The organism is Sphingobium sp. SG1, from assembly GCF_057063145.1.
The window spans coordinates 1-56,391 of record NZ_JBVVOJ010000017.1 but is presented as its reverse complement, the minus strand read 5'-3'; the positions used below and the strand labels follow the sequence as shown (position 1 = coordinate 56,391).

Sequence of the window (56,391 nt, the reverse complement as noted above, 5' to 3'; positions counted from 1 at the left end):
AGCAGCCCGATCTATGTCGCCATCGACACGCCCGACCTTGCCAAGGCCCAGCATCTGGCCGGGCAGGTCCGCAACCATGTCGGCGGGCTGAAGCTGGGGCTGGAGTTCTTCTGCGCCAATGGTCATCATGGCGTGCATGAGATGATGAAGTTCGGCCTGCCGATCTTCCTCGACCTCAAGCTGCACGACATTCCCAATACCGTGGCCAAGGCGGTGCAGGCGCTGCACGGGCTGGAGCCGGCGGTGCTGACGGTCCATGCGGCCGGCGGCCGGGCGATGCTGGAGGATGCGAAAGCGGCGGCCGGCACCAAGACCAAGGTGGTGGCGGTGACGGTGCTCACCAGCCTCGACAATGGCGACCTTAATGACATCGGCATCAATGGCGCGGCCGAGGAGCAGGTGACGCGGCTCGCCGAACTGGCGCGCGACGCGGGCCTGGACGGCATCGTCTGTTCCGGCGAGGAAGTCGCGCTGGTCAAGAAGATCTGGCCCGACGGCTATTTCGTCGTGCCCGGCGTGCGCCCGGCGGGCGGCGCGATGGGCGACCAGAAGCGCGCCGTGACCCCGCGCGAGGCGCTGGACCGGGGCGCGTCGATGCTGGTGATCGGTCGCCCGATCAGCCAGGCCGAAGATCCCGATCAGGCGGCGCGCGCGATCGAAGCGACGCTGTAGGGATGGTGGATCGCATCGGTGGCGTTCAGCCGATCCGGTACGATCCTCCCCTGCCCCTTATTTCTGGAAGAACGTCTTCAGCCGCTCCGCTTCCGCCGGGGTGATCGGGATGACGGCGCCGTGCTTGGGCTGGGTGAAGTTGGTCGCCTTCATCGGCGATCCCGGTGCGTTGAAATGGCCGATGTCGCGAAAATGGACGAAATCCTCCGTCTCGGAAAAACCCATATTGTTGACCGGCTTGGCGCCGAACACATCATACATCAGCACATAGGTGTCGGTGCCGTGGCGCCGCCACAGGTTGGGCGCTTCGGTGCCGACCGTTTCCGGATCGATCTTGGCCGGATCGAAGACATAGCCGCCATCCATGCGCGATGAGGTCGCCTGACGCAGATGGCCGGGCTTGTCATGCGCGACATAGAAGAGGCGGTAGCGGTCGCCAACCTTGGTGATGTCGCCGTCGATCGTGCCGATGCCGGGCTTGGGATAGGTGAACAGGTCGCGCGGTTCGCTGGTCAGCGTGGTGAAGGCGTCGTCCGCATAGGCATAGACCATATGGTCGGTCTCCTTGCCGTTGCGGGTGCTGAAATAGACCATGATCTTGCGCTTGTCGGGATCATAGATCATTTCCGGCGCCCAGGCGGTGCCGGCATTGGCGGTCGACTTGAACAGCTGATCTATGGTCACGGACGCGAGCGTCCAATGGGTGAGATCATAGGATTTCATGAAGAGCATCGAGCGGTTATTGCCCCAGCCATAGCTGTCGGTCGGCCGCTGCCAGTCGGTATCGCGCAGCCCTTCGCGCTTGGCAAAAATATGCAGGTCGGTCATGGCGAGGTAGAAGGCATTGTCCGGACCGCGCATGATATAGGGATCGCGGATGCCCTTCTGTTCGGCGACGTTGCGGCCATTGAGGACCGGCGCACCATCATTGACGTCGGTGAAGCTGTAGCCGTCCGCCGAGGTCGCAAAATGCAGCGAGTGGGTCTCGTCCTTGAAATAGACGAGGAGGTAGGACGTCCGGGCGCTGGCCTCGTCCTTCGCTTCCGGCTTGGCCTTGGCGATGCGCTTGACGATATCGAGCTGGCGCGGCGGCGTGGCGGGGGCCGCGATCGCCATGGTCGCGCTGCCCAGCAGCAGGCCAAACCCCAGATATGTCATTCCCGACTGCCACCGCATCAACGCCCTCTCCCTCATTCATCGGGCGAGCGCATGATGATCGACAGACGCGCTTCGCCGACAGGACCGCAGCGGACGGCGCGCTTCGCCGCCCGTCACCGGCCCTTTATTTGTCGGACTAATGCAAACATCCGGGCATGGGTCAAGCGCGTTCCCACGCTGCAACCCTGCCATTCACATAATGGGATCAGTCGGCACTGGCGCCGCTGTCGTCGGGCGCGAAGAAATGCTGCATCACTTCGCGGGCGATGCGGGCCGGACGCAGAGTGGAGGCATCGACGCAGCACCAGCTCGACTTGACCTCGGCCAGCACTTCCTCGCCACGGCGGATGACGGTTTCGTAGAAGGCACGGGCGCCCTGCACCTTTTCGAGGAGGACGGTGGCGATCACCTCATCATCCAGGAAGGTGGGCTTGCGATAGGTGATCTCATGCTTGAGCGCGACCCAGAGATGCTGGGCCACCGCCTCGGCCGGGGCGAGCGCGCGCCAATGGTCGAGCACGGCATCCTGCACCCACTTCAGATAGCTGGCATTGTTGACATGACCCATGAAGTCGATGTCGTCGGGCTGGATGCCAACCGGGTACAGGTGGGGAATCGCGTTACTCACAACCATGTAAGTAACATCCCCGCAGGGCGGCTGATAGAGGCTATGGGCGGATGCTGCAAAAAAGGGGCCGATCGGTGACCGGCCCCCTGTTTTCTGTATCGAACGCCCCCTGCCCCGTTCGTTTCGAGCTTGTCGAGAAACGCCTGTGCATCGCACTTCTCGACTTCGCTCGAAGCGAACGGATGGGGAGGATGTTCTGACGTCTTAGAAGCGCCAGCCGACCGAGGCGACGACCTGATGGCGGTCGGTGTCGACGTCGAATTCGCTGCTGGTCGAGCCATCCATGAAGTCGATATGGGCGCTGTCATATTTGGAGTAGCGATATTCGATCTTGGCGAAGGTGTTGGCGTTGAGCGCCCGCTCCACGCCGCCGCCGACGCGCCAGCCGTCGAGCTTGAACGAGGTGTCGGTGACCTGATTGGTGTCGCCGGCCAGCACGCCCAGCTTGGTGTTGGTGTAGCCGCCCTTCACATAGATGAGGGTCGAGGGATCGGCGAGGATACCGGCACGGGCACCGATATAGAGATCGCGGCCCTGCTTGACGCGGCCATAGCCGAACTGGTCGGTGAAGTCGTTGCGGCTGCTCTTGGCGGTGGAGTCGGTGAACTCGCCCTCGACGCCGACGACGGCGCCGCCGACATTCACGTCATAACCCGCGCCGACACCATAGAGCAGGCCGTCGATCTTCTGATCGTCGCTGCCATTGTCATTGTCGATCGAGCTGCCGGCCCCGGTATGGTCATAGCCCAGGATTGCTTCGACACGCGGGCCGGTGAAGGTCGGGGTGGCATCCTGTGCGAGCGCCGGCGCGGCGACTGCACCACCGGCCAGCAAAGTGGCGACCATCAACTTACGCATAAACATCACTCCGTTGTCTTTCTCTTCCCCTTGGGGGTGAGACGCTCAAGCCGGAGCGGTCATATTTGTTTCATGAACCTCAGATAAACAGCTGATAATGTGGCATTAATGCCACGAAAGCCGCTCAGTTCGGCGCGTTCCCGTGGGCCGGGAGCGACGAAATGAGGCGGCCTTCCTTCAGCATTCCACGACATTGACGGCCAGGCCGCCAAGCGATGTCTCCTTGTAGCGGCTGGCCATATCCTCACCGGTCTGGCGCATCGTCTCAATCACTGCGTCGAGGCTGACGATATGGCGGCCATCACCCTGGAGGGCGAGATAGGCGGCGTTGATCGCCTTCACCGCGCCCATGGTGTTGCGTTCGATGCAGGGGATCTGGACGAGGCCGCCGATCGGATCGCAGGTGAGGCCCAGATTATGTTCCATGCCGATCTCGGCTGCATTTTCGACCTGGCTGTTGGTGCCGCCCAGCACGGCGGCGAGGCCCGCCGCCGCCATCGAGCAGGCGACGCCGACTTCGCCCTGGCAGCCCATTTCGGCGGCCGAGATAGAGGCGCGCTTCTTGTAGAGGAAGCCCATGGCGGCGGTGGTAAGGAGGAAGCGGCGCTCCCCTTCCCGATCGGCGCCGGGGACGAAGCGGCGATAATAATGAAGCACCGCCGGGATCACGCCGGCCGCGCCGTTGGTGGGTGCGGTGACGACCCGGCCGCCGGCGGCATTTTCCTCATTCACCGCCAGCGCGAACAGGCTGACCCATTCGAAGATCTGGGCGGGGCCGACGCTGGCGCCCTGCAACCGCAGCTTGTTATGGATCGCCTTGGCCCGGCGGCGCACCTTGAGCCCGCCGGGCAGCAGGCCCTCTTCTTTCAGGCCGCGATCGATCGAGGCGGACATGGCGTCGATCACGCTGTCGAGGAAGGCCTCGGTCTCTCCCTGGGCGCGCCAGGCGCCCTCGTTGCGGAGAACCAGCGTGGCGATGCTGAGGCCGGTCGCCTCCCCCTGAGCCAGCAGTTCGGCGCCGGACGAGAAAGGAAAGGGCTGGACGACATTATGGCCGAGCGGAATATCCGGATCGGCGGGAATGGCGCCAGGCAGCACCGCGCCGCCGCCGATCGAATAATAATCGCGCACCAGCGGATCGTCCCGGCCCGGCAACCAGGCGGTGAAGCGCATGCCGTTGCTGTGCGCCTCCAGAAATTCGCCCATGCGGAAGACCAGGTCGCGCGCTTCCTCGAACGGCACCCAGTCGAGATGGGTGCTGCCGGCGCGAATGCGGCCATCGTCGCGGATCGCCTGAAGAATGGCGGGGATGGCATCGGGATCGACATTTTCGGGGCTGTGACCCGACAGGCCGAGCAGGATCGCGCTGTCGGTGGCATGGCCCCGGCCGGTCAGCGCCAGCGAGCCATAAAGTTCGCACTGCACCCGCACCGGACAGGTCGGCAGCGTATCCATGAACATCAGCGCGGCGCGCATCGGCCCGACCGTGTGCGAGCTGGACGGGCCGATGCCGATGGTGAACAGATCCATCACGCTGATCGCGGCGGCGCTGTCGATGCGCGATTTGGTCACGTCAATAATCCTTGGAAATACGCAGGTTGGCGCTCTGGCGGCCGAGGGTGGAAATGGCGCCTAGCAGGGACAGCCAGCGTGTCACCTGATATTCCATCCGGGTGGCGCTATAGCCCTGCCCGTCGCTGATCAGTTCGACATAGGTCTTGCGGGTCAGATATTTGCCGGCGGCGAGCGAGGTGCCCTGCCCCTGGGTCGGATCGGCCGCGATGATGCGCAGACGATCCAGGCCCGCCGCCTTGCGCACCGCATTGATCGGATCAAGCCCGCCCTCGCCCTGGAGCGAGCCGACCGCCGAGGCGAGCTGGAGCGCTTCGGGCGCGGACAGGTTGGTGATCGAGGTGCCGAACAGGATGCGCGAGAGCAGTTCGTCCTGCGGCAGCGAGGGCACGGAGTTGAAGCTGATGTCGGGCTTGAGGCCGGTGCCGCCGACATGGATGGTGGCGGTGAGGTCGCTGACGTCCGCCTCCGCATCGATGTCGAGGGTCGGGTTAACCGGGGTCTTGCCGTCGAACTGGATGCGCCCCTCGCGCAGTTCGAAGCGGCGGCCGGCAAATTCATAATTGCCGCGCACCAGTTCGGCCCGGCCAGCGATCGCCGGATTGGTGACGGTGCCGCCAATGTTGAGATCGGCGCGCCATTCGCTGTCGAGGCCAAGGCCGGTCACGGTCAGGCGATTGCGCGCCCGCGCCTTGACCGCCATGGTCCAGGGCTCGGCCGCGCGGGGGCGTTCGATCTCCTCGCCGCGCCGATTGATCTCGATCACCTTGAGTTCGGGGATTTGGGCGACGGCGGCGGCGCGGCCCATGGTGAAGCGGCTCCTGTTGAGGGTGACGTCGCCGCCAATCTCGCCGCCCTTGCCGTCGGAGCGGATGGTGAGCGGGCCGGTGACGGTGGCGGCGATATCGTCACGCTCCAGCAGCGCGGCATTGTCCGCCTGGAAGGCGAGGTCCATGCCGACGCCGCCAATGCCGTTGAAGGTGAAATTGCCGGTGCCGGTCACGCTGCCGCCATTCTGGGCATTGGCGGTGAAGCTGGAGAAGACCAGTTGCGCCCCGGCGAAACGGGCGCGCGCCTTGACGTTGCGCAGGCGCATGCCGGTGACCGGGCTGTTGAGCGCGGCATTGTCGGTCGCGAGCGAACCGGTGATGACCGGATCGGCAAGCGTGCCATGCGCGTCGGCGGTGACGCTGACCGGGCCGGCAATGTCGACAATCTCAACGCCAGTGAGGCGCCAGAGCGTGTCGGCGGTGCCGTTGAAGCGGAGTTGCGCGATCAGCGGCGCACCGTTGAGCCGTTCGACCAGGCTGCCGGTCGAAATGAGCGGGGTGAGCAGCGCCTGGCCACGGCCAATGGTCTGGCCATCGGCGACGAAGACCATGCGGGTGGCGAGCCGGTCGAGGGTCAGCACGGCGTTGACGCCGACATCGACCGGGCGGGAACTGAGGGACAGGCCCGAGCGGGACAGGCCACGGATGCGCAGTTCCGCCTTGCCGGTCGGCAGGCCGCCGCGCGGACGGCTGTAACTCAAGGTGCCGGTGGCCATGCCGCCCAGCCCCAGATTGTCATAGGCGATGTCGAGCAGGGCGAGCGGCATCTTCTGCGCGCGCGCCTCGATCCGGGTGGTTTCGCCGCCCAGTTCGCCCGCCAGTTGCAGCGTGCCGCCGGCATAGCTGATGGTCGCGGGCGAAAGGCGCCAGCCATCCTCGGCTCGGGTGAAGAGCGCCGCGCGGGTCAGGCGGATCGGCCGCTTGTCGATCGTGCCGCTGGCCGACAGGCGGACGCGGTCGAGATCGACCTGCGCCTCGCCCTTGAGGTCGAACAGGCGGCCGCGCTGGCCCGAGAGATTGCCCGAGACCTTGCCGCGCCCGTCGACCAGCGCGGCGGTGGCGTCGAGCCGGCCGAGCAGCATGCCGCCGACGCGCAGCCCGCGTGCCTGGGCGGTGGCGTTGATCGAGGTGCCGTCGGGATCGAGCAGGATGGTGGCGTCGAGCGAGCCGCGCCGCACGGCGATGGTCGAAGGGCCGTCGAAGCTGGCATCATTGGCGTCGAGATCGAGCTTCAACTGCTGGATGCCGCCGACCGGCTGGAAGCCTATCGTGCCGCTGACCGGGCCGGCGACCAGCAACTGGCCGTCCAGCCCGCCGGTGACCGGGCGGATGTCGCCGCTGGCGGTGACGCCCGAGACCGCGATGCGCGCGACGCGGACCACCGCCTGACCGCCGGGCGGCAGCAAGATGCGGCCTTCCCCGGTGAACGGGCCGAGCGTCGATCCGCCATTGGCAGTGAAGCTGTAATTGCCGTCGGCACCGGGCAGAAATTCGCCGCGCACATCGCGCAGGCCGAGCGCATCCATCGGCCGCGCCAGCTGGACATGGACGATCGGCCGGTCGATCTTGCCATCGAGCACGACATTGACCGGGCCATATTGCTTGTGGCTGCCATTGCCTTCGAGATGGACGGTGCCGTCGCGGTGGCGCACGCCCTTGGCATTGAGGCTGATGAGCGGCGCGTCGAGCTTCATGTTGGAGAAGCCGATCTCGCCGCCGGGCAGCAGGGCGAGCGCGCTGCGGACCGTGGGCAGGCCGCCGCCCAGCCCCTTGAGAAAGGCATTGTCGAGCCGGCGGACCTTGGCCACGGCATTGCCCGACAGGCCGAAGGCGCCATTGGCGCCGGGGGCCGCACGCAGTTTCGACTCCAGATCGACGATGCCGAGACCGCGGATGAAGAGACCGCTGATCCGGCCGTCGATGCCGACATCATAGCGGCCGCTCTTGAGGTCGGCCATGACCAGCAGCTTGCCGTTCAGGCGGTCCGACCGGAAGGGCATGGGGTTGCTGACGATCTGCTGCCCCTTGAGTTGCAGCACGCCGTCGAGCGCGAAATTGCGGACGATGCCGGCGACCAGATCGCCCTGCCCGTCAAGACTGCGGGCGCGCAGCCGGACCGGCAGCAGGATCGGCCCGCTTTTCGCCTGGCGCCCCTTGCCGTCGATGCGGACATCGTTGATCTGGGTTTTGCCGAAGGCGAGCTGGCGCGCGGTGAGCAGATATTCATAGCCGAAGCCGGCGAACGGACCATCGAGCCGGACCTTCGCCACCACGTCGCGGCCGCGCATATCCTTGAGCAGCGCTTCGGGCCGGGCGAGGTTCATGTCGACGCGCAGATTGTCGAAGGCGTTGTTGCGCAGGTCGATGGCGCCGTCGGCGACCATGTCGATCGCGGCCGAGCGCAGCGTGAGCCTGCCATCGACCACCCGGTCGGCGAGCGTGCCCTGGGCGCCGATGGTCAGGCGCGGTGAGGCGAGGCGCGGCAGCAGGCCCTTGCCGGGAATGGCGCTGCCCTCGATCGTGCCCTGGATCGTGTAGGCGCCGCTGCGCGCACCGAGTTTCAGGTCGGCGACGGGATTGCCGGCCAGGGTGGCGGCGAGGCGCCCATCCCATCGGGTCCAGCGGCCCTTGCCGCTGATGCGCAGATTGCCGTCCTGATTGAGGCCGGCCATCGCCGCCAGCACGCCGCCCCTGGGCGCATTGACGGTGACCGCCAGGTTGAACCGGTCATCGTCGGGTCGGCTGTCGAGCGTGAGGTTCAGCGCATCCTCCGCGCCGATGACGCGGGCCGACAGGTCGATGATCGCACGGCCGCCGCGAATGTCCGCATCACCCGACAGGGTCGCCAGTTCGACCTTGCCAGTGACGGCGGGCGCGACCGTCAGCCGATCGACCGAGAATTGCATCAGACGGATGTCGAAGCCCGGCAGGATCGGCCCCTGCCGCTCGCTGGGATTGAGCTTTGGCAGTTTGTGCAGGGTCGCCTGCGGGATCACCAGCCGATCGATGTCGAGCCGGTTGGAGAGCCAGGCGAAGGGCCACCAGTCCAGTTCCACCCGCGGCGCGTCGAAGAAGCGGCCCTTGGGATCGGACAGGACGAGGCCGCGCAGCACCGCCTTGCGATAGATGCTGCCCTCGATCCGGTCGACATGGATGCGCAGGCCCGAGGGCGGGCTGACGGCGGCGATGCGCGAGACGAGGAAGCGGTGGCCGGGCGCGCTGTCGAGCCAGGCCAGCGTCGCCACCACGACCAGCAGCGCGAGCGCCAGTGCGCCCGCCAGCCAGCGCTGCCAGCGCCCGTCCCAGGCACGGCGGCGCGGCGGCGCTGCGGGTGGCGGCGGCACGGGCGGCTGGCTATCGGGCGGCGGCATGGCCATCAGAAGGCCTGCCCCAGCGAGACATAGACGGCGACCTTGGCATCGCCCGGCTGCGGATTGATCGGCGTGCCGACATCGACGCGGATCGGGCCGAAGCTGCTATAATAGCGCACGCCCAGCCCGGTGCCGACGCGCAGGTCGCGGAAGCGCGGCAGGAAGGTGGTGGAGATATTGCCCGCGTCGAGGAAGGGGACGACGCCGAAATTGCCGAAGCGGATGCGCGCCTCGGCCGAAAATTCGATGAGGCTCTTGCCGCCGACCGGATCATCGTCCGGGCCGTAGCGCGGGCCGATCGCCTGATAGCCATAGCCGCGCACCGACGCGCCGCCGCCGGCATAGAAACGCCGCGACGGCGCGATGCGATCGACGGTGGAGCCGAGGATGGTGCCAAGCCGGGTGCGCCCGGCGAGCACGACACGATCATTGATCGGCTGATAGGCGCTGGCGTCGACCTGCGCCTTGGCATAGCCGAACGTCGAACCCTGAAAGGAGAGTTCGGGGCTGAGGCGGCCGCCGAGGCGGAAACCCTTGCTGGGGTTGAGCAGGTCGTCGCTGCCATCATAGGTCAGGCTGAGCGGCACCGCGCCGATGAAGAAGGTACGGCGGCTGCCGCCGGAAAAGGCGTCCGCTTCGTCCGAGGCGATGAGTTCGGCGCCGACGCGCCAGACCCAATGCTTCTGGAACAGGATGTTGGTCTGCCGCTCCAGCCCGCCCGACAAGGTGATGGTGCGCGCGTCATAGGCGTCGCGGCGGATATTGCTGTAGGAGACGAGGCCCGTCAGCACATGGTCGCGCTCGCGGAAATTGTTGCGGCGATAGGTCGCCTGCGCCGTCTGTTCCTGGGTGCCGAGCACGCCGCGCAGGGTGAGCGACCCTTCGGGCGGGAAGAGATTGCGATGCTGCCAGCTGACTTCCGCGCGATAGCCTTCGCCCGTGCCATAGCCCAGTTCGCCCGCAATGGTGCGCATCGGCGCCGGGCGCAGATCTACATCCAGGTCGACATGTTCGCCATCGCCCGCATCCTTCGGCGTCAGCGTGACGGACGAGACGAGGCCGGTGGTGACGATGGCGCGGCGCAGATCCTCCACATCGGTGGCGCGGTAGGTTTCGCCGGGTTCGAACCGGGCCATGCGCTGGAGATGGCGGGCGCTGAACACATCATCATTGTCGAGCAATATCTGGCCGAAGCTGCGATAGCCGCCGGGCGTGACGATGATGTCGAGATCGCCATTGCGCGCTTCATGGTCGATCCGCACTTCGGGTTCGTCCACCCTGGCAAAGGGATAGCCATTTTCGCCCAGCGCCGTCGCCAGCGCGGTCTGGCCCGCAAGGATGCGGTCGGCGTTGATCGGATCGCCCGACTTCATCGTGAAGGCGCCGCGCAGCGTCTCCTCCCGCGGGCCGGTTTCGGCGAGGCCGGCAATCTCCACCGTGTCGAGGACATAAAGCGGCCCCGGCGTGACATCGAAGATGACGGACAGCTTGTCGCTGCCGGCCGGCGGCGGCGCGACGCTGCCGCGCACCCGCGCGGCATAATAGCCATCGGCGCGCAGCAGCCGGTCGAGCAGGTCGCTGTCTTCCTTCACCCGGCGGTTGATCTGGGCAAGGTTGGCGGCCTTCCCCTCCGACTGGTGCAGCACCGAGAGACTGTCGAAGCGGGTCGTGATCTGATTGTCGCCGATCGCCTCGATACCGCGCAGGGTGACGCCATATTTGCGCTCCTCCCCGGCGTCGGTGAAGGTGACGACCTCCTCGGCCGGGCCGGTATCGGCGGCGGCGTCGGCCTGCTGCGCCAGCTCGTCGGGGGTGTCGGGTTCGCTGGCCGCAACCGGATCCTCCGGCAGTGGGGCGACCGTATCGGGCTGGCCCATGTCGGGCCAGTCGATGCCGATGTCGGGCATGGCATCGAGCGATGCGGAGGGATCGACCGGCGGGCTGGCGGGATCGGCAGCGGGATCAGGCGCAGGCTGGGCCGCCTGCGCGAACGCAGTGCCGGCAGTGCAAAGCGCCAGGGACAAGAGACATAGCCCTGCGGCGCGCGGATCAACGGGAAAGCGGCGCCCTGTCCGCAAGCCATGGGTCATGCGACCGGTCTAGACCAAGTCGGGGCGATTATGCCAGCCAAGAGATGGCGATGGCCCATTGGTCAGAAGGCAGTGTTGAGCCGATCCATGAGTGCGCGGGCCGGACTGTCGGCCAGCGGCGCGTCCGGCGACAGCATCCGTTCCTCCAGCCGCGCGACCCGACCATAAAGCTCCTGGCTCGCCTCGATCAGCGAACGGGCGGCGAAGGGGAAGTCGCCGGCAATGCCCGGATCGGTGGCGGTGGCGCGGCCGAGCCGATATTTCTCATCGGCCACGTCCGCATCGCCAATCTCGCCACGCTGCCAGGCACGCTGGCTGAGCAGCCAGGCGATGATGTGCATCAGCCGGGTCGTGACCTTGAGCGATTCACAGGCGAAGGACACGCGGCGCAGGGGATCGTCGGCGGCAAACTGCCCGGCCTCGTCCGCGTCGAAATAGGAGCGCGCCTCATCCGCCATCACCATCGCCTCCATATAGAGGCCATCGACAAGGCGGCGATGAAGGCCGGGATCAAGGGCGGCTGCGTTGCGCATAGGCCTAGCTGACATATCGCGATGCGATTGTCAGGGCCGTGGATGGCGCCGGAAGCCCGCCTGTCCCATTTGGGATCGCTTTATGCCGCAGTCCCGCAATTTTGCGACGCGGCGGACGCATCAGGCGATGATGTCCGGGACCAGCGCATCTTCGAGCGCGACGATCTCGTCCCGCAGCCGCAGCTTGCGCTTCTTGAGGCGCGCGACCTGCATCTGGTCGCCCACCCCGCCGTCGACCAGCGCCGCGATCGCGGCGTCGAGATCGCGATGCTCGACCCGCAGCAGCTCCAACCGGCGCATAATGTCTTCGCGGCTCACCAAGCCCCCGCCTTCCGAACCCAACATAGCCTCTCCTGATAGCCCGGCGCGGGCGCGCGGGCCATCGCAATTTTACCGACAGCCCATCGCAAAGCGCGAATCATCGCGAGACAGGTCCGCCGAATCATGATCTACTTCGTCATCCATCACCCTCGTAAGGAGAATGTCATGGAAAATTCCCACGTTTCAGCTCTTTCCGCAAAGCATGCCGGGCTCGAAGCCCGGATCAAGGCCGAGTCGAGTCGGCCGATGCCCGACGACATCCTCGTCGCCTCGCTGAAGAAGCAGAAATTGCGGGTCAAGGAAGAGATGCAGGGCCGACATTAAGCCCGTTCCGCACGGAAAAGGCCGGGGCCGGATCACCGGACCGGCCATTTTCCTGCCAGCGGGACACAGAGCATCGATCCAGCCGGAACCCCGGCCAGATTTTCGACATAGTGCGACGGATGACGCCTAGCCAGGGAAGATGACCTGGCGATGACAGGCGTTCAGCGTGGCGGTCTTCGACTAACGCTCGCCCCAAGTGGAGGCGTCGCGGCGACATGGAACAGGCCGCATATGAAAAAGCCCCGCGCGGCGAACCGGCGGGGCCTTTTGCCAACCCATTTACATCATCGATATCAACGGCGCGTGATCGTCGCCGAACGCAGATAGTCCGGCAACGCCTGCCGCGACACACCGTTGGCGACCGGCTTGCGCGCCAGTTGCGGATCGATCGGCGCGTCGAAGGCGAAGCCGATCTTGTCATCGCGCGACCAGGCGACAGCCCCCTCGACCAGGCCAACACCGCGCAGTTCGAGACGAAGACGCGTGCCCGCCGGAATGGCGCGTTCGCAATCTGCCATCAGGCCGGTGGCCGACAGATTGCGCACGCGCGCCTTACCCAGATCGACGCCATCGATCGTACTGAGACTGGTGAGCAGGAACAGGCTGTCGCGCGGCGCGGAACGAGCCGGTCCCCGATCAGAATTTCCCGTTTCCTTGTCCATGACTATTCCCGCAAAATGACACTTGGCCAACAGGATAGTCATGCGACGTGGAGAAAGGGTTAATCGTCGCGGGAGACTTTTTCCTGACGCTCGTGCCGCTCCTGCGCCTCGACCGTCATGGTCGCGATCGGACGGGCTTCCAGCCGGCCCAGCGAGATCGGCTCGCCGGTGACTTCGCAATAGCCATATTCGCCTTCATCGATACGGCGGAGCGCCGCGTCGATCTTGGAGATCAGCTTGCGCTGGCGGTCGCGGGTGCGCAGCTCGATCGACCAGTCGGTCTCGCTCGACGCGCGGTCGTTGAGGTCAGGTTCGCGCAGCGGTTCATTCTGCAGCACGGCGAGCGTGCCTTCCGCTTCGGACAGGATCTGTTTCTTCCAGTCCCAGAGACGCTGCCGGAAATATTCCTGCTGCAGGGGGTTCATGAATTCTTCGTCAGCCGACGGACGATAATCGTCCGGGAGTGTTACGGTCGATTTTGGCGGCTTCACACCGTCTTTATCGGAATTCAGTACCGATGCCATCTGGCTCTCCGACTCGAGAGGCCCCGGCGCTGTAAGTTCCGGGCGCCCATGACTTTTGTTTGAGCGGGCCTCATAGCCACCGCGACGAGGCGATACAAGCGGACAATGCGCACTCCGGCGCATCCCCTAGGCCAGCTGACGCACCCGGAACGGACAGCGCGACTCCATCAGGGTTTTCCCCGATCTCGCCATCCGGATGTTCATGCAGCCCATCCTTAACGTTCCACAATGACACGTTAACCATTGCAGTTGACTCAAACGCCCGGTTTTTCGGACCTTTTACGGCGCAAAGATGGTTAATGCCCTTGCAGTTAACGCTTTATTTTGCGTTGGTATGCAGTAGGGAATGGCAGGGTTCACGCTACGGAAGGGTCCGATGGCGCGAATGGGTAAACAGGACTAGAGAAGATCCTATGTCGGTTCGGATGGCTTTGGCAAAATTGTGCGCCTGCACTTGTGGCGGCGCCATCATTGGCGGGGGCGCCGTCCATGTGGCGGAAAATGCGCGTCCGGCAACGGTCTACAGCACCAAGAGTGTGAAGGCCAAGCCGCGCCAGCGCGTCCTGGCCACGGCCAAGCGCCCGCCGGCCAAGAAGCCCGACCCGATCCGCGTGACCGTGACCACGCCGTCGCCACCCATCCCCCTGCCCCCGCCGCCGGTGCAGGCCGCCTTGCCGCTGATGGCTGGCGGACCAACGCCGACTCCCGCCCCTGTTGGTGGCAGCAGCGGCTTTGGCGGCAGCAGCGGCTTCATCGGCGGTTTCTTTGGCGGCGGCAGCAGTGGTGGCGGCACGGTGGTGATCTCCACCACCGGTTCGACAGGCTCAACGGGCTCGAGCGGCTCCAACTCGCCCACGCCGCCGACATCTACGACCAGCGGTTCAGATTCGCCCACCCCGCCGACGTCCACCTCCAGCGGCACGACGTCGACAACGACGACCTCGACGTCGACCTCCACATCGACTTCGACGTCCACATCGACTTCGACCTCTTCCTCGTCGGGTGCGACATCGACCTCGACGTCCAGTTCGACCTCAACCGGATCGTCGAGCTTCGGCAGCACGTCGTCGAGCAGCTCGACCAGCAGTTCGACGTCGACCTCGACATCATCGGGCACCTCTTCGGGCACGCCGCCGCCTCCCGCGCCGCCGCCGCCGACCGATGTGCCGGCGCCGCCGATGGTGTTGCTGTTCGGTGCCGGTGCCGCCGCGCTGCTGATGCGCAAGCGCCTGGCCGATCGCAATACGGAGCTGTCCATCGAGGGCCATGGCCCGGCCAAGCCGATCCCGATCATCCGTACCGGCAATATCTGAGCCGGCACTGTCCGAGAACCAAAAAGGGCGGCCTTGGGGCCGCCCTTTTCTTTTACCGACAGGATTTCCCGCTCAACTGCGGGCGATGATCTTCTCGATCTCACCGACCGGATGATTGGCCAGATCCTTGGCGATCTCGCCGACCAGCCGGTCCTGCACTTCCTTGTGATAATGTTTGCGCATCTCGCCCAATGCCGTGGGCGGGGCGACGATGATCAGCTTCTCATAATCCTGAGCAAAGGCGCGGCGCTTGAGCAGGTCGGCCGCCTCCGCCGCGAAGCGCGCCTCCTCCAGTTCGTGGAAGTCGGTCTGTTCCATGCTGCTGCGATGGCTGCCAACCGAACTGAAGGCGCGGCCGGGCGCGTCCGATGCCTGGTCCCGGTCGGCCGGATTATCCTGAACCTTCATCTCTTCCGCCTCCAGCTGGGGAAAGGCGCGGTCGCCCTTGTTGCGGAAGAAGAGCAATTTGCGCCCGTCCGCCACCAGCACCATCGCATCATGATCGATCTGCATCGCCTTCTCCTTCATTTTGTGGATGCATCACCAACGGGCGAAGGCGCACAGGGTTGCGTGGCCTCGTTCGCGGCGGCATAGGGCAGCGATGCACGACATCCGCTTCATCCGCGAAAATCCCGCCGCTTTCGACGCCGCCCTGGCGCGCCGTGGCCTGGCCCCGCTGTCCGCCGACATATTGGCGCTGGACGAGAAGAGCCGCGCGCTCAAGACGGAACTGCAGCAGGGGCAGGCCCGCCGCAACGAGGCGAGCAAGGCGATCGGCCAGGCGATGGCGGCCAAGGACATGGCCAAGGCCGAGGCGCTGAAGGCCGAGGTCGCGGCGCTGAAGGAAGGCACGCCGGCGCTGGAAGCCGAAGAGGCCGAGGTCGGTGCAGCGCTCAATGCGATGCTCGCAGCGATCCCCAACCTGCCCGCCGACGATGTGCCGCAGGGTGCGGATGAAGCCGGCAATGTCGAACTGAGCCGCTGGGGCAATATCCGCGAGTTCGATTTCGAGCCGCAGGACCATGCCGATTTCGGCCCGGCACTGGGGCTGGATTTCGAGGGTGGCGCGGCGCTGTCGGGCGCGCGCTTCACCGCATTGCGTGGCCAGATGGCGCGGCTGCACCGCGCGCTGGCGCAATATATGCTCGACACCCAGACGGGCACCAACGGCTATGAGGAAACCAATCCGCCGCTGCTGGTGCGCGACGAGGCGCTGTTCGGCACCGGCCAGTTGCCCAAATTCGCCGAGGATCTGTTCCGCACCACCGATGGCCGCTGGCTGATCCCGACCGCCGAAGTGTCGCTGACCAATCTGGTCGCCGAGCAGATCGTGCCGACCGACGCGCTACCGGTGCGGCTGACCGCACTGACCCCCTGTTTCCGGTCCGAGGCCGGATCGGCCGGGCGCGACACGCGCGGCTTCATCCGCCAGCATCAGTTCGAGAAGGTCGAGCTGGTCGCGATCTGCGCGCCCGAGGAATCGGACGCCGAGCATGAGCGGATGGTGCAGGCGGCCGAGGGCATTTTGCAGGCGTTGAACCTGCCCTATCGCAAGATGCTGCTGTGCAGCGGCGACATGGGCTTTGGCGCGCGCAAGACCTATGACCTGGAAGTCTGGCTGCCGAGCCAGGCGACCTATCGCGAGATCAGCTCCGTCTCCAACTGCGGCGATTTCCAGGCGCGGCGGATGAACGCCCGCTACAAGCCGGAGGGAGAGAAGGCGACGCGCTTCCTCCATACCCTCAACGGATCGGGCCTGGCGGTCGGTCGCACGCTGGTCGCGGTGCTGGAAAATTACCAGCAGGCCGATGGCAGCGTGATCGTGCCCGAGGTGCTGACGCCCTATATGGGCGGCATCACCAAGCTGGAGCCGCGATAAGAAACGGCCTCAAGCAAGGGAACGGGCGATGCGCATCCTCCTCACCAATGACGATGGCGTCCATGCGCCGGGGCTGAAGGTGCTGGAGGCGATCGCCCGCACCCTGTCCGACGATATCTGGATCGTCGCGCCCAGCGAGGGACAGTCGGGCGCGGGCCACAGCCTGACGCTGACCCGCCCGCTGCGCATCCGCAAGCATGGCGAGAAGCATTTTAGCGTCACCGGTACGCCGACCGACGCGGTGATGATGGCGGTCGGCCATCTGATGAAGGACGCGAAACCGGACCTGGTCCTGTCGGGCGTCAATCGCGGCGCCAACCTGGCCGAGGACGTGACCTATTCAGGCACCGTCGCCGCCGCGATGGAGGGCGCGATATCGGGCATAAAGTCGATCGCGCTGAGCCAGGTCTATGCCCGCGAGGCGATGGCCGACGCGGTGCCCTTTGCCGCCGCCGAAGCCTGGGGCGAGCGGGTGCTGCGCCCGCTGATCGCGATGCCGGCCAGCCCGCGCCTGCTGTTCAACGTCAATTTCCCCGCGATCGACCCGGACAGGGTCAAGGGCGTGCGCGTGGTGCGGCAGGGGTTCCATGACATCGACCGGACCAAGATCATCGAGGGCACCGATCCGCGCGGCTATCGCTATTACTGGTTTGGCCTGGGACGGAGCGATTCCGCGCCCGAGGGGACCGATCTGGCGGCCATCGCAGAAGACTATATCGCGGTGACGCCGCTTCATTATGACCTGACGCAGGATGGCGCGCTGGCGGCGACGGCGCAGGCATTTTCGGACTGACTTACGCTCCGGGGGGAGACCATATGGCTGGACATTCAAGGGGGCGGCGCTGGCTGCCCATGGCGCCGCTGCCGCTGCTGCTGGCGGGTTGTATCCCTGCCCCGGTGCAGGACAGCGCGCCCTATGCCGCACCCTTGCCCCCGGCCCAGCCGGCGCCCGCCATTCCGCCATCGCCCAGCATGCCGCCGCAGCCGGCCCAGCGCCCCTCGTCCGAACCGCAGATGATCGAGCGCAAGCCGGTCTGGACCGCGCAGCGGGTGACGGCGAACGCCCGGACGGTGTCCGCCAGCACCTATAGCGTGCAGCCGGGCGACACGCTGCGCGGCATCGGCAACCGCACCGGCGCGGGGTCGGACGCAATCGCGCGGGCCAATGGGCTGGCGCCGCCCTATGCGCTGCAACCGGGGCAGAACCTGTCGATCCCCGGCGGGCGCTATCATGCGGTGGCGGAGGGGGAGACCGGCATCGCCATCGCCGTGGCCTATGGCGTGCGCTGGAGCGACATTGTCGACATCAATGGCCTGACCGAACCCTATGTGCTGCGGCGCGGCCAGCGACTGTTGCTGCCCGGCGGCGAGATACCGGCTGCCCCCGTTGCGGTACAACCCTCACGCCAGTCCGCCACCAGCATGGAGCAGCGCGCCGCCGCCTTCCGCATCGACATTGACGATGTGCTGACCGGCGGTCAGCCGGCCATCGCGGAGGAGAAGCCGCGCACGGTGGCCAAGGCCCAGCCCCGCCCCCTGCCCTCCAATGTGCCGATCGCCCAGCCCGGCGGCTTTTCCGGCCAATTCGCCTGGCCGCTCAAGGGCAATATAATCTCGCGCTTCGGCCCCGGCGAAAGCGGCGCGAAGAATAACGGCATCGACATTGCCGCGCCGATCGGCACGCCGATCCGCACGGCAGCGGACGGCGTCGTCGCCTATGCGGGCGACAGCATCGCGGTATTCGGCGGCCTCATCCTCATCACCCATGGCAGCGGCTGGGTCAGCGCCTATGGCCATGCCAACCGGATCGACGTGGTGCGCGGGCAGAAGGTGACGAAGGGCCAGGTGATTGGCCTCAGCGGTGACACAGGCTATGCCAGCAAGCCGAAGCTGCATTTCGAGCTGCGCAAGGACCGGGTGCCGATCAATCCGATGACCCAGATGCCCACCCCATGAAGATCGCGCCGCCGCCTTCGGCATCGCCCATGGCCGGCTTTCTGCGGCGGCGATCGGCGCTGCCGGTCTGGGCGGACCTCGCCTGGCGGGTGGTGTTGGTCTTTGGCCTGATCGCGATCGTGCTGGCGCTCCACTGGGTCGGGCGCGATGGTCTCAAGGACAATTATGATGACCAGATAAGCTTCATCGACGTGCTCTATTTCACCACGGTCACCGTCACCACGGTCGGCTATGGCGATATCGTGCCGGTCTCGCCCGAAGCGCGCCTATTCGAATCCATCTTCGTCACGCCGATCCGGCTGTTCGTCTGGATCATTTTCCTGGGCACCGCCTATAATCTCTTCTTCCGCAACATCCTCTACAGGTGGCGCATGGCACGCATTCAGGCCGATCTGCACAATCATATCGTCGTCACCGGTTTCGGCACCAGCGGCCAGGAGGCGGTGAACGAACTGCTGGCGCGTGGCACCGACCCGCGCGAGATCGTGGTGATCGACGGCAGCGAAAAGGCGCTGGACCATGCCGAAGCCTTGGGCTGCAACGTGCTGTGCGGCGACAGCACGCGCGACAAGACGCTGAAGGACGTGGCCATCCACCGTGCCCGCACGATGATCGTGTCGGCCGGGAGCGACGACACGTCGATCCTGATTACGCTCACTGCGCGCCATCTGGCGCCGCGCCTGCCGATCAGCATTGTCGTGCGCAACGAGGATAATGAAGTGCCCGCCCGCCAGGCCGGCGCCACCACGGTTATCAACCCGGTCAGCTTTGCCGGGCTGCTGCTGGCCGGCAGCACCAGCGGCAAGCATATCGCCGACTATATGGCCGATCTCGCCGCCTCGGGCGGCCGGGTGAAGCTGCACGAACGACCGGTCCTGCCGCAGGAAATCGGCCAGCCCCTGTCCGCGATCGGCACCGGGCTTGGCGTGCGCATCTATCGCGGCGACCATCCGATCGGCTTCTGGGAGGAAGGCGCGCGAGCGCTCCAGACCGGCGACTGCATCATCGAGATCGTGGAAGAAACCGGCGCCACGCCCCGCCCCGACGATCAATAGGTTCAAATCAGCGACAGACCGAACATGTTTGTTGCGTCACAGCAACATAAGGCAAAATTCGTGCTACCAACGGTGCAGCGCAGCATGCGACCAATTGCCTTGCTGTCATAGAATGGCAACACTCCCCCTCAGGTCTGATTTTTGAGGGGTAGAATATGCGCTTGAAAAATGTCCTGAAAACCGGCGTCCTGCTGTCCGCCTTCCTTTATAATGCACCGTCTTTCGCACAATCTGCCGCGCCGCAGGCCGAGGATGCCGGGGCTATCATCGTCACCGGATCGCGCATCCGCCAGAGCCCGCTGGACCAGGACAAGCCGATCGTCACGGTCGATCAGGAAGCGATCGCGCGGACCGGCCTTTCCTCCATCGCCGACGTGCTGCAGCGCATCCCGAGCGCCGGCGGCGGCCTCAACACCAAGGTCAACAATGCCGGCAATATCGGCGGTCCGCCCGACGGTACCGGCGTCAGCTCCGGCTCGGCCGAAATCGACCTGCGTTACCTGGGCGCCAAGCGCACGCTGATCCTGGTCGACGGCATGCGCTATGTGAACGGGTCGGCGGCCGGCGGCATTCCCGCATCGGTCGACTTGAACTCCATCCCCGCCAGCATGATCGAACGGGTCGAGGTGCTGCAGTCGGGCGCCTCCCCGCTCTATGGCTCCGACGCGGTTGCCGGCGTCGTCAACATCATCACCAAACAGTCGCAGAAGGGGCTCGACCTGTCCGCCCAGTTCGGCACCTATGAACAGGGCGATGGCGAAACCTATGACCTCAACGCCAGCTATGGCCTGCAGTCCGATCGGGTGTCGATCGTATTTGGCGGCAATTATGTGAAGCAGCAGAGCGTCCGCACCGCCGATCGTTCCATCTCCCGCTTCCCCAATCCGGGCCAGACGAACTGCGCCGACCCGATCGGCGGCTGTTCCGGTGCGACGCCCAACGGCCGCTTCATGATCGGCGACGAGGATCTGACTCTGATCGCGCCGGTCAGCGGTCGCCCGACCTATCCGGGGGACTTCAAGAATTTCACCTCCGCCGACCGCTATAATTTTGCGCCGGAAAATTATCTGCTGACGCCATCGGAACGCTATGGCGGCTTCCTCAACGCCAAGTTCGAATTTTCCGACAATGTCAGCCTGCGCACGCGGCTGGTCTATCAGCATCGCAGTTCGACCACCCAGGCCGCGCCGCTGCCGCTGTTCGTCGGTCCGGATGCGGGCAACGGCAATCTGCTCGACACGATCAGCATCGATGCGACCAACCCCTATAATCCGTTCGGCTTCACCTTGTCGTCGGGCGCCAATGGCGAGCCGGCGACCTATTCGCTGATCGCCCGTCGCTTCGTCGAGGGCGGCCCGCGCATCTTCAGCCAGGATGTCGATACCTTCACCATGCAATCGACGCTCGAAGGCTCCTTCGGGGTCGGCGACAAGACATGGTATTGGGACGTCAACGGCATGTATGGCAGCAATGACGCGCATCAGGTGTTCACCGGCAACCTGAACGCCGCCAAGCTGGCCCAGGCGCTGGGGCCGGTCGCGGGCTGCACCGGCGATTGCGTGCCGTTCAACATCTTCGGCGGCGCGGGTTCCATCACCCAGGCCATGCTCGACTATGTGACCTTCGACCAGAAGGATCGCAGCACGCAGGAATTGTGGGACGCCACCGCCAACCTGTCGGGCGAATTGTTCGACCTGCCGGGCGGCGCGGTCGGCTTCGCCGTCGGCTACGAGCATCGCAACCAGCGCGCCAGCTACACCCCCGACCCGATCATCACGGCGGGCCTGGGCGCCGACGTACCGACCAGTCCGGCGGCGGGCAGCTTCAATGTCGATGAGGTCTATGGCGAAATCCGCATTCCGTTGCTTGCGGACAAGCCTTTCTTCCAGAAGCTGGAACTGGACGGCGCGGTGCGCCATTCCAACTATAGCAGCTTTGGCAGCAACACGACCTTCACCGTGTCGGGCCTGTGGAAGCCGGTCAGCGACCTGCTGTTGCGCGGCGGCTATGCCGAAAGCCTGCGTGCGCCGAGCATCGGCGAAATGTATGCCGGCCGGTCGCGCACCGACCAGACGATCAACGACCCCTGCACCAGCGCGAACGGCGGCTCCTTCCAGACCAACGCCACCGTGCGCGCCAATTGCATCGCCAATGGCGTGCCGGCCGATGGCAGCTATGACGAGCCGACCGGTGGCCAGTTGGGCGTCTTTTCCAGCGGCTCGACCAACCTGAAACCGGAAACCGCCAAGACCTGGACCGCCGGCATGGTCTACAGCCCGGCCTGGGCACGCAACGGCTTTGCCAGCGCGCTCAGCCTTGAGGTCAATTATTATAATATCCGCCTCAAGAACGCGATCGACTCGGTGCCTGCGACGCTGACCCTGCGCCGCTGCGCCTTCGATGCCGATCCGGTCAGTTGCGCCTCGATCAGCCGCACGCCCAGCGGTCTGGTCGCCGGCATCGACGCCACGCTGCAGAATCTCAACGCCATCAACACCGACGGCATCGACGGATCTTTGATCTATCGCTCCAAGCCGGTGGGCGAAGGCACGGTCGGCCTGACGGTCAACGCCGCCTATCTGCTGAGCTATGACATCAAGGCCCCGGCCGAGCTCAATGCACCGACCATCAAATGCGCCGGCACCGAACGCTGCGGTTCGGTCGACCAGGCCTATCCTCGCTTCAAGGCGACCACCACGCTCGACTATTCGGCCGACGCCTGGGGCGTTTCCTTCACCGGCCGCTATATCAGCAAGGTGACGGAGAGCGACGGCCATGTCATGGGATCGACCTTCTATGGCGACATGCAGGCCTATTTTTCGCCGGCCTGGCTCGACCATCGCACCCGGTTGACGATCGGCGTCAACAATATCTTCGACAAGGATCCGCCGGCCTGCTTCACCTGCGACAGCGCCAATTTCGATCCGACCACCTATGATGTGCCGGGCCAGTTCGGTTACATCCGCCTGTCCTACAAGATGTAACGGATCAAGGGCTTAGCTAGAACGAAGGGCGCGTCCATTTGGGCGCGCCCTTTGTCTTTTCGGCACCCCCGTGACATTTGGCGCAAAAATCCCTATGTGCGCGCCGATCATGGCAACCAAAATCCCAGACGCGCCGAAGATCGGCATGGTTTCGCTCGGCTGTCCGAAGAACCTGGTCGACTCCGAACGTATCCTGACCAAGCTGCGTTCCGACGGCTATCAGATGTCCGCCGACTATGCCGGCGCCGACGTCGTGCTGGTCAACACCTGCGGCTTCCTCGATTCCGCCAAGGAAGAATCGCTCGAGGCGATCGGCGAGGCCATGGCCGAAAATGGCCGCGTCATCGTGACCGGTTGCATGGGTGACGAGGCGGACGTGATCCGCGCGAAATTCCCGCAGGTGCTGGCCGTCACCGGCGCGCATCAATATGAGCAGGTGGTCAATGCGGTGCATGACGCATCGCCGCCCATCCCCAACGCCTTTGTCGACCTGGTGCCCGAAGGCGGCCTCAAGCTCACCCCGCGTCACTACAGCTATCTCAAGATTTCAGAAGGCTGCAACCATCGCTGCTCCTTCTGCATCATCCCCTCGATCCGCGGCGACCTGGTGTCGCGGCGCATCGACGCGGTGCTGCGCGAGGCGGAAAAGCTGGTCGCGGCCGGCACCAAGGAGTTGCTGGTCATCAGCCAGGACACCTCGGCCTATGGCGTCGACACCCGCCACGAACCGCGCATGTGGAAGGGCCGCGAGGTCCGCGCCCATATGACCGATATGGCACGCGAACTGGGCCAGTTGCGCACGGCGGACGGCGTCGCCCCCTGGGTCCGCCTCCACTATGTCTATCCCTATCCCCATGTCGACCATGTCATCCCGCTGATGGCCGAGGGGCTGCTGACGCCCTATCTCGACATTCCCTTCCAGCATGCTTCGCCGAGCGTGCTGAAGGCGATGAAGCGCCCGGCCAACGAAGCCAAGGTGCTGGATCGCATCCGCAAGTGGCGCGACATCTGCCCCGACATCGCGATCCGCTCCAGCTTCGTCGTCGGCTTCCCCGGCGAGACCGAGGCAGACTTCCAGTATCTGCTCGACTGGCTGGAAGAAGCGCAGCTCGACCGCGTCGGCGCCTTCCGCTTCGAGCCGGTCGAAGGCGCAGCCGCCAATGACCTGCCGGGCGCCGTGCCCGACGAGGTCAAGGAAGAACGCTATCAGCGGATCATGGAAAAGACCGCCGCGATCAGCGCCGCCAAGCTGCAGGCGAAGGTCGGCCGGGTCATGCCGGTGATTATCGACGAGGTCGGCGAGCCGGACGAGGAGGATGGCAGCATCGGCGCGACCGCGCGCAGCCAGGCCGACGCACCGGAAATCGACGGCAATGTCTTCCTGCGCGACGTCGGCGAAGGCCGCAAGGCGGGCGACATGTTCGACGTGCTGATCGAGGATGCCGACGATCACGACCTGTACGGCGTGCCGGCCTGAACAGGATCGTCATTGCGAGCGCAGCGACGCAATCCATGGATTGCCGCGGCGCTTCGCGCCTCGCAATGACGGCTATTCTCGGGGCCTGACGAACGCGTCCTGATATTCGGTCTTGATCGCCTTGTAGATCGCCGCGTCGACCGGCAGCTTGATGTCATAGCTGCCCTCGGCATAGGGGCCGGCGCCATAGGGGCCGATCGTCACCTGGATGCCGTCGATCAACTTGCCGTCGCGCGATGTCGGCGCCAGCACCTGCTTCATCGGATCGATGCATTTGGTGAAGTCGTCATCGCCCGGCACCACCGGTGCGCCGCGCTTTTCCGCCCGCGCTTGGTCCAGCGCCTTGCAGAAACTGTCATGGATCGCCGTCGCGAACGTTGCTTCGGAGGTCAGCAGCGCGCCGAAATCGGTCTCGCGCCGCCGCTCCCTGTCCCACAGCAGCGCTTCATAGCCGGTCATGCCATGGGCGCCGCCGGTATACATGTAATTGGCGGATTCGAGCGCCAGGAAGCGCGGCGTGTCCGCCATCACGCTCCAGCGCGTCTCGCGGCTGTGGGCGTGGAAAGGAAAGCCTGCTTTCCTGGCCGAATCCCGGTCCTGCGTCGCCATCTTGAGCGCATCGGCCTTGTTCTCGGCCATGGCGCGTGCGAAGCGATCGACCAGCGTCGGGATCGCCGCCGCCTGCGCCGGATAGGCATAGAGAAATTCCAGCAGTTCGGTCTTGTCCGACTGCTCGAATGGTTTGGCGGGTGGGGCAGCGGGTCGCGTGGTGCCGGCCATGCGGTCGACAAAGGCGCGCATCGTCGCATTGGCGGGCATGTTGCCGCCGGGCGTGTCGTCCTCAGTCGATTTCGAGCAGCCGGACAGCAACAGGGCTGCGAGCAGCGGCCCCGTCGTCCCGTTCCCCCACCCTGCCCGCATCAGTGCGGCTTGGCCGTCAGGCAGCGTTCGCTGATCGCCTTGCGCGCATAGTCGCCGGCGAGCGCGCGATGGATGTTGGGCCAGCCTTCGGCCACCAGCGCCTGTTCGACCGCATGGGCGTTGGCGAACTGGCCGCTTTCGGCCAGCGCATAGGCGCGGGCGCGCAGCGCCTGCAGGCCGCTATTGTCGGAACGGATCATGGCTACTCTCCTTGTCGTCTGTTATGATCTGGAACCTAGGCACTCGGGCCACAATAGGCAAATGCCCTGACGGCCGGCCGGGTTTCCATCGGGATGAAAGAAGTGACAAAAAATGGCCCGTTCCCATGGGCCGCGCTTTCTCCTACATCCTGTGCATGACCGAATTTGCCGACCTGCTCAAAGCCGATAATGGCCAGCCCGCCCGTTCCATCCAGCTGATCGAAGCGGCCGAGCTGGATGCCTGGTTCACCGCCCAACCCGAGCGGGTCCGTGCCCTGATCAGCGCCCAGAAATTCCACGCCAAGCCGAACGAGCATGCGATCATCCCCGGCGAGGGGCAGAGCGACTGGTCGGTCGTGGCCGGAGTGGTCAAGCGCGACGCGCTGGGTAGCTGGTGCCTGGCCAGATTGGCCGAGAGCCTGCCCGAAGGCAGCTACCGCCTGGCCGAGGGCAGCACCGGCGCGGCGGCGCTGGGCTGGCTGACGGCGCAATATCGGTTCGAACGCTATCGCAAGGATGAAGGCGCGGCCGGGCCGCGCGTGCTGCTGACCGGCGACGTCGCCCGGATCGAGGCGATCGTGCAGCAGGCCGAGGCGGTAGCGCTGGTCCGCGACCTAGTGAACACGCCGGCCGCCGACATGGGGCCGCAGGACCTGGAGGATGCCGTGCGCCAGCTGGCGCAGGCCCATGGCGGCGAGGTGCAGGTGACGCGCGGCGACGCGCTGGAGCAGGGTTTCCCGATGATCCACGCCGTCGGCAAGGCGGCGGACAAGGGCTTTGCCCCGCGCCTCATCGAAATGAGCTGGGGCGACCCCGCCGCGCCGCGCATTGCCGTGATCGGCAAGGGCATCTGCTTCGACAGCGGCGGCCTCGACATCAAACCGTCGTCGGGCATGCGCCTGATGAAGAAGGATATGGGCGGCGCGGCCCATGCGATCGCGCTGGCCCGGCTGATCATCGGCGCGCGCCTGCCAGTGCGGCTGCATCTGCTCGTGCCGACCGCCGAAAATGCCATCAGCGGCAATGCCTTCCGCCCCGGCGACATATTGCGCAGCCGGCAGGGGCTGACCGTGGAGATCGGCAATACCGACGCCGAAGGACGGCTGGTGCTGGGCGACGCGCTGACCCGCGCGGGTGAGGAAAAGCCCGAACTGATCGTGGACTTCGCGACCCTGACCGGCGCGGCGCGCGTCGCCGTCGGCCCGGACCTGCCCGCGCTGTTCACCAATGACGAGGCACTGGCGAGCGACATCGCGGCGGCCGGCACGGCGGTCGACGACCCGACCTGGCGCCTGCCGCTGTGGGACGGTTATTATGACATGCTGAAGTCCGACATTGCCGACATGAACAATGCCGGCGAAGGCGGCTTTGCCGGCGCGGTGACCGCCGCCCTGTTCCTGCAGCGCTTCGTGCCGGAGGGCACGGCCTGGATCCACCTCGACACCTTCGCCTGGCGACCGGCGGCCCGTCCGGGCCGGCCCAAGGGCGGCGAGGCCCTGGGCCTGCGCGCAGTCTTCCGCCTGCTCCAGCAACGCTATGACGGCGCGCGATAGTCAAACTGCAATATCCTGCGATCCGTTACGCAACCGGATTGGCTATCATGCGTTAGGGGGGCATGAACGCGCTCGCTTCCCCGCAACAGGCCGCCCAGATCGACCGCCCCGGCATACAGCCGCTCAGCCAGTGGATGCGGACCCTGGTCGATTATGTGCGATCGGGGAAACCCGACCTCACCAACCGCCAGATGGCCCTGATGCTGACCGTCTATATCGGCGATGGCCCGCATACGGTCCGTGGTCTTGCTGAACAACTCCATGTGTCCAAGCCGGTCATCACCCGCGCGCTGAACAAGCTTTCAGCGCTCGGCTATCTCCGACGAGAGCGGGATGCGGCCGATCGGCGCAATATTTTCATCACCCGCACGTCGAAGGGCGCGGAATTCCTTGACGCCTTTCACCATTTCATCGCAGGAACCGCGCGCGATGACAGGCCAGATCAACACCACGCGGAACGCACCGCCTGAAAGAACCCGGTTCAAGCTGGACGGCAGATCCGTAGCGCTCGACCACCGCGTCCATGCGGCGCGTGGCGACCTTGCGGACATCTCGCTCGCCGGCGTGCTCTTTTCCGCCCATTATGCCCGCGCGGTCGAACTGACCTGCGTGGCGCCCGGCGCGCCGATCCTGTCCCAACCCTCGCACAATGCCGAGGCGGTCAGCGAATTGCTGCGCGGCGAAAGCTTCCATGCGCTCGACGTCACGACCGACTGGGCCTGGGGCTTTTGCGGGCATGACGGCTATGTCGGCTATATCCGCCGCGACGCGCTGGACGTGAAGGAAGCGGTCAGCCACCGCATCATCAACCAGAGCGCGCCGCTGTTCAGCCGCGCGGACATCAAGGCGCCAATCGCCGATCACTGGCCGCTGGGCGCCCGCTTCGGCGGCGAGGCCGAGGACAACTTCCTCACGACCGGCGACGGCTTCATCCATGGCCGCCATGCCGCCCCGCTCGACTCGCCGGAAAGCGACTGGGTCGCGGTGGCGCAGCGCTATCTGGGCCAGCCCTATGTCTGGGGCGGCCGTGGCCATCGCGGCATCGACTGTTCGGGGCTGGTGCAGGTTGCGCTGGGCGAATGCGGCATCGCCGTGCCACGCGACACCGACCTGCAATGCGAGGGCATTGGCGCGCCGATCGAGGCGAGCGCGCCGTTGCAGCGCGGCGACCTGGTCTTCTTCCCCGGCCATGTCGGGATCATGACCGACGCCACCCATATGCTGCACGCCAACGCCCATTGGATGGCCGTGGTGGTCGAGTCGCTGGCCGATGTCGTCGCCCGGCTGGCGCCCGACCATGAACAGCCGATCATCGCGCGGCGGAGGATTGCCCCATGACCACGAAGATTTTCATCGACGGCGGCCATGGCACCACCGGCATCGAGATTGCCGATCGCCTGGCCGACCGGCCCGAACTGTCGCTGATCACGGTCGATGAAAAGGATCGCCGCAACATGGCGGCCCGGCGCGACGCGCTGAACGCGGCCGATATCGTGATCCTGTGCCTGCCCGACGATGCCGCGCGCGAATCCGTGTCGATGATCGACAATGACCGCACCCGCGTGATCGACGCATCGACCGCGCACCGCGTCGCCGACGGCTGGACCTATGGCTTCCCCGAACTGGAGCCGGGCCATCGCGAGCGACTGGCCAACAGCCGCTTCGTCGCCAATCCCGGCTGCTGGCCGACCGGTTTTCTGGGTCTGGTCCGTCCGCTGGTGCTGGCCGGCCTACTGCCGGCCGACTGGCCGGTGACGGTATCGGGCGCGTCGGGCTATTCGGGTGGCGGCAAGGCAATGATCGCCGAATATGAGGGCGCCGATGGCGCGCCGACCGCCTTCCGCGCCTATGGCCTTAGCCTGGCGCACAAGCATGTGCCGGAAATGACCCGCTATGCGGGTCTGGCCCATCCGCCGCTGTTCGCGCCGGCCGTCGCCAATGCCTATCGCGGCATGCTGGTGGAAGTGCCGCTGCAGCTGCGCGCCATGCCCGGCACGCCATCGCCGGCGGACATCCATGCCGCGCTGGCCGCCGCCTATGAAGGATCGCCGATCGTCAGCGTGACGCCCTTGGCCGACAGCAGCGCCATGGCACAGATTGAGGTCGAGCATGTCGGCGCGACCGATCGCCTGTCTCTGTCGGTGTTCGGCAATGCGCAGAGCGGACAGGCCCGCCTGGTCGCCACGCTCGACAATCTGGGCAAGGGTGCGGCGGGTGCCGCCGTGCAGAATCTCAATATCCTGGCCGGCCTGCCGGAAACCGCCGGCCTGCGGCTCTAAAACGCCTTCAGCCAGACAGCAAAAAGGGCCGGCGCGTTCCATGACGCTCCGGCCCTTTTGCGTTCAGAAGATCAGTGGATCGTGCCGAGCGGCTGGTGATGAGCGAGCAGCACGATCAGCCGCTCGATCTGGCGCCAGTGGCAGAAATGGATGTGGTTGCCGAGGTCACGGCTGCGATCGGCCCGCGCCGCCGCCTCATAGCCGGCATTGGCGCCGAAGGTCGCGATCAGTTCCGTCGCATCCTCATAGCTCTTTCGATCCGAAAGATATGGCATGTGCATGCGACCCCCGATTTTTGCGCGCCCTTTCCCCTCCCCTATCAACCCCCATGCCAGTTTGGCGCTTTGGCGCAGCAGGCCGATGACGAGGGTGAACGGCCGGTTAGCCAAGTCCCGCAGCGGGACAGGCGCGCCATTTCGGGACGCGAGCCGTTCCGATCCAGGACAGGGGAGACGCGGGCGACAAGCGACTGGCCATGGGCGGCGGGCCATGGCAAGGATGGGCCATGAACAAGGCGAAGAATCCGACCGGCGCGGGCGCCATCATCGCATTGCTGATCATGGCCGGGGCGATCGGCGGCGGCCTGCTGGGCCAGCCCAGCATCGGCCTGCTGGTCGGCACCGGGGCCGGCATCCTGATCGCCCTGCTGCTGTGGCTGCGCGAACGAAAGGCTTAACTAACCACCCGCGCAACGGAGCGCCTTGCCGGGCGTCGCATCGCCGCATAGATGTGGCGACATGAAGAAGCATTTCATCGCCATCCCCCTCGTCGCGCTGGTCATTGCCGGCGGCGCCTTCCTCTATTTCGCGCAGGGCGACACGGCCCAGTTGCCGGCCGGCGCCGATGTCGGCCGGGAACCGCGCTTCACCACGCCGCGCAACGAGTTCTTCCCGACGGTCAACATCGCCGAAGTGAAGCCGTGGAAAGCTGGCGAGAAGCCGGTCGCCGCCAAGGGGCTGGTGGTCGAGCGCTTCGCCGAGGGGCTGACCCATCCGCGATCGCTGCTGCGCCTGCCCAATGGCGACATATTGACGGCAGAGACCAACAGCCAGCCCCGCCCGCAGACCGGCATCGTCAGCCGCGTGATGAATTTCCTGATGAACAAGGCCGGCGCCGGCGTCCCCTCGCCCGACCGCATCAGCCTGCTGCGCGACACCGATGGCGATGGCAAGGCGGACACCAAGACGGTGTTCCTGAGCGGCCTCTATTCGCCCTATGGCATGGCGCTGATCGGCGACACCCTCTATGTCGCGAACACCAATGCGCTGATGGCCTTCCCCTATAAGGAAGGCGAGACCAAGATCAGCGACAAGGGTCGCAAGATCCTGAACCTGCCCGCCCAGGCGCCGAACATGCACTGGACCCGCAGTCTGACCGTCGGCCCCAACGGGCTGCTCTATGTCGGCGTCGGATCGAACAGCAATATCGGCGAAAATGGCCTGGAAAGCGAAGCGAACCGCGCCGCCGTGCTGGAGGTCAATCCCAAGACCGGCGACTATCGCATCTATGCGTCGGGCCTGCGCAATCCGGTCGGCCTGGCGTTCGAACCCAGGAGCGGCGTGCTATGGGGCGTGGTCAATGAGCGCGACATGCTGGGCGGCGACCTGGTTCCCGACTATCTGACCCGCGTCGAATTCGGTGCCTTCTATGGCTGGCCGTGGAATTACTGGGGCGGCTATGAGGATCGCCGGGTCCAGCCGCAGCGGCCGGAAATCCGCGAATATACCAAGCGTCCCGACTATGCGCTGGGCAACCATGTCGCGCCGCTGGGCCTCAGTTTCTCCAAGGATGCGCAGCTTGGCGCCGCTTATGGCAATGGCGCCTTTGTCGGCCTGCATGGCAGCTGGAACCGCAAGCCGGCCGCCGGCTACAAGGTCGTGTTCATTCCGTTCGAAGATAATGGCGAAGTCGGCAAGGCCAAGCCGACCGACGTGCTGACCGGCTTCCTCGACGCGCAGGGCGCGGCGCGTGGACGCCCGGTCGACGTGACCGTGGACGCCAAGGGCGCACTGCTGGTGGCGGACGATGTCGGCGGTGTCGTCTGGCGGGTGACCCGCGCACAATAATCTTGGGCGCCCGGCCCAATCGTCGAAAAAACTTGTTCGCAAGACCAGACGCTTAATTTCGGCCGGGCAACAGCCGGGATATATTGCCCCGTTCGCGCGCTGATACGCGATGCGACAGGCGTCCAAGATGAAACCGATCGAACCGGCGGAGCTATATCAGCTGCGGGCGGACAGCGCGCGGCGATCCCTTCATCACTTGCGCATGGAAGCGCTGGGCCAGCCGGACCGACGACAAGGCTATGATCTGGAGCATGACCGCCGGCTGGCGGAAATGTATTTCAACACCTTCGCCGCCCTCGCCCACCGCCAGCGTCACAGCGACACGCTGAGCCTGGCCCGCGTCATCAAGACGATGGCCGATGCCGCGCAACTGTGCGACACCGCCGTCGATCCGCCGCGTTGTCGCAAGGAACTGGACCGATTGGTCGACGAATTTCTGAGCCTCGCCGAAAAGGACGGCGACTGAGAATCAGACCAAGAGGGGATCAAACCGAAAGGCCGTGACGGCCGGCAAGTTCGACCACATACTGCCAGGCAACGCGGCCCGAGCGGCTGCCCCGCTGGGTTGCCCACTGGATCGCGTCGAGCGGCTCGACGCTGAGGCCCAGCGCCTGGGCATAGCCCTCGACAATGGCGACATAGGCGTCCTGGTCGAGCGCATGGAAGCCGAGACTGAGGCCGAACCGGTCCGACAGCGCCATCTTGTCATCGACCACGTCGCGCGGATTGATCGGATCATCCTGTTCCGACAGGTTGCGCGGCACGATATGGCGGCGGTTGGACGTCACATAGAGGCGGACATTGGCCGGACGCGCGGCGGTGCCGCCCTGGAGCAGCGAACGCAACGCACGAGCATCGCCCACGCCTTCGTCAAAGCCCAGATCGTCGAGGAACAGGATGAAGGGCCGGGTCGTGCTGCGCAGCAGGGTGAAGAGCGCCGGCAGGCTGGCCAGTTCATCGATCGCGCATTGCAGCAGGGCGATGTCCTGCCCTTCAGCCTGCAGCTTGCCCACCACGGATGCGACGGTCGCCGACTTGCCGGTGCCGCGCGCGCCCCACAGCAACACGTCATGCGCGGCATGGCCGGCGGCATGGCGACGGCTATTGTCCAGCAGCGCGCTCTTCTGCGCATCAATGCCGGTCAGCAGATCATAATCCACCGGGTCGAACGCATCCACCGCGCGGATCGCCACTCCGTCCCACACATAGGCAGGAGCAGCCGCAAGGTCGGCAGAGGAAGCCGGCGGCGGCGCGAGCCGTTCCAGCGCTTCGGCGATACGGGTCAGCAGGGCGTCGTTCATGGCGCGGGATTAGCCGGGCCGCGCCGTTGCGGCAAGCTTTGCCAACAATGTCATGTCACTGTCGCAATGGCCTTTTACTGCAGCGTTCCGGGGTCTATATCGCGGGGGTCGTGACTATCCCAAATCCAGCCTTTTCCACCAGGGTCTGCCGCTATGGCGCGGAAGCGCTTCGCGAGGCAGCCTTGCTGATCCGCGCCGGCGAGCCCGTCGCCGTTCCCACCGAAACCGTCTACGGCCTGGCGGCCGATGCCACCGATTCCCAGGCGGTCGCGGGCATCTACAGCGCCAAGGGGCGGCCCAGCTTCAACCCGCTGATCGTCCATGTCGCCGACATGGAGATGGCGCGGCGGCTGGCCGATTTCTCGCCCCAGGCCGAACAGCTTGCCGCCCGCTTCTGGCCGGGCGCGCTGACCATGGTGCTGCCGGTGCGGGCCGATAGCGGCCTGTCGCCGCTGGTGATGGCCGGCCTGCCGACCGTGGCGCTGCGCCTGCCGGCCCATCCGGCGATGCGAGCGCTGATCCGCGAGAGCGGCCGGCCGCTGGCTGCGCCTTCGGCCAATCGCAGCGGATCGATCAGCCCCAGCCGGGCCGAGCATGTGCTGGCGAGCCTCAACGGCAAGATCCGCATGATCCTGGACGAAGGCCCGACCAGCGAAGGGCTGGAATCGACCATTGCCGCGCCCGAAGCGGACCGCATCCGCCTGCTGCGCCCCGGCCCGGTGACGGCCGCGTTGCTGGAGGAGGCAAGCGGCCTGCCGGTCATCACGGGGAAGGACAATGCGAAGATCGAAGCGCCCGGCCAGCTCGAAAGCCATTATGCGCCGTCGAAACCGGTGCGGCTCAACGCGCTGCGAGCGGAGAAGGATGAATATCTGATCGGCTTCGGGCTGATGCCCTGCCATCTGAACCTGAGTGTCGACGCGGATCTGCGCGAGGCGGCGGCCAATCTGTTCGCGGCGCTGCACGTCGCCGACGCCAGCACCCAGGAGCGGATCGCGGTCGCGCCCATCCCCGACGAGGGGATCGGCACCGCCATCAACGACCGGTTACGCCGCGCCGCGGCCTGACCGGTCGATCTGACGAATTTCGGGGCTCAGCCGCAATTGTCGTAACCGGCCTTGCGGCATTCGCGGCGGCGCTGTTCGTCGGCCTTCTTGCGCGCCTTGCCTTCCTCGGCCTCCTGCTTGCGCATCTTGCGGCCATAATTGCGGTCGGCCTCGTCCTGGCTGGTCGTCGCCCAGTCCGCCGCCTGCGCACCTGCGCGCACCGGCAGGGTCACGATATCCACCGCCGTCCTGGCGATGCAACCCGGCAGCATCAGTAGCATCGCCGGCGCCAGCAGCATGATCGTCTTGGTCATTTCAAAGTCCCCCGACTCGTCCGTTGCGCTGCATCTGCCATGGTCGACATTAACCATAAGCTAAGAACGCGGCGAAACGGGACGAGCCGTCGGGAAATCGGCCAGGCCGAGGATTATTCCTCGATGCGGGCGGCAAAACCCTTGCGCAGCTTGGCCAGCTTGGGCGGGATCACCGCCATGCAATAGGGATTCTGGTCGCCGACCCGTTCCCAATATTTCTGGTGATAGTCTTCGGCCGGATACCAGGGGGCGTCCGCCTCGATCGCGGTCACGACCGGATCGACCTGGTCCACCTGTGCACGCGCGATGCCGGCCAGCGCCTCCGCCTGCTGCTCGGCCGAATGGGGGAAGATCGCCGAACGATATTGCGTCCCGATGTCGTTGCCCTGGCGGTTCAGCGTCGTCGGATTGTGGGTGGCGAAGAAGATGTCGAGCAGGTCGGCATAGCTGATGACGGCCGGGTCGAAGGCGATGCGGATCGCTTCGGCATGGCCGGTATTGCCGGTGCAGACCTCCTCATAGGTCGGATCGACCTTGGTCCCGCCGATATAGCCGCTCTGGACCGATTCCACGCCCTTAAGCGTCTGGTAGACTGCTTCCGTACACCAGAAGCAGCCACCAGCCAGCGTTGCGATTTCCTGCGCCATATATCGATAATCCTTATCCAGCTTTGGCGCGCTAGATAGGAGCAATCAGGCCGCGGTTCCAGTCTGCGCCGCATTCTGGGCCATCGCCTGTTCGGCCTTGGCACGTTCTTCGGCGACCAGTTCCTTGCGCGACAGCTTGCCGACCAGCGTCTTGGGCAGGCTGGCCCGCACCTCGACCTCGCAGACCCGCTCATGCTTGCCCAGTTGCGGGTTGAGCCAGTCCTTGAGCCCCGGCCCGTCGATGGTCGCGCCTTCATTCAGGGTCACGAACGCCTTGGGCTGCTCGCCGCGATAACGGTCGGGCACGCCGATCACCAGCGCTTCCTTCACCGATTCATGATGATAGAGGACCGATTCCACCTGGCTCGGGAAGACCTTGAAGCCACCGACGGCGATCATGTCCTTGAGCCGATCGACGATCCGCACATAGCCGTCGTCATCAACCTCGCCGACATCGCCGGTGCGCAGGAACTCGCCCACGAACACCTGCGCATCCGCGTCCGGCCGGTTCCAATAGCCCTTCATGATCTGCGGGCCGGCAAACATCAGTTCGCCCGGCTCGCCCTCGGGCGGGGGCTGGGTCGGATCCTCGCGGCTGACGATCTTGACGCGGGTGCCGGGCACGGGCTGGCCGACGGTGCCGGTCTTGTTCAGCCCCTCATAGGGATTGGCACAGACGATCGGGCTGGTTTCGGTGAGGCCATAGCCCTCGATCAACCGTGCGCCGGTCACCGCCTCGAACTTCTGCTTCACCTCCATCGGCAGCGGCGCGCCACCCGAAATGCAGGTGCGCAGCGACGAGAAATCGATGTTCGGCAGGGCCGGATGATCGAGCAGCGCCTGATACATGGTCGGCACGCCGGGCAGCGACGTCGCCTTGGTCCGCTGCACTGCCGAAAGCACCTGCACCGCCTCAAAACGGGGCAGCATCACCATCTCGCCGCCATTCATCACGGTCCGGTTCAGCGTGCAGGTATTGGCGAAGACGTGGAAGAAGGGCAGCACCGCGATGATGCGGTCGTCGCCCTCGCCCGCATGCGGGTCGATCCCCTGCGCCTGGCGCGCATTGGCGGTCAGATTCTGGTGGGTCAGCATCGCGCCCTTGGGCGTGCCGGTGGTGCCGCCGGTATATTGCAGCAGCGCGACGTCGTTGACCGGATCGATGTCGGCCACGATGCATTCGCCGGAATTGGCGATCAGCCGGTCATAGCGGATGACGCGCGGATCATGCGGCAGCGGCGTCGTCTCGCCGCGCTTGAACAGGCGGAAGAGGATGCTCTTGGCAGTCGGCAGCACCTCGGCGATCGAACCGACTACCAGCTTTTCGAGGCTACTATTGTCCAGCACCTTGAGCGCGGTCGGCAGCAATGCCTTGGCCGACAGGGTGAACAGGATTTTGGTGCCGCTATCCTCGACCTGATGCTCCAGTTCGGCGGCTGTGTAGAGGGGGGAGAAGTTGACGACGATCGCGCCGGCCAGCAGCGCGCCATAATAGGCCGCGACATAATGGGGGGTGTTGGGCAGGTAGAGACCGACCCGATCCCCCTTCTTCACGCCCATGGCCTGCAAACCACAGGCGATGCGCCTGATGTCGTCCATCATCGCGCCATAGCTGAACTTGCGCCCCATGAAGTCGATCATGTGGGCCTGCGGGTGGGCGGTGGCGCTCTGCGTTACCATGTCCCCCATCGACATCGGCGGGAACGTCTGCTCCCACGGCGTAGGGTGCTGATAATGCTCGCGCCAGATCTTTTCTCTGCTCTCCATTTACAGAAGTGTAAGTGGCCCGAGCGCTTTACGCAAGCGTCAACCTGTGTCTGGATTGTAGCAAAAAGGCCGCGCCGGAAAGCCGGCGCGGCCCTTGAAAATGCTGCATCGCAGCGGGTCGGAAAGAGCGTCGGATGACGCTACGTCTTCAGACCTCGCCCTTGTTGCTGCTGAACGGATCGAGGATCGTCGCGGCGCCCGAAATCAGCTCGGACTCGCTCTTGAGCGCCTGCTCGATGCGGCGCGCATTGTCCTCGCGCTCGCGGCGCAGTTCCTCGATCAGCGCCTCGCGATCGCCATCCAGACGCGAATCGGTCGGCATCTCGATGCCGGCCTTCTTCGCCGCCTTGCTGACCAGCGCATCCAGTTCGCGCTGCGAGCACAGGCCCAGCGTCACCGGATCCTTGGGCGTGATGTTGGAGATGTTCCAGTGGCTGCGATCGCGGATCGCGGCGATGGTGGTGCGGGTGGTGCCGATCAGCTTGCCGATGGCGCCGTCCGAAATCTCCGGATGGTTGCGCAGGATCCAGGCGATGCCATCGGGCTTGTCCTGGCGCTTGCTGACCGGGGTGTAGCGCGGCCCCTTGGTGCGGCGGACCGGTTCGGGGCCCTTGAGCATCTTGAGCTTATAGTCGGGATTGCTCTCGCCCTTGTGGATTTCGTCCATGGTGATTTCATGGGCGCGCACCGGATCGCGGCCGGTATATTTGATGCCGGCAGTGTCATCGGCGATGGCCTGGACTTCCAGGATGTGGAGCCCGCAAAATTCCGCGATCTGGTCGAAGCTCAGAGCGCTATTGTCGACCAGCCAGCTGGCGGTCGCATGGGGCATGAGGGGCTGGGACACGGGGTCTTCTCCGGCTCTAAAAACGATAAGGGCCGCCCAAGTAGGGCGGCCACGACATGTCAGGGATAGAGCATCGCGGGGCTTGCGGCAAGGAAAAGCGTCAGGCGGCGCTGTCCATCACCACCGGATCGATCGGATGCAATCCGGCCAGGAATTCCTGCGCGCTGCGTTCCCAGCTGAAGCTGCGGCCATAGGCGGCACAGGCAGCCCGATCGCACAGCAGCGCTGCGGCGATGGCATCCTCCAGCCGCTCCGACAGCGCGCCGGTTTCCGGCGTGACGATATCGATCGGCCCGGTGACCGGATAGGCCGCGACCGGCGTGCCGGCGGCCAGCGCCTCGATCATCACCAGCCCGAACGTGTCGGTGCGGCTGGGAAAAACGAACACGTCCGCGCCGGCATAGATCGCCGCCAGATCGGCACCGAACTGCGCACCCAGGAAACGGGCGTCGGGATAAGCCCGTTCCAGCGCCCCGCGCGCCGGGCCGTCGCCCACGATCACCCTGGTTCCGGGATGCTCGCTGGCGAGGAAGGCCTCGAGATTCTTCTCGACCGCGACCCGGCCGACATAGAGCTGGATCGGGCGCGGCAAATCCGCCAGCAGGGCCGAGGGGGCGAGATCGCCAGCAAAGGTCTTGAGGTCCACGCCCCTGCCCCATTTGCGGACATTAGCGACGCCATGGGCGCGCAATTGCTGCCGCACCGACCGGGTCGACACCAGCACAGCCTGTGCCGGGCCGTGGAACCAGCGAATATAGCGCCAGAACCAGGCCGCCGGCAGGCCGGTGCGCTGCGACACATAATCGGGAAAATGGGTGTGATAGGCGGTGGTGAAAGGCACGTTGCCGCGCAGGCACCAGCGCCGGGCGGCAAAGCAGAGCGGCCCTTCGGTCGCCAGATGGACGGCGTCGGGACGGAAGGCGGCGATCGCCTGCCCCACCACGCCCGATCGCACCAGTGCCAGCCGGATTTCGGGATAGGTCGGACAGGGAATGGAGCCATAGAGATCGGGCGAGATCACTTTCACCTCATGGCCCATATGCTCCAGTTCGGCCTGGATCGTCTGCAGCGTGCGCACCACGCCATTGACCTGCGGCGTCCAGGCGTCGGTGACGATCGCGATCCGCATGGCCCCTCTCCGCGTCAGGCCGCCATCAGCGCCGGCGTCTTTTCGCCGCGCTTGGCGATCTCGTCGGCCCAGTGCAGCACCTCCATCGCGCCGCTGGCATGTTCGACCAGCGCGGTGCAGCCCTCCACCCAGTCGCCATCATTATAATATTCGATGCCCTCGATCTCGCGCATCTCGGCATTGTGGATATGGCCGCACACCACGCCGTCGACGCCGCGCGCGCCGGCTTCATGCGCCACCACTTCCTCGAAGCGGGAGATGAAGGACACGGCATTCTTGACCTTGTGCTTGGCCATCTTGGACAGTGACCAATAGGGCAGGCCCATGCGCTGGCGCACCGCGTTGACCACCACGTTGAGGCGCATCAGGGTGGTGTATGCCGCGTCCCCCACGAAGGCGAGCCAGCGATGCGCCAGCATGATCGTGTCGAACTCGTCGCCATGCAGCACCAGCAGCTTGCGCCCGTCGGCGGTCTCGTGGATCGCCTTGCGACGGATCTCGACCCCGCCGAAATTCATGCCGGTGAACTGGCGGAACATCTCGTCATGATTGCCGGGGATATAGACGACACGGGTGCCGCGCTTGGCCCGCTTCATGATCCGCCACAGCACGTCATTATGCGCGGCCGGCCAGTAGAAGCGCTTCTTGAGCCGCCAGCCGTCGATGATGTCGCCGACCAGATAGATGGTGTCGCTGTCGACGCTGTCCAGGAAATCGATCAGCATCGTCGCGTTGCAGCCGCGCGTGCCCAGATGGATGTCGGAAATCCAGATGGTGCGATAGCGGCGACGCGCGCCTTCCCGTTCAGGGATGTGGAAGCGGTCGTCAGCCCCCTCTTCCAGTTCGCTCAGGAAGGGCAAGCGCGTGATGGCGTTCATGTCTACGTCCTCAAGGGCTGTTGTCCTTGAGGCCGAATCCTTAGCGCCGCTCTGTTACAACTCCGCACCGAATATGACGGAAATGCTACGGTTTGGCGGGTTTCCCCGCCGCTCCTCACACCGTCAGCACGATCTTCCCGAAATGTTCGCCCGCATCCATGCGGGCATGGGCCTTGGCCGCGTCGGCGAGGGCAAAGCGCTGGTCCATCGCCGGGCGCAGCTTGCCCTGTTCGACGAAGGGCCAGACGGTGCGCATGATCTCGTCCGCGACAAGGCTCTTGAAGCCCGAGGAGCGCGGCCGCAACGTCGATCCGGTCAGGGTCAGTCGCTTGGACATCACCGTCGGCAGGAAGATGCTGGTCTTGGCCCCGCCCAGCACCGCGATCGACACATGGCGGCCATCTTCCGCCATGCATTCGATGTTGCGCGGGACATAGTCGCCGCCGACCATGTCGAGCACCGCCTGCACCCCCTGCCCGCCGGTGATGCGCTTCACCTCGGCGACATAGTCCTGGCTCTTATAATTGATCGCATGGGAAGCGCCCCATTCGAGCGCCTGCGCGCATTTGTCGTCGCTGCCGCAGGTAACGATGATCTCTATGTCGAACAGGCGGCAGAGCGAGATCGCCATGGTGCCGATGCCGCTGGTGCCGCCATGAACCAGCACCCGGTCGCCGCCGACCACATAGGCGCGCTCGAACAGGTTGGTCCACACGGTGAACAGGGTTTCGGGCAGCGCCGCCGCCTCGACCAGGTCATAGTCCGCCGGCACCGGCAAGCACTGGCCGGCCGGGGCAATCGCATATTCGGCATAGCCCCCGCCCGGCAGCAGCGCACAGACGCGCTGGCCCACCAGCATGTCGGCGGACCGGCCGGCAGCGACGATCGTGCCCGCCACTTCGAGTCCAGGAATGTCGGATGCGCCGGGCGGCGGCGGATATTTGCCCTGCCGCTGCAGCACGTCGGGCCGGTTGACGCCGGCGGCGGCGACGCGGATCAGCACCTCATCCTCGCCGGGTACCGGCACCGGCCGCTGTTCGGGCACCAGGGCGTCGGGACCGCCCGGCACCGGGATGCCGATGGCCGTCATCTGCGATGGAATCGTGAAACTGTCGAGGATCATATGTGCCCCCCCGGGCCAGAGATATTGCGCCGCACCCAAAATCGACGGACGGAGCTTCGCTTCTTATTGACAGACTAGCCTACAGGGTCAACATTACCCTTTATGGACATGGACAATGATCTGCCGAGAAAGGCCGATGATCCGCTGGCCCAACTGCTCCGACAGGATCTGGGTCCCCTATCCGTTGCGGAACTGGAAGCGCGCATCAGGGCGCTGGAAACCGAAATCACCCGCACTCGAACAAAAATTGAAAGCGCCGTTAACCATAAGGCAACTGCCGAGGCGTTATTCAAGCGATGAACCCGCGCCTCGCCCCTGACGGCCCGACCAAGGGCTCCACCGGGCATGGGCAGTCTGGCAATTCCGGCGGTCAGGGCCTCTCCCTTGAACCGTCGTCGAGCAATGCCGACATAAGGTTCAAGTCAGCCCCTAACCGGGGCCAGGAGTAGAAAAGACATGCCATCTTTCGCAGCCGCCCTTGAAACCACCCTGCACAATGCGCTGACCCATGCGTCCGAGCGCAAGCATGAATATGCGACGCTGGAGCATCTGCTTCTCGCGCTGATCGACGATGAACATGCGTCGAAGGTGATGCAGGCGTGCGGCGTGGAACTGGGCGAACTGGCCGATGCCGTCACCCAGTATCTCGACACCGAACTCGACAGCCTGAAGGTGGAGGGCGCCAGCGACCCCTCGCCCACCAGCGGCTTCCAGCGCGTCGTCCAGCGCGCCATCCTCCATGTCCAGTCGTCCGGCAAGGATGAGGTGACGGGCGCCAATGTCCTCGTCGCGCTCTTCTCCGAACGCGAATCCTATGCCGTCTATTTCCTGCAGCAGCAGGACATGAGCCGCCTCGATGCCGTCAGCTATATCAGCCACGGCGTCGGCAAGGGCACGCCCACGCCCGAGCGTCAGGAGACCAAGGGGGCAGCCGAGGAGGAAAAGAAGGTGCAGGACGGCAAGGGCAAGAAGGACAGTGCCTTGGAGCAGTTCACCGTCAACCTCAACGAGAAGGCGGAACGCGGCAAGGTCGATCCGCTGATCGGCCGGTCGTCGGAAGTCGACCGCACCATCCAGATCCTGTGCCGCCGTTCGAAGAACAACCCGCTCTATGTCGGTGATCCGGGCGTCGGCAAGACCGCGATCGCGGAAGGCCTGGCGCGCAAGATCGTCGAGGGCGAAGTGCCCGACGTGCTCAAGGAAGCGGTCATCTATTCGCTCGACATGGGCGCGCTGCTGGCCGGCACCCGCTATCGCGGCGACTTCGAGGAGCGGCTGAAGGCGGTCGTCACCGAACTGGAGAAGATGCCGCACGCCGTCCTCTTCATCGACGAGATCCACACCGTGATCGGTGCCGGCGCGACCAGCGGCGGCGCGATGGACGCCTCGAACCTGCTGAAGCCGGCCCTGTCGGGCGGGACGATCCGCTGCATCGGTTCGACCACCTACAAGGAATTCCGCAATCATTTCGAGAAGGACCGTGCGCTGCTGCGTCGCTTCCAGAAGATCGACGTGAACGAGCCTTCGGTCGAGGATACGATCAAGATCCTGACCGGCCTGCGCACCGCGTTCGAAGAACATCATCACGTCAAATATACGCCGGACGCGATCAAGGCGGCGGTCGAGTTGTCGGCCCGCTACATCAACGACCGCAAGCTGCCTGACAAGGCGATCGACGTGATCGACGAGGTCGGCGCGATGCAGATGCTGGTGGTGCCCTCCAAGCGCAAGAAGACGATCACCCCCAAGGAGATCGAAGCGGTCATCGCCACCATGGCGCGCATCCCGCCCAAGACCGTGTCGTCGGACGACAAGAGCGTGCTGGAATCGCTGACCACCGATCTGAAACGCGTCGTCTTCGGCCAGGATCAGGCGATCGAGGTGCTGTCGTCCGCGATCAAGCTGTCGCGCGCCGGTCTGCGCGATCCCGACAAGCCGATCGGCAACTATCTCTTCTCCGGCCCCACCGGCGTCGGCAAGACGGAGGTGGCACGCCAGCTCGCGACCCTGCTCGGCATCCCGCTGCAGCGGTTCGACATGTCGGAATATATGGAGCGCCATTCGGTCAGCCGCCTGATCGGTGCCCCTCCGGGCTATGTCGGCTATGACCAGGGTGGCCTGCTGACCGATGCCGTCGACCAGCAGCCGCACAGCGTGCTGCTGCTCGACGAGATCGAGAAGGCGCATCCCGACCTGTTCAACATCCTGTTGCAGGTGATGGACAATGGCCGCCTGACCGATCACCACGGCAAGACCGTCGATTTCCGCAACACCATCCTCATCATGACCACCAATGCCGGTGCGTCGGACATGGCGAAGGAATCGATCGGCTTTGGCGAGCTGACCCGCGAGGATGTGCAGGAAGACGCGGTGAAGAAGCTCTTCACCCCCGAATTCCGCAACCGCCTCGATGCGATCGTGCCGTTCGGCTATCTGCCGCCGGAAATCGTCGCCCGCGTCATCGACAAGTTCGTGCTGCAACTGGAACTGCAGCTGGCCGACCGCGACGTCCACATCACGCTCGACGAGGATGCCAAGGCCTGGCTCACCAAGAAGGGCTATGACAAGCTCTATGGCGCCCGCCCGATGGGCCGCCTGATGCAGGAAAAGATCAAGCAGCCACTGGCCGAGGAACTGCTGTTCGGCAAGCTGGTCCATGGCGGCGAGGTCCATGTCCATATGAAGGACGAGGCGCTCGCCTTCCAGATCACCCCCGCCGCGCCCAAGAAGGGCGGCAAGAAGGGCGGCAAGGCCAAGACGCCGGAAGGCACGAAATAAGCGGTTTCACAAACACATGGAAAAGGCGGCTCGAGAGGGCCGCCTTTTTTTTGTTCCTCCCCGGCACGGGGAGGGGGACCGTGCGCAGCACGGTGGAGGGGCACGCGCCACAAAGAGCCGCATCCCCGCGCCGCTACGCCCCTCTCTTTTGCCGTCATTGCCGCACAGGCGGTTAGCCGCTCCCCACTGCCTCCGTGCCGCCGCGGCTCCGCGCGAAAATGAATCACGCGGAGCCGCAGAGAAGAAAAGGGAAGGCGAATTTGGGTGGATTTCGGACAGGTCCTTATCCCGTCATGCCAGCGAAGGCTGGCATCTCTCTGTTCTTCTCAGAACCCAGAAGGAAGTGAGATCCCAGCCTTCGCTGGGATGACGAAGTTGGGTGGATAGCGGACTGACGGGTATCGATGATACAGAATTGGACAGTTGACATTCAGGTGGTAATTTCCGCCGATGCGCCGACCTGAGGGCAATTGAATGAAACGAATAATATCGATAGCTGTCATTTGCTTGCTATCTGCTCAGCAGGCTAGCGCCGCCCGGTTACCCGACGAAGAGTCGCGGGCAGCTTTTCGCTACGCGGTCGAAGAATATCAAATTTTCGTAGTGCCACGCTGCGCTCCCAAGGAGGTTGAAACCTACGTCGCCGCTCGGAAAGACCGTGATACATCGTTCATCAAGTCCCTCCGAAAAGCGAACTTGTTAGCGGACTACAACAAGGCGGTTGCAGATCGCGCCAAGCGAGATGCGAACACCGTATTTCATTGTTTTGGGCCTCCACCACCACCTCCGCCCCCTCCGGGCACGCCTGCACCTCAGCCTATTGCGGCAGAAAAGCCCGTAGATTCGTTGGCAGAGCATTTCGCAGCAGGTGATCGCCAGTTTGCCGTTATGAAGCGTCTTCGCGACGCTGCCGTTTCAGGCCTCGACAAATAGTGTCCACTTCCACTCACAAAATGAATGCGTAGAGCGTCTGGTTTTGGTCGCTTGCAGACCATCCTCCCCTGCAAGGGGAGGTGGATGGCCGAAGGCCAGACGGAGGGGTATCCCCCTCTCGATAGGGCGCCCCCCCTCCACCACCTCGTGGTCCCCTTCGGCAGAGTCGCGTGCCTCTGCCCAACCTTGCCGGGGAGGAATTTACAGCCGCTTCTGGTGGTCAGCGCCCTCCCCCTACACCCACATGCCCTTGCCTGCGTCAGCTTAGCATGACACCCATGCCACCATGCTGCCCCACACCCAATCCGTCATCCTTCTCCACGGCTTTGGCGGCCATCAGGTGCAGACCGCGCTGCTTGCTCGGCGGCTGCGCGGCGAGGGGTATAACGTCGCCAATATCGGCTATCCCAGTTGGCGCTGGCCGCTGGCCCGCGTCATCGATCATCTCCACGCCCGCATCAGCGCCAGCCCGGCCTATGCCGCCCAGACCGTCCATTGCGTCGGTCATTCGATGGGCGGCCTGATGCTGCGCGCCTGGCTCGCCCAGCATCGCCCCGAGCATCTGGGCCGCGTGGTGATGCTCGGCACGCCCCATGGCGGCAGCGAGATTGCCGACCTTCTCTACCGCCTGCGCCTTCACCCGCTGATCCTGAACCAGGCCGGCGCCCTGTTGCGCACCCGCCGGGATGGCGCCACCCAGGCGGCCCTTGGCGAGGTCGACTATCCGCTCGGCATCATCGCGGGCGACCGGCCAATGAGCGGCCTGCTCCCCAGCCGCATCTTCCGCGCACCCAATGACGGCAAGGTCAGCGTCGCCGCCACCCATTGTCCGGGCGAAGGCGACCATATCACCCTGCCCGTTGCCCATACCGCAATGATCTACACCCGCCCCGTCGCCGATCAGGTCGCGTATTTCCTGCGCCATGGGCAGTTCGCGCGGACCTGATTCCCCCGCCCCACATGCGCGCGGCGGCCGTTGCGCAATTATTAGGGAATTGCGGTCAGATCGGCAGGACGGATTGGGTCCGCAGGGATTGGGGAAAACATGGTCATGATTGGAAAATGGGCGGCAGCGCTCGGTGCAGTTGTTGCGTTGGGCGGCGCGCTATCGCCGCATGTCGCCAACGCCAAGGCGCCCGGCCAGATCATCCTCACACCCCAATCCGAAGAGGCGCTGGTCATCATCAAGACCGACTGGTGGCAACCGGCGCCGTCGATGCACTCGGCATTCAAGCTGCTGCTCTCCACCTATGTCGATGCGGAAGCCCGGCTTTCCAGTGGGCCTTTCAGCGGCACCGCGCTGTTCGAAGCCAAGCAGAAGAATTTCCTCGACGGCTATCTGATGGTTCCCGTCAAGCCGGGGCGCTGGGTCGTGCGCAGCTATTCGCAGCAGGATAGCTGGGCGCTCTGCTTCAACGCCGCCTCGTTCCAGTTCGAGGCGAAGCCGGGCCAGGTCGTCTATCTCGGCCGGTTCGACGCGCTCTCCCATCGGCAGCAATTGACCAGGCAGGCGATCGCATCAGGCAATACCAGCATTCGCGGCGGCGGCTTCGTCGATTATTTCGACCTGCCGCAGGGACCGATCTTTGCGCCGGTGGATGCGCCCCAGATCGCCGCCGTGCAGACCATGCTGGCGCGCCGCGTGCCCGGCGTCAGCGTGCCGGTGCAGGCCGTCGCCTTTACTCCCGCGACATTCGGCACCGGTTCCACTTTGTATGGCACACGGCGCTGCGGCGGCTATTTCCCGGCCAGCGGCAAGGGCAAGGGCAAGGGCAAGGCTGACAAAAGCTAAAACGGGAAGGCAGGTCGCCGGCCATCAAAGCCCCCCCCTCTCCCCGCCCCCCTTAAATTCTGCTAAGCCGACTCCAGAACAGAAAGGTCGCATGTCTTCCACGCTTTCATAGGGGAATGCATGTCCACTTCGCTTCATCTGCGGTCCGCCGCGCCACGCGCCGCGCTGCTCAGCTTCAGCTTCGTCCTTCTCGCCACGCCCGGCGCCAGCCAGCAGGCCGGCGGACCGATCGCCCGCTATTCGATGGATGCCGGCACCATGTCCGGCATGGCCGCAATGGCGGGCGGCGGTGGCATGGGCGGGGCCATGTCGATGATGATGGGCGGCGGCAACCAGCCGATCCATGAACTGGTGCTGCGCCTGGGATCGACCCAGACCGCGAGCGGCTCGCCGGCGGCCGAACATTATATGCCCGCCGGCGCCCGGCTGGGCGCCTCCGTCCCGCTGGTCACGCCAAAGGTCACGCCGAGCGACGAGCCGGCGCTGCCCGGTGAGAAGCCCAAGGGGCGGCTGCTCATCTATTGGGGATGCGGCGCGACTGCCGGGCCGAACCAGCCGGTGGTGATCGATTTCGCCAAGGTCGCGCGCGGCCAGTTTCCGCCCGGCCTCTACATGACCGGCGCGACGATCCCGCAGGAATGGCAGGTCCGCTTCACCAACAGCAAGACCTATGGCGAATGGCCCAATGGCCAGACGCGCAAGACGCTGTCGGGCAATTCCTCGCTGATCGGCGACCATCGCATCGCCGGCAATTATTCGCCCGAAATCAAGTTCGCGCTAAACCAGGACTTCATGCCGCCGATCACGGGCCGCGCCAGCCCGGCGGCGGGCGGCGCCACCCAGCTGAGCTGGAACGCGGTGCCCAATGCGACCGGCTATTATGCCTGGGTGTTCGCGGCCAAGCAGGGCGGCGACATGGTGTGGTGGGCCTCCTCGGCCAGCCAGGCCTTTGGCGGGCCGGTGTGGGACTGGCTTTCCCCCGGTGCCGTGCGCAAGCTGATCGGCGACAAGATCGTCATGCCGCCCAGCCAGACCAGTTGCACCGTGCCGTCGCAGGTGGTGCAGTCGGGCGGCGACATGCTGATGGGCAGCCTCTATGCCTATGGCCCGGAAGCCAATTTCGCCTATCCGCCGCGCCCGGCCGATCCCAAGATCGCCTGGAAACCGGAATGGATCACCCGCGTGCGCTATCGCTCCAACACCATGTGGATGCTCAATGGCCCGGACATGGGATCGATGATGAGCCAGGGCAGTGACGACAGCGCCGAGGCCTCGGGCGACAATCCCCCGCCCAAGAAGAAGAAATGCAAGGGCGGCCTTGGTGGCATGCTGGCCGGCGCGATGGGCGCGGGCTGCTGAAGCTCTGGTCGGGGCGCGGCGCCAGCTATCGCGCCCCGGCCACGACTTGCACTTGAAACGAAAGGAAAATCCGGCAAGTCTCGCGCCATTCTTCCGTTTCGAGGTTTTCATGCGACACAAGCTACTGGCCGCGCTGCTGCTCGGCGCCGCCCTCTCCCCCCTGCCGCTCGCCGCCCAATCGGCCGCCCCGTCGTCCAGGTTCGAGGGCCGCGACATCTTCGCGCTGCAGGTCGCCACCGATCCGCAGATCAGCCCCGACGGCAAGAGCGTCGCCTATGTCCGCCGCCAGGGCGACATCATGACCGACCGGCAGAAGGGCGCGATCTGGCTGGTCGACACCGCCACCGGCGCGCAGCGCCCGCTGGTCGCCGACGCCAGCCAGCCGCGCTGGTCGCCCGATGGCAAGCGCATCGCCTATATCGCCGCCGATGCGGGCAAGCCGCAATTGTTCGTGCGCTGGCTCGACACCGGCGCGACCGTGCGCGTCACCACCCTGCCCGACGGTCCGCAGTCGGTCACCTGGTCGCCCGACGGCAAGTCCCTTGCCTATATCATGCGCGTGCCCGCCGACCCGATGAAGCTGGGCAAGGCGCCCGACAAGCCGGAGGGTGCCGAATGGGCCAAGCCGCTGGAGGTGATCGACCGGGTCGATTATCGCAATGATGGCGGCGGCTATGTCCAGGCCGGCTATGACCATATCTTCCTGGTGGCGGCCGATGGCGGCCCGGCGCGGCAGCTGAGCTTTGGCGATTATCAGGATGGCGGCCCGTTGAGCTGGACGCCCGATGGCCGCGCCATATTGTTCAGCGCGGTGCGCAAGCCCGACTGGCAGCAGAAGATATTCGATCCGGAAATCTACACGCTCGACATCGCCTCGGGCGCGATCAGCCCGCTCACCAGCCGCGACGGTCCCGATGTCGCGCCGGTCGTCTCGCCGGACGGCAGCAAGATCGCCTATCTCGGCTATGACGACAAGCGCCTGTCCTACCAGAACACTTATCTCTACATCATGAACCGCGACGGCAGCGGCGCCCATGCGATCACCGCCAGTTTCGACCGCAGCATCGATCGCGCCTATTGGGCGGCCGACGGCAAGTCGCTCTACGCCCAATATGACGAGCGCGGCGTCAACCGCCTTGCCCGCATCAGCCTCGACGGCCATGTCACCGAACTGGCGAGCGGCCTTACCGGCACGGCGTTCGACCGGCCCTATAGCGGCGGCGATTTCAGCGTCGCAGCCAATGGCACGCTCGCCTTCACCAGCGGATCGGCGTTGCGCCCGGCCGACCTGTCGGTCAGCAGCGGCGGCAAGAGCCGCCAGCTCACCCGCCTCAACGAGGATTTCCTGGGCCACAAAGCGCTGGGCCAGGTCAAGGAACTGGCCGTCACCGCGCCCGACGGCCGCACCGTGCCGGCCTGGCTCGTCACCCCGCCCGGCTATCAGCCCGGCACCCGCGTGCCGTTGCTGCTGGAAATCCATGGCGGTCCGCACACCGCCTATGGCCCGCATTTCTCGACCGACGACCAGCTTTATGCCGCAGCCGGCTATGCCGTGCTCTACACCAATCCGCGCGGCTCCACCTCCTATGGCGAGGAATTCGCCCAGCTGATCCATCATAAATATCCCGGCGACGACTATGGCGACCTGATGGCTGCGGTCGATGCCGCGATCGCTACGGGCGTGGCCGATCCGGACAATCTGTTCGTCACCGGCGGTTCGGGCGGCGGCGTGCTGACCAGCTGGATCATCGGCAAAACCGACCGGTTCAAGGGTGCCGCGACGCAGAAGCCGGTGATAAACTGGATCAGCGAGGCGCTGACCATGGACAATACCCTCTTCACCTCGCGCTACTGGTTCCCGGCCAAGCCCTGGGAAGATCCGATGGGCTATTGGAACCGCTCGCCGCTCAGCCTGGTTGGCAACGTCAAGACGCCGACCCTGGTGGTCGTGGGCAGCGAGGATTATCGCACCCCGGTCAGCGAGGCGGAGCAATATTATGGCGCGCTGCAGATACGGGGCGTGCCGACGGCGCTGGTGAAGGTGCCAGGCGCGAGCCATGGCGGCATCGCCGCCCGCCCGTCGCAATCGGCGGCCAAGGCGGCGGCGATCATCGCCTGGTTCGATCGCTATCGCGACAAGCCGGCGGCGGCGGCCAGCGCACCGGCCCAATGATCTGGCTGGCCGGAGCATATCGTTCATGATATGTTCCGGCCACTTTCCAAGGAGGATGCACAATGGCGGACCCGGTTCTTCTCTATACCAACCCCATGTCGCGCGGGCAGATCGCCCGATGGATGCTGGAGGAGGTCGGCGCCCCCTATGAGGCGGTGGTGCTGGATTATGCCGGCGGCATGAAGACCGCCGACTATCGCGCGATCAACCCGATGGGCAAGGTGCCGGCGATCGTCCATGGCGGCAAGGTGGTGACCGAATGCGCCGCCATCTGCGCCTATCTGGCCGATGCCTTCCCCGCCGCCGGCCTGGCGCCGGCGACCGATGACCGGGCCGATTATTATCGCTGGCTCTTCTTCGCTGCCGGTCCGGTGGAGGCCGCCGTCACCAACAAGGCGATGGGATTCGTCCTGCCCGAAGGACGCGAGCGCAGCGCGGGCTATGGCTCGCTCGATGACACGCTCGACACGCTGGAAACGGCGGTCACTGGCCGCAGTTGGATCTGCGGCGGCACCTTCACCGCAGCGGACGTCTATGTCGGCGCGCAGATCGACTGGGGGCTCAGCTTCGGCACCATCCCCAGCCGCCCGGCATTCGAGGCCTATGCCGCCCGGCTGCGCGAACGCCCGGCCTATAAGAGGCAGAAAGAGATGGACAACGCCCTGATCGCCGAGATGCAGAAACAGGGCTGAGGCAGTCCCCTTCCCCACAAAGCAAAAGGCCCGGCGGAGATGTCCGCCGGGCCTTTTTTGACTTTCCGTTCGACCGCTATCAGCGACGATCGCCGAACAGGCGCAGCAGGAACAGGAACATGTTGATGAAGTCGAGATAGAGGTTCAGCGCCCCCATCACCACCGATTTGCCCATCATCTCCGTGCCGGCGACATAGGCATAGATGCTCTTGATCTTCTGCGTGTCATAGGCGGTGAGGCCCGCGAACAGCAGCACGCCGACGGCGCTGATCACCAGATCCATCATGCTGGAGCGCAGGAAGAGGTTGATCAGGCTGGCGACCAACAGGCCGACCACGCCCATGATCAGGAAGGTGCCGAAGCCCGACAGATCCTTCTTGGTGGTGTAGCCGAACAGGCTGAGGCCGGCGAAGGCCGCAGCGGTCGCGAAGAAGGTCTGCGCGATCGAGGTGCCGGTATAGGCCAGGAAGATGTAGGACAGCGACACGCCCATCACCGCCGCATAGGCCCAATACAGCGCCTGGGTGGCGAAGGTCGACAGCTTGTTGATGCCGAAGCTCAGCACCATGACGAAGGCCAGCGGCGCGAACATCACGATATATTTCAGGATGCCGGGACCGGCGAACACCTGATAGGCAAGGCCGCTCTGCGCGAACAGCAGCGCGACGATGCCCGTCAGCAGCACGCCGCTCGCCATATAATTATAGACCGACAGCATATATTTGCGCAGCCCGGCATCGAACGCCTCGCTGCGCGCGGCGCTGGCATTGCCAAAGCCTGCGATGTCGGAACGGGGGTCGGACCAATTGGCCATGGGTAAAATCTCCTTGGACGGCCTTTCTCGGCCGATCGTCATAGTATCGGCGCTAACGCCTCTCAGTTCAAGTGAAAGCCGAAGCCTAACAGCGATGTCATGCTTCAGCGCGACATCACAAGATCATGCCGGATCGACTTGCGCGAAGGCCCGCACCGGGAATGTGCCCATGCCGACGATCTTGGGCGGCACCGCGGTGAAGGCGAAGCCCGCATCCGGCAGCGCGCCGAGATTGGTCATATGCTCGCAGATCAGCACGCCGGCCCCCAGCAGCTCGCGATGGACCGGGCGACCGGTGCCGGGGCGGGTATCGTCCATATTATGGCTGTCGATGCCGACCAGCCGGGCGCCGCGCGCCACCAGCATCTGCGCCGCCGCTTCGGTCAGGAAGGGATGATCCTCAAAATAGGCCGGCGTGCGCCAGTGCCGGTCCCAGCCGGTGTGGACCAGCACCGCGCGGCCGGCGACGTCGATGCCGTCGAGATCGGCGGCGTCGGTGGCGAGGCCCACTGCGTCGAACCGCCGCCGCACGACGATCGCCGGCAGGCTGACCAGCCGGTCGAGATCGAGCATCGAGAGGTCATCGCCCTCCTCGAAGCGGTGGAACGGCGCATCGAGATAGGTGCCGGTGTTCGACACCATGTCGATCCGCCCCATCTGGAAGGCGCTGCCATCGGCATAGTTGGCGCGCGACTGTTCGCGGGTCCAGTAATCGCAGATATGCGGCGCGGCGACGCCCTTATAGGTGGTCATGCCATGTTCGATGGCGTGGCTGAGATCGATGAAGCGGGTCATGACGGGGACATTCTCCGACGGAAGATGCGCCACAGGGTGGAAAAGCCGACGACCGCCCAGATGATGTTGAGCACCATCGACGGGAAGGCGCCATGCCACCAGGTGTTGAGGATGAAGAAGGCAGCGCCGATGGCGTTGAGCCACTGGAAGGTCGCCGACCCGCCCGACAGCCGCCCGGTCGAGACGCCGACATAGGCGATCAGCACCAATATCGCGCCGGCCCAGCCGACGATCTCCACGAACAGCGCCACCATCCACCCCAAATGAAAAGGGCTCCCTCCTCACGGAGAGAGCCCTCATTCCTTAGCTCAGCGCGTCAACCGATCAAGCGCTCAGGCCGCCAGCTTGCGCAGCACATATTGCAGGATGCCGCCGTTGAGGAAATATTCCAGCTCGTTGACGGTATCGATGCGGCAGAGCGCGGTGAAGCTGAAGGTCGAACCGTCGGCGCGGGTGACCTGCACTTCGACATCCTGGCGGGGCTTGAGGTCGGCGACACCGGTGATGGTGAAGCTGTCATCGCCCTTGAGGCCCAGCGTGTCGCGGGTCTGGCCGTCCTTGAACACCAGGGGCAACACGCCCATGCCGACCAGGTTCGAGCGGTGGATGCGCTCGAAGCTTTCGACGATCACGGCGCGCACGCCGAGCAGGTTGGTGCCCTTGGCCGCCCAGTCGCGCGACGATCCGGTGCCATATTCCTTGCCGCCGATCACGACCAGCGGCGTGCCGTCGGCCTTGTGCTTCATCGCCGCGTCATAGATCGGCATGACTTCGCCCTGATAGCTGGTCATGCCGCCTTCGACGCCGTCGAGCATCAGATTCTTGATGCGGATATTGGCGAAGGTGCCGCGCATCATGACTTCATGATGGCCGCGACGCGAACCATAGCTGTTATAGTCGGCCTGGGCGACCTGATGCTCGCTCAGCCACTTGCCTGCGGGCGAGGTCGCCTTGATCGAACCGGCCGGCGAGATGTGGTCGGTGGTGATCGAGTCGCCGAAAATCGCCAGCGGCATGGCGCCGATGATGTCTGTGACCGGCGCCGGGGTCATGGTCAGCCCCTCGAAATAGGGCGGGTTGGCGACATAGGTCGACCCGGCGCGCCACTTGTAGGTGTCCGATCCCGTGACCTCGATCGCCTGCCAATGGGCGTCGCCCTTGTAGACATTGGCGTAGCGGGCGCGGAACATCTCCCGGTCGACCGCCCCCGCCAGGGTGGTCGCGACCTCGTCATTGGTCGGCCAGATGTCCTTGAGATAGACCGCTTCGCCATCCTTGCTCGTGCCGATCGGGGTGGTGATGAAATCCTCGATCACCGTGCCCTTGAGCGCATAGGCGACGACCAGCGGCGGCGAAGCGAGGAAGTTGGCGCGCACGTCGGGCGAGACGCGACCTTCGAAGTTGCGGTTGCCCGAAATGACGGCGGCAGCGACCAGGCCATTTTCATTGATCGCCTTGCTGATCGGCTCGGCCAGCGGGCCGGAATTGCCGATGCAGGTGGTGCAGCCATAGCCGACGAGGTTGAAGCCGATCGCGTCGAGATGCGCCTGAAGGCCCGCCTTTTCCAGATAGTCGGTGACGACCTGGCTACCCGGCGCCAGCGACGTCTTGACCCAGGGCTTGGGCTTGAGGCCCAGCTCGTTCGCCTTCTTGGCGACCAGGCCGGCGGCGATCAGCACATTGGGGTTGGAGGTGTTGGTGCAGCTCGTGATCGCGGCGATGGTGACGTCGCCGTCGCCAATGTCATAATCCTTGCCCTCGACCGGAACGCGGGTCTGCGCCTTCTTATAGGTCTTCTCCATGTCCGCGTTGAACACGTCGTCCACTTGCGGAAGCGCGACGCGGTCCTGCGGGCGCTTGGGACCGGCCAGGCTGGGCACCACGGTGGACAGGTCGAGTTCCAGCGTATCGGTGAAGATCGGCTCGACCGACGGATCGATCCAGAAGCCCTGCTGCTTGGCATAGGCCTCGACCAGAGCGATATTCTCGTCGCTGCGGCCGGTCAGGCGCATATAGTCCAGCGTCTTGTCGTCGATGCCGAAGAAGCCGCAGGTCGCGCCATATTCGGGCGCCATATTGGCCAGCGTCGCGCGATCGGCGAGACTGAGCGTAGCAAGGCCGGAGCCGAAATATTCGACGAAGCGGCCGACCACGCCGCGCGCGCGCAGCATCTGGGTGCAGGTCAGCACCAGATCGGTGGCGGTCACGCCTTCCTTCAAATTGCCGGTAAACTTGAAGCCGACCACTTCGGGGATCAGCATGGAGACGGGCTGGCCCAGCATCGCGGCCTCCGCCTCGATCCCGCCCACGCCCCAGCCCAGCACGCCAAGGCCATTGACCATGGTGGTGTGGCTGTCCGTGCCGACGCAGGTGTCGGGATAGGCGATGGTGGCACCATCAGCGCCTTCGCTCGACCAGACGCCCTGCGCGATATTTTCCAGGTTCACCTGATGGCAGATGCCGGTGCCCGGCGGCACGGCGTAGAAATTGGCGAGGCTCTTGCTGCCCCATTTCAAGAAGTCGTAGCGCTCCATGTTGCGCTGATATTCGATCTCCATATTGTCCTGGAACGCGCGGGGCGTGCCGAACTCGTCGACCATGACCGAATGGTCGATGACGAGGTGGACGGGCACCTGCGGGTTGATCTTGCTGGCGTCGGCGCCCAGCGCGTTCATCGCGTCGCGCATGGCGGCCAGGTCGACGACGCAGGGCACGCCGGTGAAGTCCTGCAGCAGCACGCGCGCCGGGCGATACTGGATCTCGCGCTCGGCCTTGCCCTTGTCATTCTGCCAGTCGACGATCGCCTTGATGTCGTCGGTGGTGACGGTCACGCCATCCTCGAAGCGCAGCAGATTTTCGAGCAGCACCTTCATCGAGAAAGGCAGGCGCGAAACGTCTCCAAGCTTCGCAGCGGCCTTTTCCAACGAATAATAGGCGATGTCCTTGCCGCCGACATTGAGCGTGTCGCGCGTGCCGAGAGTATCCTGTCCGGTGGCGGTCATAAGATATGCGTCTCCTCGCATAGGCCCGGCCATGCGGAAGGAAGCGTCGCGTTCCCACCAGAAGCCACGAAGACGCGGCAAGGTGGAGGGAGGCGCCCCAACCTATGGTCGAAGCAAGTGTGTCCCGATGAGCGGTGGCAATACAGATTGCCACCGCCAAGTCAAAGGGACAAAATGGTCGAAACCGCCTTTATTTCCGCCATTTTTTCTTACTGAAAATCATTCGCAGCGACGCGCACGAGGGCCGCACTTTTATTGTGCGCGGGGCGTGGAAATCACGCCCGCCCCGCCCCATATCTTGCCTTTATCGGCGCTCTTCTCAGCGCGCCTTTTCCGCGGCGATCCATCCGTCGATCTGGTTTTCCAGCACGGTGAGCGGCACCGCCCCCTGCGACAGCACCGCGTCATGGAAGCGGCGCAGGTCGAATTTGGGACCAAGCTGCTGTTCCGCCCGCGCCCGCAGTTCGCGTATCTTGATCTCGCCCAGCTTGTAGCCCAGCGCCTGTCCCGGCCAGCTGATGTAGCGATTGACCTCGGCATCGATATTGGCGTCGCTCAGGGCGCTGTTCGCCTTCATGAAGGCGACCGCCTTCGCCTTGTCCCAGCCCTTGGCATGGATGCCGGTGTCGACCACCAGGCGACAGGCGCGCCACATCTCGTAGGACAGGCGGCCCATCATTTTCTCGGGCGTGTCGTAGAGTCCCATCTCCTCACCCAGATATTCGGTGTAGAGCGCCCAGCCCTCGACATAGGCGGTGAAGCCGGCGAGATATTTGCGGAAGGGCGGCAGCGGCAATTCCTGCTGCAGCGCGATCTGGTTGTGATGGCCCGGCACCGCCTCATGCGCGGTCAGCGCCGGCAATTCCCAGAAGGGCCGCTGGTCGAGCTTCGAGGTGTTGACCCAATAGGTGCCGGAAATCCCCGCTTCGGGCGCGCCGGGACCATAATAGGCGGTGGTCGTCCCCTCCGCCTCGGCCCCTGGGATCGGCTTGATGCCATAGGGAAGGCGAGGCAGCGTGGCGAAATAGCGCGGCAGCAGGCCGTCGATCGTCTTGGCCTGGCGCGCGGCGACGCGCAGCAGTTCCTCGGGCGTCTTCGCGTAATAGCTGGGATCGGTGCGCAGATGCTGGATGAAGGCGGCGCGGCTGGGATAGCCGGCCTTGGCCGCGATCTCGTCCATCCGCTTGCCGATGCGGGCGACCTCATCCAGCCCGATCTGGTGGATCTGATCCGGCGTCAGGTCGGTGGTGGTGTGGGTGCGCACCCGACTGGCATACCAGGCCGCCCCGCCCGGCAAGGTCGATGCGCTGTCGCTCTTGCGGCATTTGGGCAGATAGTCGGCCACGAACAGGTCATGCCATTTGCCATATTCGGGCGTAATGACATCGCGGATCACCGCCACCGCGCGCGCCTGCAGCGCCGCCCAGTCGGCATCGCTGATGTCGCGCGGCTTGGTGCGGGTGAAGGGTTCGTAGAAGCGCGTGCCCTGCGGCGGCCCCGCGACGATGCCGCTGATCCCCTTGGCAAAGCCGCCCAGCACCGAACAGGGCAGCACATAGCCGCCCTCGATCGCCTGGCGGGTGATCGCCATGCCGTCGCCATTCTGCTTGGGGTAGAGGGCGAGGCGCTTCAGATAGCTCTCATAATCGGCGCGGGTGTAGAAAGGCAGGCCGTCGGCCATGCCGGAAAAGCCCTGATGCCAGCTAATGGGATGGACGGCTCTCCCACCCCGGAGCATCGTTGTGCAACCGGCAGTCGAAGGAGAGGAATGATGA

At 65.2% G+C, this 56,391-nt stretch carries 53 protein-coding genes (2 of these 53 cut by a window edge); 25 read left to right on the top strand and 28 right to left on the bottom strand.

The features are described 5' to 3' along the window. Position 1 carries a 1-nt sliver of a lipopolysaccharide assembly protein LapA domain-containing protein gene (locus AC0KVN_RS23440; protein WP_010337958.1) on the top strand. Its footprint begins 338 nt before the window's first position, so just 1 of its 339 coding nucleotides falls inside the window; its start codon lies off the left edge, out of view; only part of the stop codon is in view: it crosses the left edge, with 1 base visible at position 1. Then, positions 1-672: the 3' portion of an orotidine-5'-phosphate decarboxylase gene (pyrF, locus tag AC0KVN_RS23435; RefSeq protein WP_435567439.1), read on the top strand. 3 nt of this gene lie to the left of the window's left edge; the window shows 672 of its 675 coding nt (coding positions 4-675); the start codon falls outside the window, past its left edge; it ends in the stop codon at positions 670-672. The genes AC0KVN_RS23440 and pyrF overlap by 4 nt, the downstream gene beginning before the upstream one ends. A 57-nt stretch (positions 673-729) precedes the next feature. On the opposite strand, the gene AC0KVN_RS23430 is transcribed toward pyrF, so the two are convergent. The 8 genes from AC0KVN_RS23430 to AC0KVN_RS23395 all read right to left on the bottom strand — a co-directional run bounded on the left by AC0KVN_RS23430 (position 730) and on the right by AC0KVN_RS23395 (position 12,012). Beyond that, positions 730-1,830: a glycoside hydrolase family 43 protein gene (locus AC0KVN_RS23430; RefSeq protein WP_435567438.1), complete on the bottom strand. Its 1,101-nt coding sequence runs from the start codon at positions 1,828-1,830 to the stop codon at positions 730-732. Positions 1,831-2,035: 205 nt separating this feature from the next. Next, the gene (locus tag AC0KVN_RS23425; protein WP_063141064.1) at positions 2,036-2,464 is read right to left on the bottom strand and encodes an acyl-CoA thioesterase; all 429 of its coding nucleotides are present in this window, start codon (positions 2,462-2,464) and stop codon (positions 2,036-2,038) included. 198 nt (positions 2,465-2,662) lie between these two features. Beyond that, a complete protein-coding gene (locus AC0KVN_RS23420; protein ID WP_004211411.1) occupies positions 2,663-3,316 on the bottom strand; it encodes an outer membrane protein in 654 nt (217 codons plus the stop codon). 177 nt (positions 3,317-3,493) lie between these two features. After that, positions 3,494-4,888, bottom strand: a complete 1,395-nt coding sequence (locus AC0KVN_RS23415; protein WP_435567437.1) for an L-serine ammonia-lyase — start codon at positions 4,886-4,888, stop codon at positions 3,494-3,496. 1 nt (position 4,889) lies between these two features. Then, positions 4,890-9,095 carry a translocation/assembly module TamB domain-containing protein gene (locus AC0KVN_RS23410; RefSeq protein ID WP_435567436.1) on the bottom strand — a complete coding sequence of 1,402 codons (4,206 nt, stop codon included), beginning with the start codon at positions 9,093-9,095 and terminating at the stop codon, positions 4,890-4,892. After that, on the bottom strand, positions 9,095-11,113 hold the full coding sequence (locus AC0KVN_RS23405; protein ID WP_435567435.1) for an autotransporter assembly complex protein TamA: 2,019 nt from the start codon (positions 11,111-11,113) through the stop codon (positions 9,095-9,097). The genes AC0KVN_RS23410 and AC0KVN_RS23405 overlap by 1 nt, the downstream gene beginning before the upstream one ends. Positions 11,114-11,241: 128 nt before the next feature. Beyond that, positions 11,242-11,712, bottom strand: a complete 471-nt coding sequence (locus tag AC0KVN_RS23400; RefSeq protein ID WP_010337951.1) for a DUF1465 family protein — start codon at positions 11,710-11,712, stop codon at positions 11,242-11,244. Between the two features lie 120 nt (positions 11,713-11,832). Next, a complete protein-coding gene (locus AC0KVN_RS23395; RefSeq protein ID WP_037492086.1) occupies positions 11,833-12,012 on the bottom strand; it encodes a YdcH family protein in 180 nt (59 codons plus the stop codon). 186 nt (positions 12,013-12,198) lie between these two features. Between AC0KVN_RS23395 and AC0KVN_RS23390 the strand changes: the two genes are divergently transcribed. Further along, positions 12,199-12,357: a YdcH family protein gene (locus AC0KVN_RS23390; protein WP_010337949.1), complete on the top strand. Its 159-nt coding sequence runs from the start codon at positions 12,199-12,201 to the stop codon at positions 12,355-12,357. 293 nt (positions 12,358-12,650) lie between these two features. Here the strand turns inward: AC0KVN_RS23390 and AC0KVN_RS23385 are convergent, their stop codons facing one another. The 3 genes from AC0KVN_RS23385 to AC0KVN_RS23375 form a co-directional block, all read right to left on the bottom strand. Then, positions 12,651-13,019 carry a PilZ domain-containing protein gene (locus AC0KVN_RS23385; RefSeq protein WP_004211402.1) on the bottom strand — a complete coding sequence of 123 codons (369 nt, stop codon included), beginning with the start codon at positions 13,017-13,019 and terminating at the stop codon, positions 12,651-12,653. A gap of 59 nt (positions 13,020-13,078) precedes the next feature. Continuing rightward, positions 13,079-13,543 (bottom strand): RNA polymerase-binding protein DksA, encoded by a 465-nt coding sequence (dksA, locus tag AC0KVN_RS23380; protein ID WP_004211401.1) that lies wholly within the window; start codon positions 13,541-13,543, stop codon positions 13,079-13,081. 520 nt (positions 13,544-14,063) lie between these two features. After that, positions 14,064-14,672, bottom strand: a complete 609-nt coding sequence (locus tag AC0KVN_RS23375) for a hypothetical protein (protein ID WP_435567434.1) — start codon at positions 14,670-14,672, stop codon at positions 14,064-14,066. A gap of 49 nt (positions 14,673-14,721) precedes the next feature. On the opposite strand from AC0KVN_RS23375, the gene AC0KVN_RS23370 reads away from it, so the two are divergent. Further along, positions 14,722-14,856 (top strand): hypothetical protein, encoded by a 135-nt coding sequence (locus tag AC0KVN_RS23370; RefSeq protein ID WP_017501572.1) that lies wholly within the window; start codon positions 14,722-14,724, stop codon positions 14,854-14,856. A 72-nt stretch (positions 14,857-14,928) separates the two neighbouring features. On the opposite strand, the gene AC0KVN_RS23365 is transcribed toward AC0KVN_RS23370, so the two are convergent. After that, positions 14,929-15,369, bottom strand: coding sequence for a host attachment family protein (locus tag AC0KVN_RS23365; protein ID WP_483656410.1), 441 nt, complete (start codon positions 15,367-15,369; stop codon positions 14,929-14,931). Between the two features lie 88 nt (positions 15,370-15,457). Between AC0KVN_RS23365 and serS the strand changes: the two genes are divergently transcribed. The 6 genes from serS (at position 15,458) to rimO (ending at position 24,207) form a co-directional block, all read left to right on the top strand. Beyond that, a complete protein-coding gene (gene serS, locus AC0KVN_RS23360) occupies positions 15,458-16,735 on the top strand; it encodes a serine--tRNA ligase (protein ID WP_435567433.1) in 1,278 nt (425 codons plus the stop codon). Positions 16,736-16,763: 28 nt separating this feature from the next. Next, positions 16,764-17,528 carry a 5'/3'-nucleotidase SurE gene (gene surE / locus AC0KVN_RS23355; protein ID WP_483656409.1) on the top strand — a complete coding sequence of 255 codons (765 nt, stop codon included), beginning with the start codon at positions 16,764-16,766 and terminating at the stop codon, positions 17,526-17,528. A gap of 23 nt (positions 17,529-17,551) precedes the next feature. Beyond that, on the top strand, positions 17,552-18,691 hold the full coding sequence (locus AC0KVN_RS23350; protein WP_435567431.1) for a peptidoglycan DD-metalloendopeptidase family protein: 1,140 nt from the start codon (positions 17,552-17,554) through the stop codon (positions 18,689-18,691). Further along, the gene (locus tag AC0KVN_RS23345; RefSeq protein WP_435567430.1) at positions 18,688-19,746 is read left to right on the top strand and encodes a potassium channel family protein; all 1,059 of its coding nucleotides are present in this window, start codon (positions 18,688-18,690) and stop codon (positions 19,744-19,746) included. Before AC0KVN_RS23350 ends, AC0KVN_RS23345 begins: the two co-directional genes overlap by 4 nt. Before the next feature lie 155 nt (positions 19,747-19,901). Further along, positions 19,902-22,730 (top strand): TonB-dependent receptor domain-containing protein, encoded by a 2,829-nt coding sequence (locus AC0KVN_RS23340; RefSeq protein WP_435567429.1) that lies wholly within the window; start codon positions 19,902-19,904, stop codon positions 22,728-22,730. Between the two features lie 94 nt (positions 22,731-22,824). After that, positions 22,825-24,207: a 30S ribosomal protein S12 methylthiotransferase RimO gene (gene rimO, locus AC0KVN_RS23335; RefSeq protein ID WP_435567428.1), complete on the top strand. Its 1,383-nt coding sequence runs from the start codon at positions 22,825-22,827 to the stop codon at positions 24,205-24,207. A gap of 72 nt (positions 24,208-24,279) precedes the next feature. Here the strand turns inward: rimO and AC0KVN_RS23330 are convergent, their stop codons facing one another. Together AC0KVN_RS23330 and AC0KVN_RS23325 are read right to left on the bottom strand one after the other, a co-directional pair. Then, positions 24,280-25,128: a DUF4163 domain-containing protein gene (locus tag AC0KVN_RS23330; RefSeq protein ID WP_435567427.1), complete on the bottom strand. Its 849-nt coding sequence runs from the start codon at positions 25,126-25,128 to the stop codon at positions 24,280-24,282. Continuing rightward, a complete protein-coding gene (locus AC0KVN_RS23325; RefSeq protein ID WP_004211387.1) occupies positions 25,128-25,328 on the bottom strand; it encodes a hypothetical protein in 201 nt (66 codons plus the stop codon). Before AC0KVN_RS23325 ends, AC0KVN_RS23330 begins: the two co-directional genes overlap by 1 nt. 155 nt (positions 25,329-25,483) lie before the next feature. Between AC0KVN_RS23325 and AC0KVN_RS23320 the strand changes: the two genes are divergently transcribed. The 4 genes from AC0KVN_RS23320 to argC all read left to right on the top strand — a co-directional run bounded on the left by AC0KVN_RS23320 (position 25,484) and on the right by argC (position 29,160). After that, positions 25,484-26,881, top strand: coding sequence for a leucyl aminopeptidase family protein (locus tag AC0KVN_RS23320; RefSeq protein ID WP_435567445.1), 1,398 nt, complete (start codon positions 25,484-25,486; stop codon positions 26,879-26,881). A gap of 62 nt (positions 26,882-26,943) precedes the next feature. Continuing rightward, positions 26,944-27,351 (top strand): MarR family transcriptional regulator, encoded by a 408-nt coding sequence (locus AC0KVN_RS23315; RefSeq protein WP_004211384.1) that lies wholly within the window; start codon positions 26,944-26,946, stop codon positions 27,349-27,351. Continuing rightward, the gene (locus AC0KVN_RS23310; RefSeq protein ID WP_435567426.1) at positions 27,311-28,219 is read left to right on the top strand and encodes a C40 family peptidase; all 909 of its coding nucleotides are present in this window, start codon (positions 27,311-27,313) and stop codon (positions 28,217-28,219) included. Before AC0KVN_RS23315 ends, AC0KVN_RS23310 begins: the two co-directional genes overlap by 41 nt. Then, entirely contained in the window at positions 28,216-29,160 is a 945-nt protein-coding gene (gene argC / locus AC0KVN_RS23305; RefSeq protein ID WP_435567425.1) for an N-acetyl-gamma-glutamyl-phosphate reductase, read from the top strand. Before AC0KVN_RS23310 ends, argC begins: the two co-directional genes overlap by 4 nt. Positions 29,161-29,231: 71 nt before the next feature. On the opposite strand, the gene AC0KVN_RS23300 is transcribed toward argC, so the two are convergent. Continuing rightward, positions 29,232-29,435 (bottom strand): hypothetical protein, encoded by a 204-nt coding sequence (locus AC0KVN_RS23300; protein WP_004211380.1) that lies wholly within the window; start codon positions 29,433-29,435, stop codon positions 29,232-29,234. A gap of 230 nt (positions 29,436-29,665) precedes the next feature. On the opposite strand from AC0KVN_RS23300, the gene AC0KVN_RS23295 reads away from it, so the two are divergent. The 3 genes from AC0KVN_RS23295 to AC0KVN_RS23285 all read left to right on the top strand — a co-directional run bounded on the left by AC0KVN_RS23295 (position 29,666) and on the right by AC0KVN_RS23285 (position 31,692). Then, entirely contained in the window at positions 29,666-29,836 is a 171-nt protein-coding gene (locus AC0KVN_RS23295; protein ID WP_010337933.1) for a hypothetical protein, read from the top strand. A 61-nt stretch (positions 29,837-29,897) separates the two neighbouring features. Beyond that, entirely contained in the window at positions 29,898-31,226 is a 1,329-nt protein-coding gene (locus tag AC0KVN_RS23290) for a PQQ-dependent sugar dehydrogenase (protein ID WP_010337932.1), read from the top strand. 127 nt (positions 31,227-31,353) lie between these two features. Next, positions 31,354-31,692, top strand: coding sequence for a hypothetical protein (locus AC0KVN_RS23285; protein ID WP_235654689.1), 339 nt, complete (start codon positions 31,354-31,356; stop codon positions 31,690-31,692). A 19-nt stretch (positions 31,693-31,711) separates the two neighbouring features. Here AC0KVN_RS23285 and AC0KVN_RS23280 read toward each other — a convergent pair whose 3' ends face one another. Beyond that, positions 31,712-32,527, bottom strand: coding sequence for an ATP-binding protein (locus AC0KVN_RS23280; protein WP_004211373.1), 816 nt, complete (start codon positions 32,525-32,527; stop codon positions 31,712-31,714). Positions 32,528-32,637: 110 nt separating this feature from the next. Here AC0KVN_RS23280 and AC0KVN_RS23275 point away from each other — a divergent pair, with 110 nt between their 5' ends. After that, positions 32,638-33,594 (top strand): L-threonylcarbamoyladenylate synthase, encoded by a 957-nt coding sequence (locus AC0KVN_RS23275; RefSeq protein WP_159365637.1) that lies wholly within the window; start codon positions 32,638-32,640, stop codon positions 33,592-33,594. 26 nt (positions 33,595-33,620) lie between these two features. On the opposite strand, the gene AC0KVN_RS23270 is transcribed toward AC0KVN_RS23275, so the two are convergent. The 7 genes from AC0KVN_RS23270 to AC0KVN_RS23240 form a co-directional block, all read right to left on the bottom strand. Next, a complete protein-coding gene (locus tag AC0KVN_RS23270) occupies positions 33,621-33,887 on the bottom strand; it encodes a hypothetical protein (RefSeq protein WP_004211370.1) in 267 nt (88 codons plus the stop codon). A gap of 113 nt (positions 33,888-34,000) precedes the next feature. Beyond that, positions 34,001-34,534 carry a peptide-methionine (S)-S-oxide reductase MsrA gene (msrA, locus tag AC0KVN_RS23265; protein WP_004211369.1) on the bottom strand — a complete coding sequence of 178 codons (534 nt, stop codon included), beginning with the start codon at positions 34,532-34,534 and terminating at the stop codon, positions 34,001-34,003. Positions 34,535-34,579: 45 nt separating this feature from the next. Continuing rightward, positions 34,580-36,301 carry a long-chain-fatty-acid--CoA ligase gene (locus AC0KVN_RS23260; protein WP_026109646.1) on the bottom strand — a complete coding sequence of 574 codons (1,722 nt, stop codon included), beginning with the start codon at positions 36,299-36,301 and terminating at the stop codon, positions 34,580-34,582. Positions 36,302-36,449: 148 nt separating this feature from the next. After that, entirely contained in the window at positions 36,450-37,133 is a 684-nt protein-coding gene (locus AC0KVN_RS23255) for a DUF1013 domain-containing protein (RefSeq protein WP_010337928.1), read from the bottom strand. A gap of 115 nt (positions 37,134-37,248) precedes the next feature. Continuing rightward, positions 37,249-38,277 (bottom strand): glycosyltransferase family 4 protein, encoded by a 1,029-nt coding sequence (locus AC0KVN_RS23250; protein ID WP_435567423.1) that lies wholly within the window; start codon positions 38,275-38,277, stop codon positions 37,249-37,251. A 14-nt stretch (positions 38,278-38,291) separates the two neighbouring features. Continuing rightward, positions 38,292-39,155, bottom strand: a complete 864-nt coding sequence (locus AC0KVN_RS23245; RefSeq protein ID WP_435567422.1) for a UDP-2,3-diacylglucosamine diphosphatase — start codon at positions 39,153-39,155, stop codon at positions 38,292-38,294. Positions 39,156-39,270: 115 nt separating this feature from the next. Beyond that, positions 39,271-40,278 carry an NAD(P)H-quinone oxidoreductase gene (locus tag AC0KVN_RS23240; protein WP_122129379.1) on the bottom strand — a complete coding sequence of 336 codons (1,008 nt, stop codon included), beginning with the start codon at positions 40,276-40,278 and terminating at the stop codon, positions 39,271-39,273. 102 nt (positions 40,279-40,380) lie between these two features. Here AC0KVN_RS23240 and AC0KVN_RS23235 point away from each other — a divergent pair, with 102 nt between their 5' ends. The 7 genes from AC0KVN_RS23235 to AC0KVN_RS23205 all read left to right on the top strand — a co-directional run bounded on the left by AC0KVN_RS23235 (position 40,381) and on the right by AC0KVN_RS23205 (position 50,005). Further along, positions 40,381-40,578 (top strand): DUF1192 domain-containing protein, encoded by a 198-nt coding sequence (locus AC0KVN_RS23235; protein ID WP_004211362.1) that lies wholly within the window; start codon positions 40,381-40,383, stop codon positions 40,576-40,578. 156 nt (positions 40,579-40,734) lie between these two features. After that, positions 40,735-43,056 (top strand): ATP-dependent Clp protease ATP-binding subunit ClpA, encoded by a 2,322-nt coding sequence (gene clpA / locus AC0KVN_RS23230; RefSeq protein ID WP_037511227.1) that lies wholly within the window; start codon positions 40,735-40,737, stop codon positions 43,054-43,056. A 1,219-nt stretch (positions 43,057-44,275) separates the two neighbouring features. Then, on the top strand, positions 44,276-44,935 hold the full coding sequence (locus AC0KVN_RS23225; RefSeq protein ID WP_435567421.1) for an esterase/lipase family protein: 660 nt from the start codon (positions 44,276-44,278) through the stop codon (positions 44,933-44,935). A gap of 99 nt (positions 44,936-45,034) precedes the next feature. After that, complete coding sequence (locus AC0KVN_RS23220; protein WP_435567420.1) at positions 45,035-45,781, top strand: hypothetical protein; 747 nt, start codon at positions 45,035-45,037, stop codon at positions 45,779-45,781. 120 nt (positions 45,782-45,901) lie between these two features. Beyond that, on the top strand, positions 45,902-47,140 hold the full coding sequence (locus tag AC0KVN_RS23215) for a hypothetical protein (protein ID WP_435567419.1): 1,239 nt from the start codon (positions 45,902-45,904) through the stop codon (positions 47,138-47,140). Positions 47,141-47,249: 109 nt separating this feature from the next. Continuing rightward, a complete protein-coding gene (locus AC0KVN_RS23210; protein WP_435567418.1) occupies positions 47,250-49,313 on the top strand; it encodes a S9 family peptidase in 2,064 nt (687 codons plus the stop codon). Between the two features lie 62 nt (positions 49,314-49,375). After that, the gene (locus AC0KVN_RS23205; protein WP_435567417.1) at positions 49,376-50,005 is read left to right on the top strand and encodes a glutathione S-transferase family protein; all 630 of its coding nucleotides are present in this window, start codon (positions 49,376-49,378) and stop codon (positions 50,003-50,005) included. A 79-nt stretch (positions 50,006-50,084) separates the two neighbouring features. Here AC0KVN_RS23205 and AC0KVN_RS23200 read toward each other — a convergent pair whose 3' ends face one another. The 5 genes from AC0KVN_RS23200 to AC0KVN_RS23180 form a co-directional block, all read right to left on the bottom strand. Further along, positions 50,085-50,819 carry a Bax inhibitor-1/YccA family protein gene (locus AC0KVN_RS23200; RefSeq protein WP_435567416.1) on the bottom strand — a complete coding sequence of 245 codons (735 nt, stop codon included), beginning with the start codon at positions 50,817-50,819 and terminating at the stop codon, positions 50,085-50,087. 123 nt (positions 50,820-50,942) lie between these two features. Continuing rightward, the gene (locus tag AC0KVN_RS23195) at positions 50,943-51,614 is read right to left on the bottom strand and encodes a cyclase family protein (RefSeq protein WP_435567415.1); all 672 of its coding nucleotides are present in this window, start codon (positions 51,612-51,614) and stop codon (positions 50,943-50,945) included. Continuing rightward, the gene (locus tag AC0KVN_RS23190) at positions 51,611-51,868 is read right to left on the bottom strand and encodes a CBU_0592 family membrane protein (RefSeq protein WP_374551579.1); all 258 of its coding nucleotides are present in this window, start codon (positions 51,866-51,868) and stop codon (positions 51,611-51,613) included. The genes AC0KVN_RS23195 and AC0KVN_RS23190 overlap by 4 nt, the downstream gene beginning before the upstream one ends. A 78-nt stretch (positions 51,869-51,946) precedes the next feature. Further along, positions 51,947-54,616 (bottom strand): aconitate hydratase AcnA, encoded by a 2,670-nt coding sequence (gene acnA / locus AC0KVN_RS23185; RefSeq protein ID WP_435567414.1) that lies wholly within the window; start codon positions 54,614-54,616, stop codon positions 51,947-51,949. Positions 54,617-54,935: 319 nt separating this feature from the next. Further along, the coding region (locus tag AC0KVN_RS23180; protein ID WP_483656408.1) for a DUF885 domain-containing protein at positions 54,936-56,391 on the bottom strand (1,456 nt) is incomplete at its 5' end.

Coding starts and splice junctions, on each gene's coding strand:
- AC0KVN_RS23430 (WP_435567438.1), bottom strand. CDS start 1,830: ATGACATATCTGGGGTTTGGCCTGCTGCTGGGCAGCGCGACCATGGCG.
- AC0KVN_RS23425 (WP_063141064.1), bottom strand. CDS start 2,464: ATGGTTGTGAGTAACGCGATTCCCCACCTGTACCCGGTTGGCATCCAG.
- AC0KVN_RS23420 (WP_004211411.1), bottom strand. CDS start 3,316: ATGCGTAAGTTGATGGTCGCCACTTTGCTGGCCGGTGGTGCAGTCGCC.
- AC0KVN_RS23410 (WP_435567436.1), bottom strand. CDS start 9,095: ATGGCCATGCCGCCGCCCGATAGCCAGCCGCCCGTGCCGCCGCCACCC.
- AC0KVN_RS23400 (WP_010337951.1), bottom strand. CDS start 11,712: ATGCGCAACGCAGCCGCCCTTGATCCCGGCCTTCATCGCCGCCTTGTC.
- AC0KVN_RS23395 (WP_037492086.1), bottom strand. CDS start 12,012: ATGCGCCGGTTGGAGCTGCTGCGGGTCGAGCATCGCGATCTCGACGCC.
- AC0KVN_RS23390 (WP_010337949.1), top strand. CDS start 12,199: ATGGAAAATTCCCACGTTTCAGCTCTTTCCGCAAAGCATGCCGGGCTC.
- AC0KVN_RS23385 (WP_004211402.1), bottom strand. CDS start 13,019: ATGGACAAGGAAACGGGAAATTCTGATCGGGGACCGGCTCGTTCCGCG.
- dksA (WP_004211401.1), bottom strand. CDS start 13,543: ATGGCATCGGTACTGAATTCCGATAAAGACGGTGTGAAGCCGCCAAAA.
- AC0KVN_RS23370 (WP_017501572.1), top strand. CDS start 14,722: ATGGTGTTGCTGTTCGGTGCCGGTGCCGCCGCGCTGCTGATGCGCAAG.
- AC0KVN_RS23365 (WP_483656410.1), bottom strand. CDS start 15,369: ATGCAGATCGATCATGATGCGATGGTGCTGGTGGCGGACGGGCGCAAA.
- serS (WP_435567433.1), top strand. CDS start 15,458: ATGCACGACATCCGCTTCATCCGCGAAAATCCCGCCGCTTTCGACGCC.
- surE (WP_483656409.1), top strand. CDS start 16,764: ATGCGCATCCTCCTCACCAATGACGATGGCGTCCATGCGCCGGGGCTG.
- AC0KVN_RS23350 (WP_435567431.1), top strand. CDS start 17,552: ATGGCTGGACATTCAAGGGGGCGGCGCTGGCTGCCCATGGCGCCGCTG.
- AC0KVN_RS23345 (WP_435567430.1), top strand. CDS start 18,688: ATGAAGATCGCGCCGCCGCCTTCGGCATCGCCCATGGCCGGCTTTCTG.
- AC0KVN_RS23340 (WP_435567429.1), top strand. CDS start 19,902: ATGCGCTTGAAAAATGTCCTGAAAACCGGCGTCCTGCTGTCCGCCTTC.
- rimO (WP_435567428.1), top strand. CDS start 22,825: ATGTGCGCGCCGATCATGGCAACCAAAATCCCAGACGCGCCGAAGATC.
- AC0KVN_RS23330 (WP_435567427.1), bottom strand. CDS start 25,128: ATGCGGGCAGGGTGGGGGAACGGGACGACGGGGCCGCTGCTCGCAGCC.
- AC0KVN_RS23325 (WP_004211387.1), bottom strand. CDS start 25,328: ATGATCCGTTCCGACAATAGCGGCCTGCAGGCGCTGCGCGCCCGCGCC.
- AC0KVN_RS23320 (WP_435567445.1), top strand. CDS start 25,484: ATGACCGAATTTGCCGACCTGCTCAAAGCCGATAATGGCCAGCCCGCC.
- AC0KVN_RS23315 (WP_004211384.1), top strand. CDS start 26,944: ATGAACGCGCTCGCTTCCCCGCAACAGGCCGCCCAGATCGACCGCCCC.
- AC0KVN_RS23310 (WP_435567426.1), top strand. CDS start 27,311: ATGACAGGCCAGATCAACACCACGCGGAACGCACCGCCTGAAAGAACC.
- argC (WP_435567425.1), top strand. CDS start 28,216: ATGACCACGAAGATTTTCATCGACGGCGGCCATGGCACCACCGGCATC.
- AC0KVN_RS23300 (WP_004211380.1), bottom strand. CDS start 29,435: ATGCCATATCTTTCGGATCGAAAGAGCTATGAGGATGCGACGGAACTG.
- AC0KVN_RS23295 (WP_010337933.1), top strand. CDS start 29,666: ATGAACAAGGCGAAGAATCCGACCGGCGCGGGCGCCATCATCGCATTG.
- AC0KVN_RS23290 (WP_010337932.1), top strand. CDS start 29,898: ATGAAGAAGCATTTCATCGCCATCCCCCTCGTCGCGCTGGTCATTGCC.
- AC0KVN_RS23285 (WP_235654689.1), top strand. CDS start 31,354: ATGAAACCGATCGAACCGGCGGAGCTATATCAGCTGCGGGCGGACAGC.
- AC0KVN_RS23280 (WP_004211373.1), bottom strand. CDS start 32,527: ATGAACGACGCCCTGCTGACCCGTATCGCCGAAGCGCTGGAACGGCTC.
- AC0KVN_RS23270 (WP_004211370.1), bottom strand. CDS start 33,887: ATGACCAAGACGATCATGCTGCTGGCGCCGGCGATGCTACTGATGCTG.
- msrA (WP_004211369.1), bottom strand. CDS start 34,534: ATGGCGCAGGAAATCGCAACGCTGGCTGGTGGCTGCTTCTGGTGTACG.
- AC0KVN_RS23260 (WP_026109646.1), bottom strand. CDS start 36,301: ATGGAGAGCAGAGAAAAGATCTGGCGCGAGCATTATCAGCACCCTACG.
- AC0KVN_RS23255 (WP_010337928.1), bottom strand. CDS start 37,133: ATGCCCCATGCGACCGCCAGCTGGCTGGTCGACAATAGCGCTCTGAGC.
- AC0KVN_RS23250 (WP_435567423.1), bottom strand. CDS start 38,277: ATGCGGATCGCGATCGTCACCGACGCCTGGACGCCGCAGGTCAATGGC.
- AC0KVN_RS23245 (WP_435567422.1), bottom strand. CDS start 39,155: ATGAACGCCATCACGCGCTTGCCCTTCCTGAGCGAACTGGAAGAGGGG.
- AC0KVN_RS23240 (WP_122129379.1), bottom strand. CDS start 40,278: ATGATCCTCGACAGTTTCACGATTCCATCGCAGATGACGGCCATCGGC.
- AC0KVN_RS23235 (WP_004211362.1), top strand. CDS start 40,381: ATGGACATGGACAATGATCTGCCGAGAAAGGCCGATGATCCGCTGGCC.
- clpA (WP_037511227.1), top strand. CDS start 40,735: ATGCCATCTTTCGCAGCCGCCCTTGAAACCACCCTGCACAATGCGCTG.
- AC0KVN_RS23225 (WP_435567421.1), top strand. CDS start 44,276: ATGCTGCCCCACACCCAATCCGTCATCCTTCTCCACGGCTTTGGCGGC.
- AC0KVN_RS23220 (WP_435567420.1), top strand. CDS start 45,035: ATGGTCATGATTGGAAAATGGGCGGCAGCGCTCGGTGCAGTTGTTGCG.
- AC0KVN_RS23215 (WP_435567419.1), top strand. CDS start 45,902: ATGTCCACTTCGCTTCATCTGCGGTCCGCCGCGCCACGCGCCGCGCTG.
- AC0KVN_RS23210 (WP_435567418.1), top strand. CDS start 47,250: ATGCGACACAAGCTACTGGCCGCGCTGCTGCTCGGCGCCGCCCTCTCC.
- AC0KVN_RS23205 (WP_435567417.1), top strand. CDS start 49,376: ATGGCGGACCCGGTTCTTCTCTATACCAACCCCATGTCGCGCGGGCAG.
- AC0KVN_RS23200 (WP_435567416.1), bottom strand. CDS start 50,819: ATGGCCAATTGGTCCGACCCCCGTTCCGACATCGCAGGCTTTGGCAAT.
- AC0KVN_RS23195 (WP_435567415.1), bottom strand. CDS start 51,614: ATGACCCGCTTCATCGATCTCAGCCACGCCATCGAACATGGCATGACC.
- AC0KVN_RS23190 (WP_374551579.1), bottom strand. CDS start 51,868: ATGGTGGCGCTGTTCGTGGAGATCGTCGGCTGGGCCGGCGCGATATTG.
- acnA (WP_435567414.1), bottom strand. CDS start 54,616: ATGACCGCCACCGGACAGGATACTCTCGGCACGCGCGACACGCTCAAT.